This window comes from Comamonas sp. (assembly GCF_009360615.1).
Taxonomy (GTDB): Bacteria; Pseudomonadota; Gammaproteobacteria; order Burkholderiales; family Burkholderiaceae_C; genus Comamonas.
On sequence record NZ_SPEY01000113.1, the window covers coordinates 1 to 57,671 of the forward strand.

The 57,671-nt window shown below is 60.3% G+C and carries 51 protein-coding genes and 1 tRNA gene (1 of these 52 running past the window's edge); 26 read left to right on the forward strand and 26 right to left on the reverse strand.

Annotation, left to right across the window (positions count from 1 at the left end; translation table 11 throughout):
* Positions 1 to 316: 316 nt before the first annotated feature.
* From E2583_RS23315 to E2583_RS23325, 3 genes are all read right to left on the reverse strand, one after another.
* On the reverse strand, positions 317 to 649 hold the full coding sequence (locus E2583_RS23315) for a hypothetical protein (protein WP_291599234.1): 333 nt from the start codon (positions 647 to 649) through the stop codon (positions 317 to 319).
* Between the two features lie 143 nt (positions 650 to 792).
* Positions 793 to 1,134 (reverse strand): RNA-binding protein, encoded by a 342-nt coding sequence (locus E2583_RS23320; RefSeq protein WP_291599133.1) that lies wholly within the window; start codon positions 1,132 to 1,134, stop codon positions 793 to 795.
* A gap of 2,662 nt (positions 1,135 to 3,796) precedes the next feature.
* Positions 3,797 to 4,048, reverse strand: coding sequence for an RNA-binding protein (locus E2583_RS23325; RefSeq protein WP_291599135.1), 252 nt, complete (start codon positions 4,046 to 4,048; stop codon positions 3,797 to 3,799).
* Between the two features lie 719 nt (positions 4,049 to 4,767).
* Here E2583_RS23325 and E2583_RS23330 point away from each other — a divergent pair.
* Entirely contained in the window at positions 4,768 to 4,950 is a 183-nt protein-coding gene (locus E2583_RS23330) for a hypothetical protein (protein WP_291599137.1), read from the forward strand.
* A gap of 508 nt (positions 4,951 to 5,458) precedes the next feature.
* Here E2583_RS23330 and E2583_RS23335 read toward each other — a convergent pair.
* The 4 genes from E2583_RS23335 to E2583_RS23350 form a co-directional block, all read right to left on the reverse strand.
* Positions 5,459 to 6,067 (reverse strand): DUF4337 domain-containing protein, encoded by a 609-nt coding sequence (locus tag E2583_RS23335; protein WP_291599139.1) that lies wholly within the window; start codon positions 6,065 to 6,067, stop codon positions 5,459 to 5,461.
* Positions 6,068 to 6,922: 855 nt separating this feature from the next.
* Positions 6,923 to 7,483 carry a GNAT family N-acetyltransferase gene (locus E2583_RS23340; RefSeq protein ID WP_291599141.1) on the reverse strand — a complete coding sequence of 187 codons (561 nt, stop codon included), beginning with the start codon at positions 7,481 to 7,483 and terminating at the stop codon, positions 6,923 to 6,925.
* Between the two features lie 158 nt (positions 7,484 to 7,641).
* Positions 7,642 to 8,736, reverse strand: a complete 1,095-nt coding sequence (locus E2583_RS23345) for a porin (protein ID WP_291599143.1) — start codon at positions 8,734 to 8,736, stop codon at positions 7,642 to 7,644.
* A 1,014-nt stretch (positions 8,737 to 9,750) separates the two neighbouring features.
* Positions 9,751 to 10,140, reverse strand: a complete 390-nt coding sequence (locus tag E2583_RS23350; protein ID WP_291599145.1) for a MerR family transcriptional regulator — start codon at positions 10,138 to 10,140, stop codon at positions 9,751 to 9,753.
* Between the two features lie 73 nt (positions 10,141 to 10,213).
* Here E2583_RS23350 and E2583_RS23355 point away from each other — a divergent pair, with 73 nt between their 5' ends.
* A complete protein-coding gene (locus E2583_RS23355; protein WP_291599147.1) occupies positions 10,214 to 11,293 on the forward strand; it encodes an SDR family oxidoreductase in 1,080 nt (359 codons plus the stop codon).
* A 331-nt stretch (positions 11,294 to 11,624) separates the two neighbouring features.
* Positions 11,625 to 13,202 (forward strand): GGDEF domain-containing protein, encoded by a 1,578-nt coding sequence (locus tag E2583_RS23360; RefSeq protein ID WP_291599228.1) that lies wholly within the window; start codon positions 11,625 to 11,627, stop codon positions 13,200 to 13,202.
* Between the two features lie 291 nt (positions 13,203 to 13,493).
* On the opposite strand, the gene E2583_RS23365 is transcribed toward E2583_RS23360, so the two are convergent.
* Positions 13,494 to 14,393: a LysR family transcriptional regulator gene (locus tag E2583_RS23365; protein ID WP_291599230.1), complete on the reverse strand. Its 900-nt coding sequence runs from the start codon at positions 14,391 to 14,393 to the stop codon at positions 13,494 to 13,496.
* Between the two features lie 97 nt (positions 14,394 to 14,490).
* Here E2583_RS23365 and E2583_RS23370 point away from each other — a divergent pair, with 97 nt between their 5' ends.
* Complete coding sequence (locus E2583_RS23370; RefSeq protein WP_291599149.1) at positions 14,491 to 15,459, forward strand: tripartite tricarboxylate transporter substrate binding protein; 969 nt, start codon at positions 14,491 to 14,493, stop codon at positions 15,457 to 15,459.
* 856 nt (positions 15,460 to 16,315) lie between these two features.
* Here the strand turns inward: E2583_RS23370 and E2583_RS24695 are convergent.
* The 3 genes from E2583_RS24695 to E2583_RS23380 all read right to left on the reverse strand — a co-directional run bounded on the left by E2583_RS24695 (position 16,316) and on the right by E2583_RS23380 (position 17,299).
* A complete protein-coding gene (locus E2583_RS24695) occupies positions 16,316 to 16,708 on the reverse strand; it encodes a YXWGXW repeat-containing protein (protein ID WP_366007430.1) in 393 nt (130 codons plus the stop codon).
* Between the two features lie 150 nt (positions 16,709 to 16,858).
* Positions 16,859 to 16,935 (reverse strand) — tRNA-Met (locus tag E2583_RS23375).
* Positions 16,936 to 17,116: 181 nt separating this feature from the next.
* Positions 17,117 to 17,299 (reverse strand): CsbD family protein, encoded by a 183-nt coding sequence (locus E2583_RS23380; protein WP_291599151.1) that lies wholly within the window; start codon positions 17,297 to 17,299, stop codon positions 17,117 to 17,119.
* Positions 17,300 to 17,619: 320 nt separating this feature from the next.
* Between E2583_RS23380 and E2583_RS23385 the strand changes: the two genes are divergently transcribed.
* Positions 17,620 to 17,799 (forward strand): hypothetical protein, encoded by a 180-nt coding sequence (locus E2583_RS23385; RefSeq protein ID WP_291599153.1) that lies wholly within the window; start codon positions 17,620 to 17,622, stop codon positions 17,797 to 17,799.
* A gap of 1,369 nt (positions 17,800 to 19,168) precedes the next feature.
* Here E2583_RS23385 and E2583_RS23390 read toward each other — a convergent pair.
* A complete protein-coding gene (locus E2583_RS23390; protein ID WP_291599155.1) occupies positions 19,169 to 19,600 on the reverse strand; it encodes a hypothetical protein in 432 nt (143 codons plus the stop codon).
* 53 nt (positions 19,601 to 19,653) lie between these two features.
* Between E2583_RS23390 and E2583_RS23395 the strand changes: the two genes are divergently transcribed.
* Together E2583_RS23395 and E2583_RS23400 are read left to right on the forward strand one after the other, a co-directional pair.
* Complete coding sequence (locus E2583_RS23395; protein WP_291599157.1) at positions 19,654 to 19,902, forward strand: hypothetical protein; 249 nt, start codon at positions 19,654 to 19,656, stop codon at positions 19,900 to 19,902.
* Between the two features lie 673 nt (positions 19,903 to 20,575).
* Complete coding sequence (locus E2583_RS23400; RefSeq protein ID WP_291599159.1) at positions 20,576 to 20,827, forward strand: hypothetical protein; 252 nt, start codon at positions 20,576 to 20,578, stop codon at positions 20,825 to 20,827.
* Between the two features lie 838 nt (positions 20,828 to 21,665).
* On the opposite strand, the gene E2583_RS23405 is transcribed toward E2583_RS23400, so the two are convergent.
* A complete protein-coding gene (locus E2583_RS23405) occupies positions 21,666 to 23,585 on the reverse strand; it encodes a methyl-accepting chemotaxis protein (RefSeq protein ID WP_291599161.1) in 1,920 nt (639 codons plus the stop codon).
* Positions 23,586 to 23,788: 203 nt separating this feature from the next.
* Positions 23,789 to 24,334 carry a PaaI family thioesterase gene (locus E2583_RS23410; RefSeq protein ID WP_291599164.1) on the reverse strand — a complete coding sequence of 182 codons (546 nt, stop codon included), beginning with the start codon at positions 24,332 to 24,334 and terminating at the stop codon, positions 23,789 to 23,791.
* Positions 24,335 to 24,394: 60 nt separating this feature from the next.
* On the opposite strand from E2583_RS23410, the gene E2583_RS23415 reads away from it, so the two are divergent.
* The 13 genes from E2583_RS23415 to E2583_RS23475 all read left to right on the forward strand — a co-directional run bounded on the left by E2583_RS23415 (position 24,395) and on the right by E2583_RS23475 (position 37,471).
* Positions 24,395 to 24,856, forward strand: a complete 462-nt coding sequence (locus tag E2583_RS23415; protein ID WP_291599166.1) for a MarR family winged helix-turn-helix transcriptional regulator — start codon at positions 24,395 to 24,397, stop codon at positions 24,854 to 24,856.
* Positions 24,857 to 26,190: 1,334 nt separating this feature from the next.
* Positions 26,191 to 26,739 carry a lipocalin family protein gene (locus tag E2583_RS23420; RefSeq protein WP_291599168.1) on the forward strand — a complete coding sequence of 183 codons (549 nt, stop codon included), beginning with the start codon at positions 26,191 to 26,193 and terminating at the stop codon, positions 26,737 to 26,739.
* Between the two features lie 85 nt (positions 26,740 to 26,824).
* Complete coding sequence (locus E2583_RS23425) at positions 26,825 to 27,895, forward strand: NAD(P)-binding protein (RefSeq protein WP_291599170.1); 1,071 nt, start codon at positions 26,825 to 26,827, stop codon at positions 27,893 to 27,895.
* A gap of 18 nt (positions 27,896 to 27,913) precedes the next feature.
* Positions 27,914 to 28,075 (forward strand): DUF2256 domain-containing protein, encoded by a 162-nt coding sequence (locus E2583_RS23430; RefSeq protein ID WP_291599172.1) that lies wholly within the window; start codon positions 27,914 to 27,916, stop codon positions 28,073 to 28,075.
* The gene (locus tag E2583_RS23435) at positions 28,072 to 29,367 is read left to right on the forward strand and encodes a DASH family cryptochrome (RefSeq protein ID WP_291599174.1); all 1,296 of its coding nucleotides are present in this window, start codon (positions 28,072 to 28,074) and stop codon (positions 29,365 to 29,367) included. Before E2583_RS23430 ends, E2583_RS23435 begins: the two co-directional genes overlap by 4 nt.
* Complete coding sequence (locus E2583_RS23440) at positions 29,364 to 30,932, forward strand: cryptochrome/photolyase family protein (protein ID WP_291599176.1); 1,569 nt, start codon at positions 29,364 to 29,366, stop codon at positions 30,930 to 30,932. The genes E2583_RS23435 and E2583_RS23440 overlap by 4 nt, the downstream gene beginning before the upstream one ends.
* Before the next feature lie 26 nt (positions 30,933 to 30,958).
* The gene (locus tag E2583_RS23445) at positions 30,959 to 31,657 is read left to right on the forward strand and encodes an SDR family NAD(P)-dependent oxidoreductase (RefSeq protein ID WP_291599178.1); all 699 of its coding nucleotides are present in this window, start codon (positions 30,959 to 30,961) and stop codon (positions 31,655 to 31,657) included.
* A gap of 34 nt (positions 31,658 to 31,691) precedes the next feature.
* Positions 31,692 to 32,594 (forward strand): TIGR01777 family oxidoreductase, encoded by a 903-nt coding sequence (locus E2583_RS23450; protein ID WP_291599180.1) that lies wholly within the window; start codon positions 31,692 to 31,694, stop codon positions 32,592 to 32,594.
* Between the two features lie 764 nt (positions 32,595 to 33,358).
* A complete protein-coding gene (locus E2583_RS23455) occupies positions 33,359 to 34,594 on the forward strand; it encodes an MgtC/SapB family protein (protein WP_291599182.1) in 1,236 nt (411 codons plus the stop codon).
* A gap of 163 nt (positions 34,595 to 34,757) precedes the next feature.
* Positions 34,758 to 35,333, forward strand: a complete 576-nt coding sequence (locus tag E2583_RS23460) for a DUF3455 domain-containing protein (protein ID WP_291599184.1) — start codon at positions 34,758 to 34,760, stop codon at positions 35,331 to 35,333.
* Positions 35,334 to 35,399: 66 nt separating this feature from the next.
* Positions 35,400 to 35,978, forward strand: a complete 579-nt coding sequence (locus E2583_RS23465; protein ID WP_291599186.1) for a sigma-70 family RNA polymerase sigma factor — start codon at positions 35,400 to 35,402, stop codon at positions 35,976 to 35,978.
* Positions 35,975 to 36,703, forward strand: a complete 729-nt coding sequence (locus tag E2583_RS23470; RefSeq protein WP_291599188.1) for an anti-sigma factor — start codon at positions 35,975 to 35,977, stop codon at positions 36,701 to 36,703. Before E2583_RS23465 ends, E2583_RS23470 begins: the two co-directional genes overlap by 4 nt.
* A 204-nt stretch (positions 36,704 to 36,907) precedes the next feature.
* Positions 36,908 to 37,471: a fasciclin domain-containing protein gene (locus E2583_RS23475; RefSeq protein ID WP_291599191.1), complete on the forward strand. Its 564-nt coding sequence runs from the start codon at positions 36,908 to 36,910 to the stop codon at positions 37,469 to 37,471.
* A 317-nt stretch (positions 37,472 to 37,788) separates the two neighbouring features.
* On the opposite strand, the gene E2583_RS23480 is transcribed toward E2583_RS23475, so the two are convergent.
* Positions 37,789 to 38,028 (reverse strand): molybdopterin-dependent oxidoreductase, encoded by a 240-nt coding sequence (locus E2583_RS23480; RefSeq protein WP_291599193.1) that lies wholly within the window; start codon positions 38,026 to 38,028, stop codon positions 37,789 to 37,791.
* A 558-nt stretch (positions 38,029 to 38,586) separates the two neighbouring features.
* Here E2583_RS23480 and E2583_RS23485 point away from each other — a divergent pair.
* Entirely contained in the window at positions 38,587 to 38,814 is a 228-nt protein-coding gene (locus E2583_RS23485) for a hypothetical protein (protein ID WP_291599195.1), read from the forward strand.
* A 205-nt stretch (positions 38,815 to 39,019) separates the two neighbouring features.
* On the opposite strand, the gene E2583_RS23490 is transcribed toward E2583_RS23485, so the two are convergent.
* Positions 39,020 to 40,216: a ferric reductase-like transmembrane domain-containing protein gene (locus E2583_RS23490; RefSeq protein WP_291599197.1), complete on the reverse strand. Its 1,197-nt coding sequence runs from the start codon at positions 40,214 to 40,216 to the stop codon at positions 39,020 to 39,022.
* Positions 40,217 to 40,916: 700 nt separating this feature from the next.
* Here E2583_RS23490 and E2583_RS23495 point away from each other — a divergent pair.
* A complete protein-coding gene (locus tag E2583_RS23495; protein WP_291599199.1) occupies positions 40,917 to 42,071 on the forward strand; it encodes a GGDEF domain-containing protein in 1,155 nt (384 codons plus the stop codon).
* A 332-nt stretch (positions 42,072 to 42,403) separates the two neighbouring features.
* On the opposite strand, the gene E2583_RS23500 is transcribed toward E2583_RS23495, so the two are convergent.
* From E2583_RS23500 to E2583_RS23525, 6 genes are all read right to left on the reverse strand, one after another.
* Positions 42,404 to 42,655 (reverse strand): RNA-binding protein, encoded by a 252-nt coding sequence (locus E2583_RS23500; RefSeq protein WP_291599201.1) that lies wholly within the window; start codon positions 42,653 to 42,655, stop codon positions 42,404 to 42,406.
* A 60-nt stretch (positions 42,656 to 42,715) separates the two neighbouring features.
* The gene (gene infA, locus E2583_RS23505; protein ID WP_291599232.1) at positions 42,716 to 42,991 is read right to left on the reverse strand and encodes a translation initiation factor IF-1; all 276 of its coding nucleotides are present in this window, start codon (positions 42,989 to 42,991) and stop codon (positions 42,716 to 42,718) included.
* Between the two features lie 28 nt (positions 42,992 to 43,019).
* A complete protein-coding gene (locus E2583_RS23510; RefSeq protein ID WP_291599203.1) occupies positions 43,020 to 43,238 on the reverse strand; it encodes a hypothetical protein in 219 nt (72 codons plus the stop codon).
* Between the two features lie 561 nt (positions 43,239 to 43,799).
* Positions 43,800 to 44,057, reverse strand: coding sequence for a hypothetical protein (locus E2583_RS23515; protein ID WP_291599205.1), 258 nt, complete (start codon positions 44,055 to 44,057; stop codon positions 43,800 to 43,802).
* Positions 44,058 to 45,112: 1,055 nt separating this feature from the next.
* Positions 45,113 to 45,973, reverse strand: coding sequence for a DMT family transporter (locus tag E2583_RS23520; RefSeq protein WP_291599207.1), 861 nt, complete (start codon positions 45,971 to 45,973; stop codon positions 45,113 to 45,115).
* Positions 45,974 to 46,079: 106 nt separating this feature from the next.
* Positions 46,080 to 47,495: a PLP-dependent aminotransferase family protein gene (locus E2583_RS23525; RefSeq protein ID WP_291599209.1), complete on the reverse strand. Its 1,416-nt coding sequence runs from the start codon at positions 47,493 to 47,495 to the stop codon at positions 46,080 to 46,082.
* A 1,413-nt stretch (positions 47,496 to 48,908) separates the two neighbouring features.
* On the opposite strand from E2583_RS23525, the gene E2583_RS23530 reads away from it, so the two are divergent.
* The 3 genes from E2583_RS23530 (at position 48,909) to E2583_RS23540 (ending at position 50,543) form a co-directional block, all read left to right on the forward strand.
* Positions 48,909 to 49,085, forward strand: a complete 177-nt coding sequence (locus tag E2583_RS23530) for a hypothetical protein (RefSeq protein WP_291599211.1) — start codon at positions 48,909 to 48,911, stop codon at positions 49,083 to 49,085.
* Between the two features lie 22 nt (positions 49,086 to 49,107).
* Positions 49,108 to 49,368, forward strand: a complete 261-nt coding sequence (gene infA / locus E2583_RS23535) for a translation initiation factor IF-1 (protein ID WP_291599213.1) — start codon at positions 49,108 to 49,110, stop codon at positions 49,366 to 49,368.
* Between the two features lie 863 nt (positions 49,369 to 50,231).
* Positions 50,232 to 50,543 (forward strand): hypothetical protein, encoded by a 312-nt coding sequence (locus E2583_RS23540; RefSeq protein WP_291599215.1) that lies wholly within the window; start codon positions 50,232 to 50,234, stop codon positions 50,541 to 50,543.
* 4 nt (positions 50,544 to 50,547) lie between these two features.
* Here E2583_RS23540 and E2583_RS23545 read toward each other — a convergent pair whose 3' ends face one another.
* Positions 50,548 to 51,492 (reverse strand): LysR family transcriptional regulator, encoded by a 945-nt coding sequence (locus E2583_RS23545; protein WP_291599217.1) that lies wholly within the window; start codon positions 51,490 to 51,492, stop codon positions 50,548 to 50,550.
* Between the two features lie 119 nt (positions 51,493 to 51,611).
* On the opposite strand from E2583_RS23545, the gene E2583_RS23550 reads away from it, so the two are divergent.
* Positions 51,612 to 52,601 (forward strand): bile acid:sodium symporter family protein, encoded by a 990-nt coding sequence (locus tag E2583_RS23550; protein WP_291599219.1) that lies wholly within the window; start codon positions 51,612 to 51,614, stop codon positions 52,599 to 52,601.
* Between the two features lie 65 nt (positions 52,602 to 52,666).
* Here the strand turns inward: E2583_RS23550 and E2583_RS23555 are convergent, their stop codons facing one another.
* The 3 genes from E2583_RS23555 to E2583_RS23565 all read right to left on the reverse strand — a co-directional run.
* Positions 52,667 to 54,649 (reverse strand): LapD/MoxY N-terminal periplasmic domain-containing protein, encoded by a 1,983-nt coding sequence (locus E2583_RS23555; protein ID WP_291599221.1) that lies wholly within the window; start codon positions 54,647 to 54,649, stop codon positions 52,667 to 52,669.
* A gap of 65 nt (positions 54,650 to 54,714) precedes the next feature.
* On the reverse strand, positions 54,715 to 55,398 hold the full coding sequence (locus tag E2583_RS23560) for a transglutaminase-like cysteine peptidase (protein ID WP_291599223.1): 684 nt from the start codon (positions 55,396 to 55,398) through the stop codon (positions 54,715 to 54,717).
* Between the two features lie 273 nt (positions 55,399 to 55,671).
* On the reverse strand, positions 55,672 to 57,671 hold part of the coding region annotated (locus tag E2583_RS23565) for a VCBS domain-containing protein (RefSeq protein WP_291599226.1) (this coding region is incomplete at its 5' end). Its footprint extends 2,367 nt past the window's final position; 2,000 of 4,367 annotated nt are visible.

A 57,671-nucleotide genomic window follows, 5' to 3' on the forward strand; every position in this document is an offset into this window, starting at 1 on the left:
CTCACGCCCACAGCCTATGCCCAGAGGCTGATGCAAAAGCAGTTAAATTAACCTCGGACTCCAAAGCCTTGTGCTACTGAAAACGGGGGGACGTCGCCTCAAACAGCTCTCAGAAAAGCGGTCCTGAATAGAAACACAAAAAAGCCTGCAATTGCAGGCTTTTTTCTTGTGTATACCGACCGGGGCGACGCCGAATTTCGCTGTGGCCTCCCACATCAAGGAAACAGGGGACACTCGAAGTCCCCCTCTGCAAGGCATGTCACCGCGACTTTTTTGAAACTCTCAAAGGTCGCACCACACCAAGCCTTTCCCCTATCTACTTGTTTTCAACCAATGCCCCAGAGCTCAGGACTGGCGCAACGGTTTCGGACTCAGCCGCTTTGCGCTGAGCCTTCTCGGCCTTCTTTTTCTTTTTCTCTAGTTCCCGCTGCCTTTTTTCGAATTGGTAGTTGGGTTTCGGCATCAGGCGCTTCCTTAGTGGTTTAAGTGACCTACCATAACCGAAGAAACATCCTGTGAAGCCATAATTCGCCGGGAACTGCTTTTTTGTTTTTCTGTCCCTGCTCTGTTCGACAGCCGACATGCTGATGGCAAGGATGAGCGTCACAGGCACGGACATCGTGGACTTGTCGTCAGCCAGCGCAACCACAAGCCGGACTCGAAGGCTGCACTCCTCCATACGTGCACCTCATGAGAGGTGCGCCAGCAGCCTGCAGGCTCTAGCAGTCGCCTCACTCAAGGAATAAAAAAGCCCTCGAGCTGAGGGCTTTTTTCTGGGGATATCTGGCCAGATCAGTAGCCACCGCCGTATCCGTCGTTGCCATAGCCAACGTTGGGACGAGAGCTGGCGCGGAATTCGCGACTGCCCCCAAATCCACGACCTTCCTCACGGGGTTTCGCAAGATTGACAACGATCGAACGTCCATCAACGGACATGCCGTGCAAAGCAGCAATAGCTGCTTGACATTCGTCGGCAGACGTCATTTCTACAAATGCAAAACCTTTAGAACGGCCGCTCTCGCGATCCATCATGACTTTGGCAGAGGTAACGGTTCCGAACTCTGCAAAGTTGTTTCTCAGATTGGAATCGGTCACGGAGTAAGGCAGGTTGCCGACGTAAATTTTGGTGCTCATGGGAGCCTTTTCTAGTGATGACGTATCAAGGATTGATGCGTCGTTTGAATGTGGCAGTGGGAGCGGGAGTCCGCAGCAACCACTTGAAGTGGAGTGCTTGCTGGCAACTCAGCACATGGAGGGCTGCATGGCGGTATGCAACCAGCCTTGCGTGACAGCAAAGATCTTTGCTGCTTCAGTCGAGGCAAATGTCTTGTCAAAGCGAAAAACACGGCAGTAGCTGCTGTTTTGCCTGGTGCGCTGAAGTGCGAAGGAAGCTTGAAAGCGACCACAGTGGGTCTTGTGTGATGCGGGCGTAACAAAGTACTTGCCCATGGCGATAGGAGTCAGTGGAATCTAGTTCAATCAGAGCAGGCCGAGCGGCCCGCATGAGCTTTCGATAACTCGATTGGCTGCTGCTCTACAGCCAACGGTGCGAGATGTCTCGCGATAATTTCTTCGCTGGCGGACGTTAGTCCCTGGAAGACGCTGCAGAACAACGGGGCGAAGTCTGCAAACGAGGCCCATCATAATACTTTTCCATAAAAAAGACAAACCTTATTATTTCAAGTCTTATTCCGTGCGCGTCTGCAGGCTGCTGCACCGCGATTCGCTTGTCTGTCGTTGCGCAGCAGCAGACAGCCAGCAGGGAAGCTCATGCCAGGCTGGACCGAGCCAGTGTTCCGCCCCTGGAGATCGTCGTCGGCCCACCTGGGCCCTCCCCCTCGGCCTGGGCGTCCTGCGCTGGCGCCGCGGCGGGAGGTTCTGCGGCGGTCGAACTCCCACGCGAAGTCTGGCCCCGTCCGGGTTGAGGCGCAGACGCGCCAGGAAAGGCACCGCGCCCCCCGGCACAGGCCAGAGTGCCTTGCAACACGATTCTGCGGCTTGCATTCAAGATGGAAATGTGAACGCCTTGGCAGCAATTCGATGTGCATGCACTTTGCTCCGCCTGGCTCGGCGCCCCCCTGGGCAGCAGCAGTTGCAGTTTTGACATCACTACAGCCGTCTATTTTTCAAGGGCACCGTTTAAGGTCATTAAAAGGAGTACTGTCGGATCAGGCGCTCAATCTTGATCAGCCACCCCAGACCGGAGCTCTATTTGTCAGGTAACCCGATTCCTCTCTCTACACCATCTTTCTGGGACACCTTGAAGCTCATGTTTTTTATGACCGATGGGATACCGGCTCCAAAGCAGCAAGACATTCCCCTTGTCCCAAAGGGAAAGAACGAGGAGGAGCAGCCGTAACGCAGGCCATAGCAGCCGCAGGAGGGCTTTGTTCTGATTCACCGTCTCGCTGCATAGCCCGACAGCCTTGCGACAAGCATCAATGCCGCCCTAGGGCGGCTTTTTTCGTCTCGATAGTCGAGACAGGATCGATTTCCCGGCATGCGGCTGCGTTCAGGCGTCCTATAGGCTCTGGCGAGCCATCTGCCGTGACTGACGAGCAGGTACGTTAGTCAGGGAAAGGGGCCAGGGCTGTCATCGGTCAAGAGCACGGTGTGGCCTCCGTGCCTTGGCAAAGGATCACGGCAGATGGTGGGGCTTGGCTTTGTGCAGGCCCAATTCGTATTGATCGTCGAAAAAGCTTCGTGCAGAATCCGGAGCCATCTACCTGTTACGCCGGGCCTGGGACTTCCTCCTCCCTTCATTTCTGACCTTTCCCCAGGCAAGACACGACACGGTCACCGGCTCTTTCTTCAAGCCTGCAGCAACCGCTCGCGGGCTTTTTCTTTGCGGACATCGATTTCGGGCACTCGACTCTCAGGTACCGAAGCTGCTGCCGGCCGCCCAATGGCCCCTCATCATCTCTTCGGCCTCTTCTAACGGGTTGTCACGTCGCCAGGGATGGCGCTCACGCCCACGCCTGACCGATGCGATTGCATTCGACTCAGTGTCGATCGTCGCCCGTGTCCGCTGCATCGGTGCAGAGGAGCAAGCCATGACAAAGCCCCTGAATGCCTGATCGTGATCGTGAGCATCCGCATAGGGCTTGCAGGGTTGTCCAGTCCTTCTGTTCGAACGAGCCCTCTTAGCCCGTTGCATCGCAACCCGATGAGTTTGTGCGCCTGACCTGCGTGCGGGACTGGACGCGGGCACCGTGCAGGGCCCGAACGAACAGGCTGAGGTTGCCCGTGACATGAGCATTTTCAATGGCTGTCTCTCGTGCTATGCGATCAGAAGGATGAAGAAGTGCACAGAGAATTTCATTGCAAAGGCTGATCCACAGACTGCGTTCCTAGCCTTTTTCGAATTACGCTGCGCACACGCCCGTTCAAAGTCATCATCCTTCGGCCTATTCGCTCCAGCGGGCTGCGTGGCTGCTGCTGTAGCGCATCCATCCGCACCGACCCATATGGCAAGGCCACCGTTCCGGCTCAACGCCGCCCCACGAGGCGGAAAGGGAGCGGCCACACCCTGCCAATAACCGGTCTCATCTGATTACATCAGGGACAGACGGGACATGCTTCGTCGTAGGAGCCGGCAAATCCCGATCGGGAGCGAAATTTCACGATGCGGTTGCAGCACTCAAAATTTCAGCTCTTGACGCTTGACATTGCCCCCAAATGACAGCCATGGGGGTCCGCCAAAATAGTGAAACCGCTCAAAGAGGCGTATTGAGCTGGACTTGAAGAAAAAAAGCCCACATCTTTGCAGATGTGGGCTTTTGGCGCGAAGTAAAAATTACTTGCGAGCGTTGGCTAGCGATACAGAGATCACTCGGCCCCCCAATGACTGATCATTGAGGGCATCGATTGCCGCTTTGGCTTGGGCAGCCGTGCCCATCTCGACAAAGCCGAAGCCGCGCGATTGACCGGTATTGCGGTCTGTTATCACTTCGGAGGACAGGACATCTCCGCAGCTTGAAAAATGTGATTTCAGCAGTTCGCGGTCGATGCCATAGCCAAGATTCGAAACGTAGAGATTGCTTTGCATGGAGTACCTTCTAAGTGAATTTCGCCACGTATATTTCGGAGCGAAAGATGATTCCCAAGAGAACCACGAGATTGCTTTGGTGAAGATTAGTCAGTAGCCAAAGCTTCTACTGAGGGATAAAAAATGACACAGCTGAAGTCATCGAATGCCCCAGCACCATGCACGGATGTACCGCCAAAGCGCATTTAGAGGCCAGTGACTCATTCGAAAAATTCGGTCATGCGTTCCACGACGAATAGAGACAGCGGTAGTGAACCAGACACTTGGGTTCGCCAAGATGAGAGACGTGACCACATGGCTTCCAATCTGCTCAGGCATGATTTTTCGCGGCATGCAAACGAACCGCCGCTCACTCGACCGGGGAGGCTGTCGCAAGAGACTGAGAAGACCCTGGTGTGCAGGGGCAACGAAGATCCACAAGGTTCTTCAGGATCTGGAGAGTTCGCCGAGAGGGGTGTGACCACCGCGTACCTTCCTGGAAGAGCGGTTACCTGCGGCCAAGGGGCGGCATACGTGTCAGACAGGCGCTGCCGGGGCGAACGGCCGATGCAGCGAGTGAACCCAGTATAGGTGAGCCGAAAGACCCTTGGTTGGAAATTTTCCGGTTCTCGGGTTTGATACTGCCAACATCAAGACCCTCCAAAAATATATGGGTGGACCACTACGGATTAACCATGTACTGTGGGGCTGACGTCCGGATATTTACAGAGAGCCTCGCAATGATCAAAACGAAAAAATCAACCGTTCACCATGTCGTGGAGGCCAAGCGATGGGAGCTCAGCCGGAAAAAGGAGCGCATCACCTATCCCCCGGAATATACGGGCCCTGTTCAAATGAACTGGCGCAAACGAGAAAACTACTCCGCCACCGACCTTGACTACCGAGGCCGTAGCAAGATTTAGAGAGCCTTCGCCAAATTGCCATTGCCCGCCATCGTGCGGGCTTTTTTATGGAAGCCTTTACGGAAAGGCGTTGCGCAAACTGTGGCACTCCTGCTGCTGAAGACGTCAGAAGGATCAAGCCTCGACGTTCTCGACACCAGAGCCTGGCACTAAGCGGGCTTTTTCTATTTCTGGACCCCTGATGTTCAAGAGCATGGTCTTTGACTGCGTCCCCAAGCGCTTGCGAAGCGGGCTTGTGGCGCGAGTGAGGGCCAGTAACGCCTGGGATTGGTGCGAAGCCGCATGCAAGCTCGGTGAAGCAGCGCCCGCCCCCTTGCTGTTGCCTGTGCCTTGTCGACAGTAGCCAGCTGTGCTGAGAATGCGGCAATAAGTCACTGCGCCATGGACATCCGGGTATGCGCAGCTGGAGTGGACCAACGACTGGTGCAGAGGCTGCGGCGGCCGGTTCCAGCCGCGCTTCGTGGATATCCAAGTGCATCAGGTGAAGACGCAGCTTTCCATGATGCTCTTAGATCTGCAGCATCGCCAGCGCACCCACGCCAAGTCCTAGCAGTGCCACACCGAGCATGGCATATTCAAGCCACTTTTTCTTGGTCAGCAGTGCAATCGCTGCGAGCGCAATGGCGACTTGAAGCGCGGTCGTACCCTGAGCCCAGCGGTGGTGCAGATGCATCTGCATTTCAGACTGTTCGTCCCAGTGCCGGGCCTCGATTTCCAGGCGCTCAGCATCGCGCTTGATGTCATCCTTTTCCTTTTCGTAGCGTTCAACCTTGGCCTGGTAAGCAGCCCTTTTGTCCTCCGAAGTCGCCAGATCACGAGCAAACTCGGACAGCGATTGCTTGGTGCTCTTGGCCTGGTAGAAGGCCCACTGGTTGGCCGCTTCAGTCTTCTTGATGGCCGCGTCGTTTTTATACAGTCCGGCATTTGCCTGGGTCGCACCGCCCATATAGGAGAAGATGGCGCCCACCGTTGCAATGACAGCGGTGCACATGGCAATCTGGTTGGTCAGGCTGCCGCCGCCGATGCCGTGGTGGGCTGTTTGACCGTGCTCGCCCTCTGCGGCATGTTCGAGTTCGTGATCGTGCGGGCCATGGACGTGAAAGCCGTCAGATGACATATGTGCCAACTCCTTGATAACAATGGGTGGCGCATTATGGGGCCGGCCAGCCGGCAGATCCTGCCTTGAAGCAATCCGGGGGGGGCTGACGGGTACTACGTGGTCTCAGTTCATCAAGAGGTACCGGCATTTCATGAGCCGCCATAGGGTCTTGCGGGATCAACGAATGCCCCAGCAGACGCGTCATGCACACGCACAAAGGGCCGGCGCACACCGGACTGGAAATCACCCGGCCGAGCGTACAGCGCCTGCAGGGAAGGCGCCAAGGCCGAAGGCATATGTCTGCAGCAGCCCGTCGCCGTCGCCATCGCCATTGCAATCACCATGCGTTCCACTGTCAGTGCTCCCGTTACTCGGTCGGCTCATCACCGACCTTCCGACCACATGTCGAAACCATCGGTGGCAACCGGGATACAAGCCGTGCGTGTGGAGGATCGGCAGCAAGCCGTATCGACACACCGGAATGACCGGCGCCAACACCCCCGCCTGCATCGCCACCACGGCAACTGCCCCACCTTCTGCGCGGCAGGAGTGCACCGTGGCAAGAGATTTTCAGTGTTCAGCGCCAGCTGCTGCGTCAGGTCTTGCAGCTCGATCGGCATCACACCGAACCTTCCGCAGGTCTCCCGACTGTCTGGGATCCGGCGTCTGCGTTCGACTCGCCCCGGAGGGTGGGCCAGCTTTGATGATCGGTATGGTGCATCTCTTCACCAGCACTCCAGGCGCCAGATCCTCTGTGCGAATCCACTGTGCGGACAGCTGACGCACCCCATCACGCTTGCAGGTGACGGGCGCAGGAGCGCCCATGCCCTTGCGCTGACAGTCGCCGCCGCTGCGTTTGTCGCTTGTCCTTTGCTACAGAGGCGCAGAGATTCGTGCGTCTGGATGGGCCCGATACAGGACATGCTTGCGCAAAGAGTGCCCCGGGGGGAAAGAGGGATGCTCGAACATTTGAGCGTCTCGCCGCATACCGAGCCGTTGCATGACGCGCTCGGAAGGAGTGTTATCGGACGCCGCAAAGGCAACGATCTCGGGCACCGCCAGTTGTGCAAATGCAAAGGAAAGCGCCGCACTGGCCCCTTCTGTTGCAAAGCCTTTGCCCCAAGCCGCTCTCACAAGCCGCCACGCGACTTCGATGCATGGAGAAAAGGGAAGCTCATCGGTCGGTCTGTGCAAGCCGACGAAGCCAATGAATGCCGCTGTGGCCTTTTCCTCCAGGGCCCATACCCCCCAACCTTGCTGCTCGATGAGATCGCGACAGTAATTCGCCAAATCATTGCTTTGCTCCACCGAGAGAGTGGCGGGGAAAAAGCGCATGGTTTCTGCGTCCGCATTCATGCATGCGAAGACGGGATAGTCGGCATCTCGCCATTGCCGAAGCCGCAATCGATCGGTCTCTATTTCGTGAATCTTCATCACACTCGTTCGACGCACAGGATTCACCCGAGGGCCTACATCATCTGTCTCAGATGGTAGCGCATGTCGGAACGAGATGAGTCCGCTCAAAGCGCGCCCTCGCAAAGGGCGGGCGGGGCCACCAGGCAACCCTCACCCGCACCATTTGTGTGCCGATTTCAGAACGCGTGCCGCACGCCTGCGCCGAAGCCCGTCTGGTTGACACCAGGCATTGGCGTTCCTCCCGCCTGTGCTCCGCTCGCACCAAAGGCCGCATTGCCGCTGTTCTTCACATACCCCAGCGACGCATAGACCGCCGTGCGCTTGGACAGGTTGTAGGTCCCCCGCACCACCACCAGCTGCCCCTTGTCCGCATTGTCCTTGTACTTGAGCTGGTTGTACTGCGCATCGACCGTCCATGCTCCTGCAGGATAGGTCACACCGACAAACCACAGGTCGTTGCGTGGCGAGGCCACATATCCATCGTTCTTGCGACGCATGAAGCCTGCACCGATCTTGGCTCCGCCAAGCTTCACATAGCCATTGAGCATGGTGCGCTTGTCCGCCTTGTCGCTGCTGGTGAGCCCTGCAAACGCCCCCGGGCCGCCACGCAGCTCGTCATGCGCGAGCGCTGCTCCCCAGCCCGCCGTGTCGTACTTGAGCATGGCCGACCACTCGCGGCAGGTCTTGGAGTCGGTACTGCTCTCACCTGCGCAGTTGGTGCCGCCTGGGCTGGGTCCGGCATTGACGGCATCGCGGCCAAAACTATAGGTCGCGCCGACCGTCAGCCCCGAGAACGTGCCCTTGTAGGAGATCGCATTGTCCGCACGTGCATTCGGAAAGTAGTTGTCCAGGTTGCCCATGCTGTGCAGGCTCGGACCGATCACGTCTGCATCGAGCACGGACCAGAACAGCATGGTGTACTGGCGGCCCAGTCCCAGCGAGCCCCATGGACCGTTGAGGCTGACGAACGACTGGCGACCGAAGCCCCGTCCGCCCTGGTTCAGGGCTCCTGAATCGGGGGCAATCCCCATCTCCAGCGTGAAGGATGCACTCAGCCCCCCACCCAGATCCTCGCGTCCGCGAAAGCCCAGGCGCGAGGGAACGCTGCCCGAGAGATTGGGCATGCGCGTCAGGGTGGACCTGCTGGCCCCCACGTTGTTCATGGTCTCGACGGCCGTGTCCAGGATGCCGTAGATCTGCACCGATGACTGTGCATATGCAAACCCTCCCAGGCTCATCAACGCCATGGTGCTAGCTATTCTTTTAATCAACTTTGTCTCCCTTGTTTGAATCATTGAATGTCAAGAAGTCTCTGTGTCCTGAATGTGTTGAAGCCCTCCTCCTCTCAGTGGTTTGTGCATCGGATGCAGATGGGCCGCCGGGTACCGGCCATCCGTACGTGATCTGCCACTCTGCAGTCGAAATCCCGTTCTTGGGACCAGTCCGCTTGGTCTTCCTGATCCAGATATTTATTTAGATATTTTTCATAACCAATTGCCGATGCATTTTGTTTATTTTTTATAAGCAATTCAAGAAGGAAATCCGCAATTCGGGTCGGTGGTTTCCCTTGCGGTAAAACGCTAGTGAGATGACGAAACGAGGCTGTTGGCACCCGTTGCATGCGCCCTGCCGCCCTCCGATGATTTACCCTGCCTTCGGCGTTGCAGCGCCTTGAGCACCGCGCCTTTCCTGTGCCGGTGCGGCCATCCATGCGATCGGCATCAAGGTGTGGAAACAAGCCGGCTGCCTGCACCGTCAGGGAAGCTGCCTGGAATCAAAAGCAGCAGCGCAGGGTGCCTGATGCGACAAGACCGGTGTCATGACATTTGTGCCGTGCAGCCACCGAGCCCGAAATGTGCCAGTGCAGCTGGTCACTGTTGACGACGGAAGAAGGCCTAAGGACTGCAGGGCACGGCACCCGTCTCAAGAAGACCCATGGCGTTGTCCGGGGCTTGGAATACATGGCGGCGATGTCGCTACCGCGCCGCAAAGGACAAAATTGCAGAGGCAGTGCCGTCGCACCACCAGACCTGCCCACGCACCTGCGCTGCGTGGCTGTGCCATGACGGCTCTGTTGAGCTCGCGGCCGCCGGCCTCTGTCCCGCACAATGTGGTGGATCTCGCCATCAAGGCTCCTGAACAGGAGCGGCCAAGGCTCAGTACGCCATGGGACCGATGCACAAAAGCCGCTGTCTGTCGCGCATAGCCGCTATGAACCCCCGCAGGGCCACCGGGGGCTGAATCTGGAGGCTGGCTACCGCTTCCGTTTCACCACGGAGCACAGCTCAGGCAGCTGCACTGTTCAGCCGCTGAAGCTCGAGTTGCCTGGCCGCGCTGGCTTCAAGATTGGCTCGCTCTACATCCAGATATCGGTAAATACTCTTGAGGTCGGAAATTTTCTGCCTGATTTCCGACATCTTTTTTTCAATGATCTTGGCGCCTTCGGCGCAATCGATCGATCTGTTCCTCTGCGCATCCAGAATCTGGCCGATTTCCCCCAGCGAGAATCCCATGCTTTGGGCACGCTGGATAAAGTTCAGCTCCTGCAGCGTCTGCTCTGTGTAAACGCGATAGTTATTGCTTCGCCGCATCGGTGAGATCAACCCGATCTGCTCGTAGTAACGCAAGGTGTGACGGCTGGCGCCGCTGCGTGTCTCGAGCTCTCCGATTCTCATGAAAATTCCGCTTGACTATAGAGTTAGGTCAACACTCTACATTTGATTTTTCACCTTACCAAGGAGCAGGGAAATGAGTGCGGAGTGCTTTGTCACGGGAGGGACCGGCTTCATCGGTCAACATTTGCTGGCGCACCTGAGCACCAAAGGTCACACCGTCCGGGTGTTGATGCGCCACCCAGAGCGCATAGCGGCACTGCGGGAGCAGATCGACAGTTTGCGAGGGGTCGCGGGCCGCGTGTTCGCTGTCGAGGGCGATCTGGAAAAACACAATCTCGGCCTCTGTCTTGCGGATAGGGGCACGCTCAAGAATGCCAAAGCCGTGTTCCATCTGGGCGCCCACTTTGCCTGGGGGCTCTCGCCGGAACATGCTCGCGCGGTGAATGTGGAGGGAGCAAGACGCGTGGCGCTGCTGGCGGCTGAACAAAAAAGCCGGCTGGTGATGGTCGGCGGATATATGCTGAGGAATCATGAGCACCTGCAACGCATCGGCATTGAGACGCGCCAACCGGAACTGACTCAATGGCCGGCCGTGTACCGGCGCGTCGGCGCGTACGAGGCGAGCAAGCTGGAGGCGCACTTTGCAACCCTCGACGTCATGTCCACCCACGGCGGGCAGGTCACCATTGTTCATCCTGCGACGGTCTGCGGCCACAGCCGCACGGGGCATATCCTTGACGGCCAGCCACTGGTGGCCCTGATACGCAACCTGGCACAGGGAAAACTGACCGCAGTGCCCGGCAGCGCCAGGCATTGGTTGCCGCTGGTCACAGTGGATTACCTCATTGAACTGATGTCGGCCTGTGCCTTCGACCCCTCCATGGCAGGTCGGGAACTACTGGCGCTTGATGACCGCAGTCCCAATTTGCGGGACCTTCTGGCACAGGTGGGACAAGCCCTTGGATTCAGGTCGCCCAGGCATCACATTTCCCTGGGATTGCTCAGATTGCTGTTGCATATTCCACCCGTCGCACGGTTCCTGAATAGCAGCGCCGAAGCCTTGGACTTTATCCAAACCACCCGTTTCGATACCCTGGAAACAGAGCAATTCGCCGACAGACATGGAATTGCCAAGCCGGACATACGCCAGTCCCTGGAGCGCACCGCAATCTTCGTCAACACCCACTGCCTGGGCAAGGACAGGACTCGCTGAATTCCGCTTGGCGCTCACAAGCCATCCGGATCAACCGTCGCGAGGCGAAACGGCCATCCGGTGTCGCAGCCGGGTCCGAAAATGCCGTCAGGGCGCGTTTGCAGACTTCGAGTTTCCGAAACCGCCTCGTTTGCCAAGGCTCGCCCGGGTCCGGCACACACAGCTCTCAACCCAGACTCCGGAGCTGGGGTCATGCGCAGATGGCGAGTAGCCGACTTTAGGGAGTTAGAGGAAAATTCTTCTCGGCCTCCTCAAATACAGACCAGCAGGGGGGCCACAAGCGGCAACGCCAAAGTGCTGTTCACGACTGGTTGACGTTGAGGGAGTGGGCATGTCTTTTCGAAAAAGGCAGAACGAAGCCAGTTTGCAGGAAGATGAAATGCGGGATCGCGCTCCCAGGAAGCCAACCTTGAAGCGCGACGCTCAGCTCGCAGCCTGCCTGCTGCTGGTCGTTTTTGCCTCGGTTCTGGTCGCTACTGGCTGGGAGATCTGGTCGGCACGCCAGCGCACCCTGTCAGAGATCGACACGCACAACCGCAATCTGGCGCAGACATTGAGCACTTATGCAGAGGGCGTGCTTACCCAGAGCTCCATGCTTCTGCTCGGCATGGCCGAGCGGCTTGAGGAAGAGGGAGTCACGCCAGCCCTTTTGCAGCGCATGCAAAAACTGGGCAGCCGTCAGGAGCAATTGCTGAACCAGCTCGACGAGCTTCGCGTGGTCGATGCAGATGGGCGGTGGCTGATGTCCACCAAGGGCGCATTTCCTGCAGGATCCAGCAGTGCCGATCGCAGCTTCTTCCAACTCCACCGCGACAGTCCGTCGCACGACATTTCCATTGGTCCTCCGATTCGCAGCCGCTCGACGGGAGAATGGGTGTTGACTGTCAGCCGACGTTTCGAGAACAAGCAAGGGCAGTTTGGCGGCGTTATCGTTGTGGCCCTGGGCATCAAGAACTTTCTGGGATTGTTCGGCGAGATTGATATTGGCAAGCAAGGCGTCATCTCCGTGACCACGGCAAACGGGCAGTTGCTGGTGCGATATCCTTTCAGCGAAAAAAACCTGGGCCAGGATTTTTCGCGTTCGCCAAATTTTCTGCGGTATTTCTCGGGCCTGAAGTCTGGCACCGCCTCTTTCCGTTCAGGAATCGATGGCACGGAAAGGCTTTATGCGTTCAGGAGCAATGATCGTTACCCCATCTTCACCACTGTAGCCCAGGGCAAACACGAGGCATTGGGTACATGGCGTCGCCAGGCGCTGCTGACCGCAGGTGTGGTGCTCAGCTTGCTGGCCGCGATCGCCGTGATCGGCTGGAGATTGATCCAGACCATCCAGCTCCGCGTGCAAGCTGAAGCCTCCCTGATGGCTGCACGCGAGAGGCTGCTGGAGGTCAATCGGCAGCTCGGAGAACTCGCCGCGCTGGACTCGCTGACCGGGCTGGCGAACCGTCGGCACTTTGACGAGACGCTGGAGCGAGAAGCAAGACGCGCCGCGCGGGAAGGCACACCACTGTCGCTTCTGCTCCTGGATCTGGACCACTTCAAGGGGTTCAACGACAACTATGGACATGTCGCAGGCGACGAGTGTCTGAAACAGGTTTCCCGGGAGCTGAAACGCATCACCAAGCGACCTGGAGATCTGGCCGCGCGCTACGGAGGGGAAGAAATGGGCATCATCTTGCCGAATACCTCTCTGGCAGGAGCCATGCACGTGGCTGAGCAGCTGCTGCAACGAATCCAGGACCTGGGCATTGACCATCAGGCCAGTCCCTTCGGCTGTGTCACGGGCAGCGTCGGAGTGGCCAGCCTTCATGGCACGCAAGGGCTGCAAAAGCCACTGGAGTTGATCGAGGCTGCGGACCAGGCCTTGTACCGGGCGAAGGCTGCAGGGCGCAATTGCGCCCAGTGCTAAACCAGAGAGCGAAGACGGTTTACAGGAGCACCTGGCGACTGCATCCTTGATGATGGGCCGTTTCGCAGCTGGCCTGGATACCGACGGCCAGCGTCAGGCGCAGACCTGCGAACACGCAGAAGCCGCCTCTGGCCAGAAGGTCGGCGTCGTCACCCGAGGGAACGGGAGCGCGATGGGCGGTAATGGGGTCAGCCCGACCAGCATTCGCATGGGAGCGTTTCCTGCGTGCTGCACCTCAGCTCATTTCGATGCAGCAGTTCTGTTCGGGTGGAAATCCGCAGCAGCAGGGGGTCAAAGAGTCCCACGGGCAGCGAGCAAGCAGCTCTTCAGAGATTCAGCGGCCGGACTGAGCACGCGACCACGCTTCTTGATCAGGCCCAAGGTACGCCACAACGGAGGCTCGTTCAGAGGCACGCCACAGACTGTCGGATGGCTCTGCGGCAGCGCAAGCTGCGGGATGGCAGCCACTCCCAAACCGGCCTCCACGAGAGCGAGTGCTCCGGTGACGTGGTTGCATTCATACCAAGCCATGGGCTGATCAGGCAAGCCTGCCATGACCTGGTCCAGAAGCAGGCGATTGCTGCTCTGGTGCGATACCGAGACAAGGCGTTCGCCTGCGAGCTCCGCCCAGACAATCTCGGCACGACATGCCCATGCGTGACTTCGCAGCATCGCCAGCACGTAGCGCTCGCGAGTCCAGGTCTCGAACTGGATGCCGGGCTCCTGGCTTCCAGTAAAGCTCATGCCGAAATCGGCCCTCCCCCCGACCACCGCCTCCAGGACATGGCTTGCATTCTCATCGATCACATGGACTTGGACATCCGGGTACTCGGCAGCAAAGGCACGCAAAGCACTGGGCAGCAGATGGTTCGCCACTGACGGGATGCATGCCACTGTCACCGATCCCCGGCGATGCTGTGACTGATCGCTGACGCGCTGCACAGCTGTCTCGAGCCCTTCTAATGCAGCACGCGCCTCGGTAAGAAACTCTTGACCCATTGCGGTCAGCTGCACGTGCCTGGTTGTGCGCTCCAGCAACTTGGCTCCCAGCGCTTCCTCGAGACGCTCAACTCTTCGGCTCAACGCCGGCGCGGACAGGCAAAGCTGCTGCGCAGCGATGCGAAAGCTTGAATTTTCCGCAGTGGCCACAAAAGCCTGCAACTCGGCCAGATCGAATTTGATGCGTCTCATGCAATAGTGTACCCATATATTGCAATTCACAGAATAGTTGCCGGAATTTACGATCATCGCTTGCACAGAGTCGATCACGACTCGACCAGGAGACAATATGCAAAGACGCCCTCTCGTCCTGGCGGCCGCTTTGGCCGCCTGCCTGCCGCTTGCCACAGCACACGCCCAAGAATTCCCCCCCAAAAGACCCGTCACCATGGTGGTGGGTTTTGCCGCCGGGGGTTCTGCGGACATTGCGGCACGCATCATTGCCAAGAAACTCGGCGAAAACATTGGCCAAAGCGTGGTCGTGGATAACAAACCTGGTGCAGGCGGCAACCTCGCACATGCCCAGGTTGCCCATGGCCCCACCGATGGATCCGTCTTGCTGTTCGGCTCAATCGGTCCGTTGAGCATCTCCCCTCACTTCATGAAAGTGAGCTACGACCCGCTCAAGGATCTGGCGCCCATCTCCATGGGCGTCACCTTTCCGAATGTCCTTGTGGTTCCTGCCAGCAAGGGCATCAAAACCTTGGGAGAGTTTGTTGCCGCAGCCAGGCGCGAACCGGGCAAGCTGGACTTTGCCTCCACGGGACCGGGGTCCGCTGCTCACCTGGCAGGTGAATTGCTGAACGACATTGCCAAGATCGATACGGTTCACATTCCCTACAAAGGCGGAGCACCGGCCTTGCAGGACGTGCTGGGCGGACGCGTCACTTCCTTCTATGCAGCGCCGCCTACAGCTTTGCCGCATATCGAGTCAGGCAAGCTCATTCCGCTGGCCACCACCGGCTTGACACGTCCAGCCTACCTGCCAAATGTACCTACCGTGGCAGAGACCTATCCGGGCTTCAACGCCACCAATTGGTATGCATTCGTCGCGCCAGGAAAAACGCCCAAGCCGTTGCTGGACAGGTGGAATGCCGAACTGGTCAAAGTGTTGAACGCGCCGGATGTCCGGGCGAATCTGCTGAAGCACGGCCAGACTGCAGCCCCGACTTCTCGCGAGGAACTCGCCAGATTCATTGCGACAGAAAACGAAAAATGGAGTCGCATCATCCGTGAGCGAAAAATCACGGCTGATTGACCGGGCCGTGCATGGGCACGGAACACCTGAGCCCCTGTAATGCAAGGGCCGTGCCCCGCCCTGTCCTGGAAAACAGAAGCGCTCATCTTCCCCGGAGGCCGATCCGTGGGGCCAGATGGCTGAATCGGGCAGCCATCGCGTGCTGGCGTTCGCAAAGGTTTGTATCCTGCAGTCTGATGAAGTCCGGCCGGTCTGAAGCAGTCACGGTTGCTGACTGCTTTTTGCCGGATGCCGTTGACCGCCAATCGCAAATGCTTGCCCCCGCCCCCAGGCCGGCACAAGGCAGGCCGACACTCCAGACATCCGGCGCGGAATTGGCGAGAAGACCCAGCGCAGGGCACATGCCATCACACTGGCTTCACGGCCGGGCGGCATGTCGTGCGCATCGCTTACTGAACGGTAGGCCTGTGCAAATCATCGCCTTCACAGTTGCTGGCCACCGGTCGGTTGCCGCGTGCGTGCGGGCTTCCCTTCTCCAGCCGGAGGCTGCTCAGGCATGCGACCGGATGTCGCCGAGTTGCGGGCAGAGCAACCGCAAGCCGGGTTCCCGCACTGTGCGTCCAGGACGGACACCACCTCACACCCGTGTCCGCAGGATGGCCGTGATTCCGCCGGGAAGTCATGAAACGACTCTTGCATCGATCTTATCGATCGCGGACATGCGGGTGCTTCAACGGGGTGCGGCCGCCGGTCGATCCGACCCGGAGGCAACGCACATAACCGTCGGAGCAGGCTGCGAACGGTGCGTCACAAACCGCCGAGACGGTCCCGGGGCCTCAGCCAGCGGCTTTCGACCGCAGGACAAGCATGAAAAAAACCGCCCGAAGGCGGTTTGCGCGACTCGATGTGTCTGTCGTTAATGCCACTGTCCTCTGATCCAGAACCAGTTGCCCATGTCACCCCTCCAGACCCAATGGCCTGGAACCCAGTAATGCGTCGGGCTGGGTGCCGGCGGCCTGCCTTCGACGATGATCTGCGGCATGGGAGGCGCTGCAGTCGCCACCCAGTGGCCTTTATGCCAAACCCACTGGTCCCGATCCCAGCGCCAGTACCCGTTTACCCAATGCCACCCTGGTGACGGAGGTGCTCCCCGCTCTTCAACAATGACTTCAGGCAGCACGCGCTCTTGGGTATGGACAACGACTGGCCTCGGGTGTCGCTCCGGAGCCACGACACAGCCCGTCATACCGAGCACAGACAGCAATCCCAAAGAGACCCATCCGGCCGAAGAGACCCATTTGAACTTCATTTGCCAACCTCACTTGCTGTTCAACAGTGACGCCCATTCTGCACGCTGTCTGACGTGTCCGCGGAGGCTGGCGCTCGCAATTGCCGGCTGCCCTCCCGAAGTCACGGTGCACACGAAAAAGCCCCGACCGTTTCCGATCAGGGCTTTTAATGGTTGCGAGGGCCGGATTTGAACCAACGACCTTCGGGTTATGAGCCCGACGAGCTACCAGACTGCTCCACCTCGCGATATTCCGCGTCGGGGGCCGACCACCATTCCTAGCCGCCAGCTTCTTTCCCCGACCTGTGTACTATAACACAGATGTATAAATTCACAGCATGATTAAATATTCAGTCAACCTGCCATGGGGGCAAAAACAAAAGCCCGCAGGCGAACCAGGCGGGCTGTGTGCATTGCAAGGCTCGCGGCTTACTTCCGGGCCGCGTCTTGAATCGCTTCTTTCAGGTCGCCAGCCTTTTTCTGAGCGGTACCTTCGACCTGTTTTGCAATCCCCTTGGCTTCCTGCTCGGGGCTGTCAATGAGTTCACCGAACTTCTTCTGCACCTTGCCTGCGGCGTCCTTCAGCGTGCCCTTGACTTGATCGGTATTCATGATGTCCTCCTTATGAACAAAGCCGCGAAATGCGGCCTGGGTTCAACGGTAAACGCTCCGACCATGGACTGCCGTGGGACGGGCTTGGCCCTCCATGTGGTGCAAACCCTTACACGTTATCAATTGCTTACCATGCCAACCTGGCAGAGGCTCCAGCAGGTCAGGCTTGGGGCAACGGTCGCTCCCCAGGCTACCAGGGAACACCGCACCCGATGTAGCGGCCATGGGTCGCGATGGCGCCGAGCCGTCGTCGATGGCACGATGTCAGAAGCTGGGCCAGAGCCTTGCCTGCAGGCGCGTGGTTTGGATAAAGTGACCTCATGACTCGCATCAACACCACCGAAATCTGGGAACGGCACGGCTACAGGGTCGAACGCATGGAGCAAGACATAGGTGCCCCCCGGCGCAATATCTATGCGCCTGACGGCACGCTGCTGATCGAAAACGCCGAGTACACCCAGGAAACAGAAGCACTGCGAGAGCTCGGCTTCATCGAATAGGCCATGCCTGCACCAAGCAGCCTCTCTGGGTACGGAATGCGGGAAGACCGGGCATCTTGTAGCTTCAGCGAGGCCTCCACCATGTCCTCGGAGCCTCAACGCCATTGCAGGGGACACACGATGGCGGCGTCCAGTTTTCAAGGGCACTGTCGAATTGCCATGGATAATGAGTTGACGAGGGCTGGGCCGTCAATCTTGACCCGCCCCCAGGGGGAGAGGTCTGTTTGTCAGGTAACTGCATCCCGTCCTTCCGGGACACCTCGATGTTGATGATCAACATTACCGATGAGCTCCGAACGCCACAGCAACCAGGCCACCCTCACGCTGCCAGGGAACAGAACCAGAAAGAACAGCCGTGGAAAAGCGAGCCGCAGCAATAGCGGACGTTGAGTGCTGCAACAAGATTGTCCCTGACACTTTGAGCAACCAGACTGGCATGAGCAGAAAGCCACTTCGAGGTGAGCTTCTGAGGGATGGAACCGCTCCAGATGGCAGGTCTGCGTCGCCATTCCTGTCGCGCGCCGGAATGCCGGCAATGACGGTCCTTCAACGGAGTGCCGCAGTCTCGGGCGATCTTCGCTGGTTCGCCAGCATCACCATCGACCGCAAAAGCATATGCTCTCGCGGCTTGGCGACAGACAACAGACCGAATTCTGGTGCGGCACGGGGATGGTTTTTATTGAGTCCGCCTCAAGGATTCAGCCCATCCCTACTGGGACCCATACAGTGCCCGCGCCCAACCCGGAAGTCCTCGAACCCCGTCCCGAGGTGCCTGCGCAGACGCACGGAGCGTCGTCAATCATGAGGGCTGCGCGGGCTGCATGTCGCGGTGACACGGGTCACACACGATGACGCAGAGCCATCTCCGGGAGTCCACGGGCATATTGATTCCGCCAACCTCTTTGGGCAAAATTTCCGCCACGAACCTGTTTTGCCGGGCCCGGGATCACAGACTCCTTTCACTTCCTCAACTTGCCCGGGCATGACCAAATAGGTCACCGGCTTTTTTATCGGCGCCCGCAGCAACTGCTTGCGGGCTTTTTCTTTGAACGACCTCGTTGCAATGCAAGGGCACGACGCTCATCGAGCCGATCAGCGTCCGGGACGCCGTCCCCTCTCACAAGCTCTTTGGCAAACCTGAAGCGACTCCGTTTGGAGTAAGCCAAATTCGTATGGATGACCCGTAACGCATCATGCAGAATTTCACGCCATCGACCTGTCACGCCGGGCCCGGGAATCTCCTCTTCACTCCCTCATTGACCATTTCCCTGGCAGGACCCGAAAGGGTCACCGGCTCCAAGCCCGCAAAGCGCTCGCGGACTCTTCTTGCGTCATCGCCACGGCAACGGGATGCACGCCCGAAGGACAGTCAGAGCACACCCCACAAATCAATGATGCCCACCAGGTGCACCAACCCCATCACCAGACACACTGCAGATGACACCAGCCAGAATGCCTGCGTGTTGGCGGGGAACAAGGTTTTGAGAAACGGGAATGCAACCGCCCTCAGGAGATAAATGGCACTGATGACCATGAGCGCACTCTTGGTCAGCGGCAAAGGTGCAATGACACCGGCGCCCGCCAATGCGTAGCCGGACCAGAGAAACAACATCATTGCGATGAAAAGCGTTATCAGCGCTGGGCGAGCGCTCCCCTCCTCGGCCGCACGGACCATCCTGTCACTCGCCCCCATCACTCGGTATGCGGGAGCGCCTAGGGCGATGCACGCCAAGTGTGCCACTGCGGCAAACGCGCTCAGCGCGCCGCCCACCGCCAGCGCGATCGTTCCTACACTCGACATAGCTCTCCCGTCCATTCTGATGAATCGCCAGCATATCAAACCGATATCGCCCATTGACCGCACCGTACCGGGGGGGCAATGAAACGCTGCATCGTGAAATCATGGCGGATATTCTTGAAAGCCTGCCCCTGATCGCTGCGAGGCGCCTGATGCCGGCCCAGGTGATGAGTCACGCCCAGGCGGAGCAATCTATATTCCCTGAAGTCGCCATCGCGATGAATCTGTCTTCCCGTGCGCGCATGCTGATTGGACAGATGAGCAACGGTGCGATGCTGAAGAGAAAGAATCTGAAGCGTGAATGAAGCCAATCAAAATCATCCACTGCGACTCACAGATCTGCGGCCAGGAATCTCAATGTCTCTGCCACTTTGGCAAACACATTCCCAATGCTTTCAGTCGCGGTCAACGTCTGTATTTTGAGAATTCAAATCGCGACGTCTCAGACGCCGAGAACATCCAGGTGGCTATTCCCGAGGCATGCAACATGCCTCAGACAGATCTGGCTGATTGTCCACCAGTCGGGTTGCGCATGCTGGAATCTTGAAGACACTGAAGCGCCATTGTGAACGGCACCCATCTGTTTGATGACCTGGTTCTATCTGGGCGGGTGCCCACTACAGATGTCAGCGCATCACCCAATTCGGCATGCATGGTTGAAGCATCGAAAGCAGCAGGCCGGCATTCACTCTTGCCTATCAAAAACCGATATCGCTCAACCCACCATCGAGCACCGCAAGCCGTACATCCTTCAGTAAGCTCCTAGGCAATGCAGTGGTTTGGCCATCAAGGCCGGCCGGAGGTTCAGATGCAGGGCGTCAGAAAATGAGGGCGATGAACCATCGCGCAAACTAGCAAATTTTGCACACTTGCATGCAGTTTTTGCGACATCCAAACGTGACCGGCGTCAATTCCACGAAAGATGTGCTCACCATAATTCCCGGGGCTCAATGCAAATCACGGAATAGAAAGAGCTGAATGGATTTCCTAGGCAATCAAAGTGCCCAGTTGAGAGCGATGAAAGGGCAAATTTTGGCGCAAGAGGCACTACTCGTTGCGCTGATCGAATCGCTGGATGACAAGCAATTACGCACTTTGCAGGCCAGCTACCATCGACGCGCCGAGGCCATTAAAGCAGATGTATTGAACTCCATGGCAACCGATGCGCTCTATGAACGCTTGCTAGAACAGCTTGAGAAGTACTCAAAAATAGTCAGAGACACTCCTTGATCTTTTGCACTACCGATACCGGACTGCCACCGGGCGGGCATTTTCTTTGTGCAGTGCGAGCCTGGATACTCAAAGTCGCTACGGATGTCCACGAGGTCGCAATCGCATCAAAGAGCAATTGCGACCACTGGCGAAAAGCAAATCCCGGCGATCTTTTTTTCCGGCTGGAAGATGACTGGCTCATAAAAAATGGGGCACTTGCAACACCGAGGCCGCTGCCGCCCCGGGCGAGAACACCGGCTGTACCTTCAACGGACAACTCACCGCCGGTGCCCGGAGCGGGCAACCAGACAAGCTGCGTCATGACCGTCGACGCGACCGCCAGCCCTCATGAATCCGGCGCTCCCGACGACCCCATCGGCGAGCACGCCGCAAAGTCGAGGACTGACACTGCCGATGCATGATGCGTCCCCATTCCGCCGCACGGTACGGACCGGGTCGCTGTGAGTACCGCCCCCTGGTCTCCCATGTGGGGAACCGGCAGCAACCCGGAGGAGGCAATGTGATGCTTCTCGGCCGGCCTTCTGACAGGACATGCATCTCCCCTGGGCAAGGTCTGCCGACCAGGCGTCACGTACCGCCCGGCATGCAAGACCGTCGAAGATGTCTCACCCTGACCATTCGGGCGCGCAAAAGGCCAAAGGACAGTAGGAGTTAGCACAGCAGGACGCTATGGCGCGAATCAGAGCCAGTGCGCGAGAGACGTGTCGAAAAGCTCACGCCAGCCACGACACTGGCGGTGCCTGCAGCACAGGCCAGAGATCGATCGGCGCATCCCCGCATGCGCGAATGATCTGTGTCGGCGCGATTTGATACGAACAACCCTGCGTCTCAATCGTTAAAAAGTTTCCCACTCATCCTCGTGGGTCACTGCGACTGCATGTGCGGCTTTTGCAACGGGTACCGCAGGGGCAGTCGCTGGAGCCTTTTTCGTCAACGCAGCGGTTTTTTCACCGATGCTTGGTGCCCGGCGTGCTTTCGTCGCAAGGGCTTGGCTTTTTAACGGCGTGACACCGGCTCCGAGTGCAGGGCGTTGATCGACGGAGCTTCCCCCATCGCGCAGCTTGAAGACGGCGACCACCTGCACCAGGTCCTGGGACTGTGATTTGAGGCTGCTGGCTGCAGCGGCCATCTGCTCCACCAGCGCCGCATTCTGCTGAGTGACCTGGTCCATCTGAATGACAGCTTCCCCTACCTGAGAGACACCGGCGCTCTGCTCACTGCTGGCAGCGCTGATTTCGCGCATGATGTCGGTGACGCGGCCGATGGAGTTCACCACCTCGGTCATCGTCGCTCCGGCCTTGTCGACAAGGGCAGTCCCTTGATCCACCCATTGCATGCTGGCGCCGATCAGCGCCTTGATCTCCTTGGCTGCTTCGGCCGACCGCCCAGCCAGGGACCGCACCTCGCTGGCCACCACCGCAAAACCGCGCCCTTGCTCGCCAGCCCGCGCGGCTTCCACCGCAGCGTTGAGGGCCAGGATATTGGTCTGGAATGCGATGCTGTCGATGATGCTGATGATGTCACCGATCTTGCGGCTGGATTCGTCGATCCCCTTCATGGTGTCCACCACCTGCCCAACCACCTCGCCAGCCTGAACCGCAACCTGGCTGGCGTTCACGGACAACTGATTGGCCTGGCGGGCGGAGTCGGCATTTTGCTTGACTGTGGAGTCAAGCTCTTCCATGGACGCCGCTGTTTCCTCCAGCGCACTGGCCTGGCTTTCGGTGCGAGCCGAGAGATCCTGGTTCCCCTGGGCAATCTCTGAACTCGCCGTGGCAACACCTTCCGCTCCCTGGCGCACGCTCGACACCACCTTGATCAGGCTGTCACGCATGGCCACCAGCCTGTGCAGCAGGCCCGCCACCTCATCCCTGCCAGTGATCGAGACCTCCGCGCTGAGGTCTCCAGCCTCAATGGCACGTGAGAGGTCCTCGGCCTGCTTCAGAGAACGCGCAATCCCGGTGATGAGGAAGTATCCGACGCTGACGGCAAACAGCAGACCGAGCACGATCGACGCACTGGAATACATGCGCACCGAGCCGTAATGCTCCACCGCAACCTCGTATTCCGACTTGGCCACATCGAGTTGCAACTGGATCAATGCATCGATCTGGTCCTTGGCGGGAGCGTATAGGGCCGGCAGAACCTTGTTGGACATGCGCTGGCTTTCCTGCATATTGCCTGTGCGCAGCGCCGCTACTGTGGGCTTCAGTCCATCAGTGACATACCTGCCGCGGGCCTCCGCGAATTTCTTGGCAATTACGGCCTCCTCCTGCGTGAGGTAGGTGGCCATGTACTCATCCCAGACCTTGGTGATGATGCCAATATTGGCCTCGACCGATGCGGTGAGCTGATCCACCACCTCTGGACTCGCATCCAGCGTGGCAGCGCTGACCAGATAGGCATTGGTCATCATCAGATTCTGGATCTGCCCCAGCTTCCCCAGAGCCACCGTGCGGTCTTCGTACACCGTTTTCAGCCCATCGTTGCTTCCTCCCATGCCGCGCAGGCCTAGCAGGCCGACGCCCAGAAGCAGCATGGACATGACGCCCACCAACAAGATCAATCGCGTTGAAATTTTCATTCTCGAGCCCATCGCACAGAAAGACATATTTTCCAGCTGCCAGACAAGGCAATGCCCCGGCATATGTCGTTTTGCGAACTTTATTTGCAACTCGGACGGGCGGGCAGGAAGGGGTGGCACGCAATGGTCTGGACGGTCTGCGTGACAGCCGACGAGCGGTTCACGGGACAAATGCTTGCACTGTCCTTGGATCGACCTTGCGCACTTCATGCAGGCCCTGGCAAGCCGGATGCGCTCCGCAACCCCTTGCACAGCCCTGACTGGACAGCTATCGCCGCCCGCAGCCCCGTTGCGGCCTTCCCGACGGAGCCGTCGATGGCCGCACTGCGGGGTTGGTGGTCCGTCGCTCCGGATGCCGGAAATACCGGCATCTCTCATGACGGTTTCGCGCCAATGGGTTGATCGAAGATCAAGCAGGTTGTGGTCGCGTGGGCATACAGCTTCCCATCGGGGCCAACGATGCGCCCCTCGGCTGTGGCGACCTGTCGGCCAGCGTGGATCACCTTGCCCTGCGCACGCACCAACGGCACCGCGTCGGTCAGCGCACGCACCATGTTCACTTTCAGCTCCAGGGTGGTATACGCTTTACCCGCCGGCAAGGTCGTGTGAATGGCGCAACCCACTGCAGAGTCGAGCAAGGTGGCAAACCAGCCTCCATGCACTGTGCCCAGCGGGTTGTAGTGACGACGCTTTGGGCTCCCCTGAAAAACGGCCTCCCCTGGGGCCATCCGTATGGGAACAAAGTCGAGCGTTTCTCCAATGGGAGCCGGGGACAGATCCCCCGCGAAGATGGCTTCGAACAATTCCATGCCGGAACGAGCAGCGACACTCGCGTGCGGCCCGGTGTCCACGGCTCTTAGCTGAGCACGCACCGCCACTTCCTCCGCTCGCCATCTCTCGATCACCTGATCCGCAGTCATTTCAGCCTCCGTCATCGTTGAAAACTTGTAATTGCAATAGTTGCAATTACAATATATCAGATGAAAAACAGCATCCAGCCCCAGGGTTGCACCAATCTGAAGTTGCGTCAGCTCGGTCGTATCGTGACGCGGCACTATGACCACTTCTTTTCGGAGGTGGGCCTGAAGATCACGCAATACTCCCTGCTCTCCCATGTGGTCAAACTGGGGCCGATTCGGCCGGTGGATCTGGCAAAGCGCATGCAGATGGACGCCTCAACGTTGACGCGCAATCTCCAGCCGCTGGCGGCGACGGGCTTGCTGACGATTGGCGCTGGAGCCGACGCACGCAGTCGCTTGGTCGCCGCAACTGACGCCGGTGTATCCAAACAGGCACAAGCGCAGCAGGCCTGGAAGACCGCACAGCTGGCTTTGAACGCGCGGCTGGGGACGGAACGTGTGGCAGCGCTGCATGACCTGCTCGATTCCTGCATTGACTGCCTGGACGGAGACGAGGAAGACCATGAAGCGACAGCCGGCTGAGTCCCCGACATCCGGGTGCGGCCAATCGCTGCCGATGCCCGTCGGACGGGCGACGTAGCGACCGTCGGCCACCAAGATCCTTCGGCCGACCTTGATCCATCGGTTCCATGCCTGGAACATCCTACAAAGGTCTCGGTACCACGTTTCTGGGTTTTGCCGGGGCCGTTCGCTGGTCGAGCCTCAGTCGGACCGATTTGGTTGCAGAGCCTGAATGGCGTGCGGCCTGCTGGTACCTGTCGTCGACTGCGCGACGTGAGCCTTTGCCAAACCCCTGCCCAAACCGGGTTCAATCTTCCTGTGCTTTGGAAGATCAGAATACTGACACCTGCATCGTGAACGGCGCACAGAATGCGTCCCGGCAAGCGAACGTTTCGGCGTGAGGCGACATCCCAAGAATGGGCCGGAGCAGTTGTCCGGGCAACGGCTGATCCAGAACATGCGGTTGCGGAGCAGCGTTCAGCTACCCGCCACCCGGTCTATCTCCAACATCCCGACCGGATTGACACAGCGCCGCTGAAGACTTCAGGCAAGACCCCTGAAGCCGACATGTGCATCCACCTCAAGCGGCCCGGGTGCCTGAAAACGTGCGGTCCGCGTCGAGGCAGCGATGCCGGCCTGCCGCTCAAGAATGAATGGTGATGGTCACGGCAGCATCGCAGGATGCCCGCACAGAGCCTGCCGAGCAATCTGCTGCAGGCGAACGACTTTTGCAACCCGCCGGGACACCTCCTTTCCCGATGCGCGAAAGCGGCATGGCTGGATGCCCGGTATTTCTTCACACGGACGCGCATCCTGCCCGAGTGCGCCTCGGTCACTCTTACAGTTTGTTCGAGATACACAAGATCATTTTCAATACCTGATAGTTCAAAGTTTTCACTTTCGGTTTATATTTTGAACTGACAAGTTCATACTTTGATCCAAACGGTTTTTAATGCCTGTCAATCCACTCCATCCAGGGATGCCTCCATGCCTCGATCAGCTTTAGTGGGCACGTGCCTTTACTTCCAGAAGCACACTGAACCGGCCAGGCACCTCCGAGCGCCAACGGGCAGTCGACTGCGCACCAGGAGCGCTGCGCAGACCCTTGGTTGCGAGGCCTTTCCTGCCTGTCACCCGTGCCGATCAGTGTCATGCGCTGCCAAGCCGACAGCGCCCCGACGGGCCCAGCGCCGCCCTATCCAATCACGATGGCCTTGAGGCTTGACTGGTGCAGACCCGTTCGACAGCGAATTGATGCAGCTCGGCCCGAATCCCGCACGGCGAAACATGCCGGCCCATGCCCAAACCCCGGGTCGGAGACTCCCCCTGAATGACGCACCAGCAAGAGGAACCACATGCATATCTCAAGAAGCTCTTTCATTCGCGCGGCAGCGCTTGCGGCGGCCCTGGCGGGAGCCCAGGCGCTTCTATCGGGTTGCGCTGTTCATGTCCCCCACGGGGTCAAGCCGGTCACTGGCTTCGATGCCAAGCGCTACATGGGCACGTGGTACGAGTTGGCACGCATCGATCACAGCTTTGAAAAAGACCTGACCCAGGTCTCGGCTCGCTACAGCCTCAACGAAGACGGAAGCGTTTCGGTGCTGAACCGCGGATTTGACTCCGTCAGGAAGGAATGGCGCGAAGCGGAAGGCAAGGCACGATTCCTGGGGCCGACAGATGTGGCGGCTCTGAAGGTATCTTTCTTCGGCCCGTTCTATGGGGGCTACAACGTGGTGAGCCTGGATGAGGACTATCAAACCTCTTTGGTGATTGGCGGCAGCATGGATTACTTCTGGATTCTTTCACGCCACAAGTCCATGCCCGAGCAACAGCTCGACCTGCTGCTCCAGAAAGCCCGAAGCTTCGGTGTCGACCTGGAGCGTGTCACGAAAGTCGCGCAGTAGAACCCGCCTTCGAATCCCGAACAATCATTTCCACGCGACTCTGATTTCGCAAGCAGAGATCTCGCGCCAAAGACCTTTCATCGCCATGATCACCCCCGACCCAACCGCGAACCGCAGAACAGACCCCATCGCAATCGTTGGCGCAGGCTTGTCCGGACTGGCCTGCGCCCAGACCTTGGCCGAGGCGGGCCACTGCGTCCACGTATTCGATAAGAGCCGAGGACCTTCAGGCCGCATGAGCACGCGCCGCAGCAGCGACGGCGACATGGAGTGGCAGTGCGACCACGGAGCCCAGTACTTCATGGCACACGATGCCGAGTTCCGCAGGGCGGTCTGGGACTGGCAACAGGCCGGCGCGGCCCAGGTATGGCAGGGTCGTATCGGGATGCACGACGGCCGGGACTTTGCCGCGCAAGACTGTCTTTTTGATCGCTTTGTCGGCCTCCCACGCATGACCTCACCGGCCGCGTACATGGTGCGAAGCATGCAAATGCGTCCACAGCCTGTGCGTTTCCAATGGCAAACCACGATCCAGCCACTGACGTCAGCGGACGCTGGACCGGACGGTTGGCTGCTGCACAGCCCAGAGCATGGCACCGAGCCATGCCGCTATCAGAGCGTTCTTGTGGCCGTCCCCGCTCCACAGGCGGCCCCGCTGGTGGCGGCAGTCGCCCCGGAAGCAGCGCTCCTGTCGCGCAGCGCCCGCATGCAGCCCTGCTGGTCGGTCATGGTGCGATGCCCTCGGCCGGTGCCGTTGCCGGTGGACGGCTGCATCATCGAGCACGGCCCTTTGCGCTGGATCGCGCGCGACAGCAGCAAGCCTGGGCGCAGCGGCCCGGAAACCTGGCTGCTGCACGCAGGACACCACTGGAGTGAAGCCCACCTGGAAGACGATGCGGCATCCGTCGCGGCCACGCTGCTTGAGGCATTTGCACAACTGGGAGGTCCTGATCCCGCCAGTGTTCAGGCCACAGCCCATCGCTGGCGCTATGCCGACACTGCCACCCCATTGAACATGGGCGCCTGGTGGGATGCCGCCACGGGTTTGGGAATGTGCGGAGACTGGATGCACAGCGGCAGCGTGGAAGGTGCCTGGCTGAGCGGACGTACCCTGGCCCGGCATGTCCACACCGCGCTGCACACCCACGCGGACTGAGACCGAAGGAGGCATGACGTGCACCGCAAATCCCAGCTGCCTGAAAAATCCTGCCTTTGCTGCGGGCGCCCATTTGCCTGGCGTAAAAAGTGGGCCCTGGTGTGGAACGATGTCAAATACTGCTCCGAACGCTGCCGTCGGCAGCGCAAGCCGTCACCTCCGCCTGGGGAACAGACATGAGCACAGTGCTGCTCTGGCTGCGCAATGACCTGCGTCTACACGACCAACCCGTGCTGCATGCTGCGTGCAGGATGGGGGCGCAGCACCTGCTGCCGGTGCTGTGCCTGCCCGACATTCAGGTCAGGACCCGGTGGGGCTTTGCCCGCTTCGGACCGCACCGCCGCACCTGGCTCGCCAATACGATACGGAATCTGGCCCAGGGTTTTCATGAACTGCGCTCTCAGCTATTGATTTTGAATGCGCCAGCCCCCGTGGTCCTGCCTTCGCTGGCACATGCCGTGGGAGCCAGCACCCTTGTCTGCGAAGACATCGCAGCGCCCGAGGAACAGGCCGAGGTCGACGCCCTGCGAGCCGCAGGCCTGACGGTGCACACCGTGTGGCAAAGCAGCCTGCTTCGCCCTGACCGGTTGCCCTGGCCTGTGCAGCAGCTGCCCGCAGTGTTCACCCCGTTTCGCGAGGCTGTGGAGCGCGCCGGGCTGCAACCGGATGCGCCGCTGCCAGTGCCTGACGCCCTGCCCAAAGTTCCACCGCATATACCCCGCTACTACCTTCAAGAGCAGGTGCCGGCTCTGGACGCATTGGCCGGTCCCTCTCCTTCGCCCGATGCCCGAAGCGCCGTCTCCGGCCTGCAAGGCGGCGAGTCGGCAGCCCTGGCCCACCTGCGTCGGTACCTTGCACGCGGCCTTCCCCACCGCTACCTGCGCACGCGCAACGGGCTGATGGGGCTGGACTATTCGAGCAAATGGTCGCCCTGGCTGTCCACGGGGGCGCTCTCGCCACGGCAAGCCAACGCGGAACTTCGACAGTTTGAAGCCACGCATGGTGCCACCCAGAGCAGCTACTGGCTTTGGTTTGAACTGCTGTGGCGTGACTATTTTCGTTTCCTGCACCTGCGGCACGGACCTCACCTCTTCCGAGCACGAGGTCTGGGCCCGGTGCGTGCCACGCCGCACGATGACCAGCGTTTCGCCGCCTGGTGCGCCGGACAGACCGGTCAGCCGCTGGTGGATGCCGCCATGCGCGAGCTGGCCACGACGGGCTACCTCAGCAACCGGTTGCGTCAGGTGACAGCCAGTTTCCTGGTACATGACCTGGACTGCGACTGGCGCGCCGGTGCTGCCTGGTTCGAAGCGCAACTGCTGGATTACGACGTCTACAGCAACCAGGGCAACTGGCTGTATATCGCGGGCCGTGGCTGCGACCCGCGCGGAGGTCGCCGCTTTGACCCTGCCAAGCAGGCCGCGACCTACGACGCTGACGGTGCTTACCGACGCCTTTGGGGAACACAATGAGTCGCAGCGCACGAACGTTCACGGCCACCCACCGCGCACGGACTCTGCGCCTGCTCCTGGGAGATCAGCTCAATCCGCAGCACAGCTGGTTCCGGCAGCAGGATGCGCAGGTGGTCTATGTGCTGATGGAAGTCCGCCAGGAAACCGACTATGTATTGCACCATGCGCAAAAGATTCTCGCCATTTTTGCCGCCATGCGTGACTTTGCGCGCCAGTTGCGCGCCGACGGACACCGCGTTCGTTATGTATCGATCGACGATGTCAGCAACCGCCAGTCCATCCCTGAGAACCTCGCGGCACTGGCTGCGCACTACGGTGCCAGCACGGTGCAATGGCAGCAGCCTGACGAATGGCGGCTGGATGCCCTGTTGCAGGCCTGGAGCACCACCCAGCCACTGACATGCACGGTGGTGGACAGCGAACACTTTCTGACGGCACGCGATGATCTCGCGATCCAGATGCACGGACGCCGCCAGTGGTTGATGGAGCATTTCTACCGCCGCATGCGCCGCCGATACCGGCTGCTTCTGGACGAGCACGGCCAGCCCTGCGGGGGTCAATGGAACTATGACCAGGACAATCGCAAGCCCTGGCCGGGCACTCCGCCCGAGCCCTCGGACTGGCGTCCAAACCACGACCACGGCGCGCTATGGGCCCTCGTGCGGCGCAGCGGTGTTCAAAGCTTCGGAGACCCGCAGGCCGAAGCCCTGCGCTGGCCGCTGAACCGGCACGAGGCGCTGCGCTGTCTGGAGGCCTTCGTCACCCATGCGCTGCCACACTTTGGCGACTATGAAGACGCCATGTCCAGCCAGGCGCCGCGCTTGTTCCACTCCCTGCTGTCCTTCGCCTTGAATGTGAAGATGCTGCACCCCCTGGAGGTGCTGCAGTGCGCCGAAGCCGCATGGCGTTCGGGCCGGGCACCACTGGCTGCCGTGGAAGGTTTTGTCCGCCAGATCCTGGGCTGGCGCGAATACGTACGGGGCATCTACTGGGCCCAGATGCCGGGCTATGACAGCCGCAACGCGCTGGGCCACCATCTGCCGCTTCCGCACTGGTTCTGGACGGGAGACACGCGCATGCATTGCCTGCAGCAAGTCATCCGCCAGTCGCTGCAGACGGCCCATGCCCACCATATCCAGCGGCTGATGGTGATCGGCAACTTCGCCCTCATGGCGGGGCTGGATCCCGCGGCGCTGCACCGCTGGTACCTGGGCATCTACATCGACGCTTTTGAATGGGTGGAGCTGCCCAACACCCTGGGCATGAGCCAGCACGCCGATGGCGGCCTGATTGCCACCAAGCCCTATGTGAGCAGTGCCGCCTACCTGCAGCGCATGGGTGATTATTGCCACAGCTGCGCCTACCACCCCAAGCACAAGACCGGACCGAGCGCCTGCCCCTTCAACGCGCTGTACTGGGACTTTTTTGCGCGCCATGCCGAGACGCTGGGCAGCAACCACCGTCTGGCACTGGTGTACCGCCAGTGGCAAAGAATGCCGCCGGAACAGCAAACCGCATTGCGCAGCCACGCACTGCACCTGCGTCAGAACCTGGACAGTCTGTAACCACACACCGATTCCCGAGGTCTGCCATGCAATCCCTGCCCACTGGTTATCGCGCCCTCGTTCTGGGAGCCTCCGGCGCCATCGGCGCAGCCGTTGCCGCACAACTGGCGCTCGATCCTCGCTGCGCAGAGGTGTGCCCCCTGAGCCGCCACGGCGCTCCCGCCCTCGACTTCGATGCGCCCGACACCATCGCCGCTGCCGCCCGAACGTTACGCGAGAAAGACTGCTGGCACCTGATCGTGGTGGCCACCGGAATGCTCAGCGGGCCCACCGGCAGGCCCGAGAAGCGACTGGCCGACCTGAACGCCGTGCATATGGCGGCCAGCTTTGCCACCAATACCATCGGCCCGGCCCTGGTCCTGGCACATTTCGCGCCGCTGCTGACCAAGCAGGAGCGCGGCCTGGTGGCGGTTCTGTCGGCCAAGGTGGGCAGCATCGGCGACAACCGCCTAGGGGGCTGGTATAGCTACCGCGCCTCGAAGGCAGCACTGAACATGGTGATCAAAACCGCATCTGTTGAAATGGCTCGCACCCATCCCAACGCGGTTCTGGCAGCCCTGCACCCCGGCACAGTTGACTCGGCTCTGTCGGCGCCGTTTCGCGGCGCCCAGATAGGCCGCCGTGCCAGCGATGCCGCGCGGGATCTGCTGGCGGTGCTGGACAGCCTGCAGCCACAGGACAGCGGAGGCTTCTGGGCATACGATGGGCAACGCCTTCCCTGGTAAGTCTGTTGATCAATTTCCCCACAAGGAGAACCCCATGCGCATCCTGTTGACCGGAGGCACCGGACTCATCGGACAGGCCCTCTGCCAGCACTGGGCACGCCAAGGTCATGACCTCTGGGTGTGGAGCCGAACGCCTCGACAAGTCACCGAGTGGTGTCCAAGCGCCCACGGAATAGCGCAGCTTGATGCATTGACCGACAATGCCCCCTTGGATGCTGTCGTCAACCTGGCAGGAGCCCCCATCGCGAGTCACCGCTGGACAGCTGCGCGCTGCGAGCTTTTGTGGCGCAGCCGTGTGGACCTCACGCGGACACTGGTCGAATGGATGGGAAGGCGAGCGTCGAGGCCGCCTGTGTTGATCTCGGGTTCTGCGGCAGGCTGGTACGGCGACGGCGCAGAGCAGTGGCTGTCCGAAGACAGTACACCGGGCAACATCGACTTCGGAAGCCGCCTCTGCGTGGCCTGGGAGCAGGAGGCTGCACGCGCGCGCCAGCTGGGAGTGCGCGTTGTATTGCTGCGCACGGCCCCCGTTTTGACGCCTTCCGGCGGAATGCTGGCACGACTGCTGCCCTCATTCAAACGAGGGCTTGGTGGCAGGCTGGGCAGCGGCCGGCAGTGGATGCCATGGATCCACATCGAGGACCAAGTCGCCCTCATCGACCACCTGCTGGACAACGAGAGCTGCAGCGGGCCGTACAACGCCTGCGCACCCGGGGTAGTTCGCAACGCTGACTTCACGCAGATACTCGCACGCGAGCTGGGCAAACCGGCCCTGCTGCACCTGCCGGCGTGGGCGTTGCGCCTCGCACTGGGGGAAATGTCCGTTCTGTTGCTGGGAAGTCAACGCCTGGTTCCGCAGCGCGCACAGGATGCCGGTTTTTCCTGGCGTTACCCTGAACTGCCCGCAGCGTTCAAACACCTGCTTCGCGAGCCTTGATCCAGCGTGCCCCATGGGCAGGGATGCAGGTGGTTCCCGTGTGCCAGTCATCCGCTTGCTCACTGTTGGATGGGCTCTGGTCCTGGGCGTCATGGCCCGTTCCACCGAAGCAGGCTGCCTCGGGTGGCCATTTTCCGAGCGTTGAGGGGTCTGGCCTTGTTGTCCGCACGGCGGTGGCTGTTCAGGGATAGCTTGGTGAGGGACGTCCCGGGCGGCTCCCGCATCCCCAACCAACGGCCATGCCGGCAAGAATTCCGCACCGGCCGACAGATCGCCGGTCCGTGACGTTCAGAGTCCGGCTTGACGAACCTCCAGGGACCACCGCAGCCGCGACCCAGGCATCGTCGAACTGGCGCTTCGCACGCGAGCATTCGCCCGACATCGTCCGACGCATGCAAATCCCGATGCGTGCCACCTCTTCCATCGAGGTCGCATGCAAGACGAGGAGAAAAAGTTCGCCATCGGTGGCAAAGAGAGGTGCCCGGCTGGACGCCACCGGCGCAGTGACAGGCCACCGCAGCGCCTCTGCTTTCCCGCTTCTCGAAGGAGGGCTGCGGCACAAAAAGCCTTTGCTACCTCAGCGACTGGCCTCCCCCCACGGGCTCTGCAGCCGGCTGCGCCACGGCATCCGGGGATACGGGCTGTCTTCGCTTCGGTGCCTCGTCTTGCACCGTCGTCACCTGCTCGACTATGCTGCGCATGGGTAGCGATGGCGCCAGCCAATCGACTTCAGGAGCCCTACCAGGAGCAAGAAATTGGGACTTATGCCGCTGAGCTGGGCCGGAATCGATCATTGGGTCGTCTCGCTGGGCTGTGGTCTGCTCATTGGTCTCGTCGCCGAACGTCGCGGACACGCGCCGGAGAGCATCGCAGGAACTCGTACCCATGCCATCGCGGCATTGCTCGGTTGTGCGGCTTGGGCGCTCGGTGTGCAGCCCTTCACGGTGGCGCTGCTGCTGGTCGGGGCACTGGCCGTTGCAGCCTACTGGCGGTCAGCCTCCGACGACCCAGGGCTGACAAGCGAGGTGACCCTGCTTTTCTCGGTCGCACTGGGCGGACTGTCGCACCAGAGCACCACTCTGACCGCAGCGCTGGGCATCCTTTGTGCTCTGCTGGTTCACGCCAAGGCTCCCATTCAGCACTGGAGTCGCGAATTGCTCAAAGAGACAGAGTTGAAGGATGGCCTGCTGCTAGGCGCCGCAGCGCTGATTGTGATGCCACTGCTGCCGCAAACCCCTGTCGATCCATGGGGTGTGCTGAACCTGGCGGCGGTTTGGAGAGTGGTTGTGCTGTTCATGGCGGTCGGTATGCTGGGCCGCATACTTACGCGCGTTCTCGGTCCACGCTGGGGGCTTCCGGTGACCGGATTCTTTTCTGGATTCGTGTCATCCACTGCAGCAATCGCCAGCCTTGGCAACCTGGCCAAGTCCGACGAACATCAGCAAGCGCAAGCTTTTGGCTGTGCCATGCTCGCTCAGTTGGCCTCGCTGTGCCTGTTCATCGTCATCCTCTCGGCCACATCCCTCGATCTGATGCGGTCCATGGCAGCGCCCCTCCTCGTGGCGGCGATCTGCCTTGTGCTGGCGGCCGGCACAGGATTGCTCAAGGAACGAAACACGTCTGCGCAGACCGAATTCGAAACTGGACAGGTGTTCAAGCTCACCAGTGCACTGGTGATAGCAGGCACTATCGCACTGATGCTGGTCCTGGGTGCCTGGCTCCAGAACGTCTTTGGCAGCACTGGCGTGCTGGTCGCTGCGGCCATTGCAGCTTTGGCCGAACTGCATGCGGCGGCGGCCAGTCTGGGGCAACTTTTTGCATCGGGTAGCTTGCCATTGAACACCGCTCGATGGGGCGTGATTGTCATACTTGCCTCCAGCGCCCTTGCCAAATCCGTATTGGCGTTCGCGATTGGCGGAACAATGTATGGGGCCAGGATCAGCCTGGGACTTGCCTCGATGGTCACAGGGGCAAGCCTGTCGCTCTTGTGGCAAGCCTAGAGCAGGCCGCTCATCAGAAGTGAAGGCAGGGAGGTCGAGGCGCCTGCAAAAAAATTTCGCCAGGGATGCATCCAAAGGCCGGTCTCGTGGGTAGTACCCGCAGCACCACAGGAAATGTGCTGCTTCAGTGAATCCTTCCAACCGATCCAACGGGAGAACCTCAATGTCGACCACTCGCTTCGCACACCGCCTCACCGCCTTTGCTGCCCTCGCCTCCACAGCGGCCCTGCTCGCTGCCTGCGGCTCGATGCAGCCCCCGGCCAGCACCTTCTCACAGGCTGCGCTGCCAGGGCCCATTCAGGTTCCAGCGGGTCACAAGGTCGCCTGGGAAACGGTAGGCAGTGGCGACATCACCTACGAATGCCGGGACAAGGCCAACGCACCCGGTCAGACCGAATGGGTTTTTGTCGGCCCTGACGCCGTGTTGAAAGATCGCTCCGGCAAGACGGTGGGCCGCTACTACGGCCCCCCGGCAACCTGGGAAGCGAACGACGGCTCCAAGCTCACCGCCACGCAGCTCGCAGTCGCGCCATCGGGGGCCGGCAACCTGCCCTACCAACTGGTGAAGGCCAATCCCGCCATGGGTGCCGGCGCACTGACAGACGTCAGCTATATCCAGCGAGTAGCCCTCCAAGGCGGTGTGGCACCGTCAGACAAGCCTTGCACGACCGCCACCAAGGGTCAGAAAACCATGGTCAAGTACCAGGCCGACTACATCTTCTGGAAACCCACGATGTAAGGTTTTGCAACGGCATGACTAGAATGGCCGGAGGATATCTCTCTATTCCCCTCCTGCCCTCTATTTGTGCCGCCTGCTGCTTCCTTCCAAGACGATGCCTTCGATCACAACGCTGCGCTGCAGGCCTGTGCGCGGGGTGATCGCGACGCCCTGCGCAGCATCTATGCTCGCGAAGCACGCTACCTGCTGGGTGTTGCTCTCAGAATAGTTCGTGACCGCGCTACTGCAGAAGATGTGCTGCACGACGCTTTTGTCTCCATCTGGGAGCGCGCAGCAAGTTTCGACGCCAGCCGCGGCGCAGGCCGTGGCTGGGTCTACAGCATAGTCCGACATGCGGCTCTGAATCGCGTACGCGATGGCGCGCGCGAGACGGTGCTTGACGAACCGGCTACGGCACACCGGGATGCACAGGCAGCTTTTGCGGCCTGGCAGGAAAGCGGCGATGCGCTGGAGCGGCAGGCATTGCTTGGTCGCCTCGGGCATTGTCTTGACGGCCTGGAACCTGCACGCCGAGCGTGCCTGTTGCATGCCTATGTGGACGGTTGCAGCCACAGCGAGATTGCCCAGCGGGTGCAAGCGCCCCTCGGCACGGTCAAGGCCTGGATTCAGCGCGGACTGCGCGCACTGCGGGAATGCATGCAATGAGCGGCGAAACCCAACCACCACAACCTTCAGACGACCTGGATGCACAGGCCGGTGAATATGTCTTGGGCACACTCGGCATGGTCCAGCGTCGCGCCATTGAGGCACGCCTGCCTTTCGAGCCCGCCCTGCGTGCCGCCGTGGATGAATGGGAGCAGCGCCTCTTGCCTCTGACCTCGCTTGCCGAGCCCGTCGATCCGGCTGCCAGTCTCTGGCAGCGTATTGCCGCAACCATTGCCCCGGCGAGACTTCCCCGAGCGGCACCGGCCCAGAAACGCTGGTGGCGATGGGACAGTCTCGCGCTATGGCGCGGCCTGACGGGAACGGGTTTTGCCACGGCTGCAGTGCTGGCGGCAATCCTCACCGCGCGCGAAGCCTCGCCTCCTGCTTCGCCACGCTACTTTGTGGTACTCGCAGCACCTCAGAGCCAGTCGCCTGGCTGGCTGGTGCAGGCCCAGGCGGAGGGGAGACTGAGGCTGGTGCCGCTCGGTACCGACAACGTTCCTGCAGAGAAATCCCTGCAGTTCTGGACCAAGGCTGACGGGTGGAGCGCTCCGGTATCGCTGGGTCTGGTAAAGCCAGGCGAGGCCATCGAGGTACCAGTGGACAAGCTCCCGCCCCTGCAAGCCAACCAGCTGTTCGAGCTGACCCTGGAGCCTTACGGAGGCTCCCCCATTGGACGCCCCACCGGGCCCATCCAGTTTATCGGTCGAGCCGTCCAGATCTAGGTCTGCTGCCACGACCGGCTCGGGCGCGCAGTACCTGGCAGGTTCGAAGACGGGTATCGCCGCCAGTGACGATCGGCTCACGCCCCTGTGCAAACAACTCATCACCCCTCGAAAGCAAATAGAAAAATTCAATGAATCCAGACAGACCGTGGCCGCGTATTCCTTTCAGCCGGCATTTTTCGGCTTGTACCTCAAGGAGCGTCCATGTTCTCGATTCAATCTGCACGTAAGTTGGCCTCGCTCAGCCTGGCTATCTCGATGTCTGCCGCATCCGTCGCGGCAATGGCCGAGGTGATGGTGGGCGGAGCCCCCATGCTGCCTACCAAGGACATCATCGACAACGCAGTCAACTCCAAGGATCACACCACCCTGGTCGCAGCAGTCAAAGCGGCGGGCCTCGTAGACACCCTCAAAGGCCCCGGCCCCTTCACCGTCTTTGCGCCCACCAATGCCGCTTTCGATGCGCTGCCCGCCGGCACCGTCGATACGCTGCTCAAGCCCGAGAACAAAGAGACACTGACAACCATCCTCACCTACCACGTCGTTCCGGGTAAGTGGGATGCTGCGGCCCTCGGCAAGAGGATCAAGGACGGCAAGGGCAAGGCCATGATCAAGACCGTCAGTGGCGGCACTCTGACGGCCAAGTCCAGTGGCAAGAAAATCATGCTGACGGATGAAAAAGGTGGCACGGCCACGGTGACCATACCCAACGTATACCAATCCAACGGGGTGATTCACGTGATCGACAAAGTACTGCTTCCCAAATAAGGGCAGGCTTCTGCAGGGGCACCGTCTCTGCCCCGGGCTGCGGGTCTGAGCGGCCCCAACGCAGATTCAGGACCAGCAGAGACCGGATTGCCTGCTCCGCCGCACACGCCCGAAGGACGTGGGATCGAGCAGGCAATCAAAGAGTCCTGATTGAGACGAGGCTTCGCGCCATTCTGACGGAGGCATTTCAGCCCGACGATCCTGGCGCTGCGACACCGTCGAAGCATGCACGGCCGCAAGTCGCGCCCTTGCCCATTTCCCTGTCCATGCCCACGGCGCCACTGTGCCCGGACGCCTTTGCCGTCACGGGGGCTGCATCAGCCGCCGCCGAACCAGTTGCAGCCCTGGTCTTCCCGGCAGCCTTGGTTGAAGCTATTGCTCTCGAAGATGGCCTTGATGTGCTTCGGATTCTTGCAACCAAGCTGGGTGGGCGTGCACCGCGTCGAGGGATAGCCGTACCCGGGCGGCAGAGGTTGCCCATCCCGGTCGAGCGCCAGCACCGTCCGAGGATGCTGCGCCGTCGTCTTGTCGATGCCGGTGGCGTAGCCTTCGAGCATCCCAAGCCCATGGAGCGGGCACCGAGGCCTGCACCGACGGCACGTCAACAATCACCAAAGCGTGCGCCACTCCATTTGCCGGTGGCACTCCGGCCTTCCGCACCGCTGTGGCGTGCAACCTGCGTGTACTGCGGCAATGCACGCAACTCCTGAAGCGTCCAGGCCGCATGAGGAGCAGCGAGTGCGCAACCAGCACGACCATGAGAAGGTGAGCGGCAATGAAGCCGGCGATGGCTGCCATGCCGCAGACATGGATACGCCTTGCCATCCAAAGCTCGGAGAGCAGCGGGAACCGCACCGACTCCCAGATCACGAGACGGCGGAGCACCGGCAACACCAGGTCCACAACGGCAATGAGCGAGGCTGCACGCTGCTGCGGGTTGCAATGCCCCGGGTCCGCATCACCCCGCGATATGCCGACGGGAAAGGCAAAGTCATAAACAGGTGAGGCGCTATCGGTTCGCCAACCGCTCATCGCCGTGGCCAGCACAGCTGCCGCATTCAGCCGGTGGCTGCAAAGAGACACTGCGTTTCGTCGGTAGTTGGGTGAAGAACCGCATGACTGCATGGCTCTGCCCTCCGGGTTTCGAAATCCTCACCGAACATTCAATGGTTCGTGATATCTCGGCAGCAAAGGTTGAGGATCTGATGCGCCCCATTTTCCAGTTCGGCGTTCGGCGGTTGCTTTCCATTGCGCTCACCCAGCAAGAACTGCTGGGCATCGGCAGCGCGCGCCACTTTGGCCAGAGGACGCTCTGCATCGGTCGACAGGGACGGCTTGGCTGATTCCGAGCGTTGTGCGCTGCAGTGCGAAGAAGGCCCGAAGGGGATGGCCATGGACCCGGGGCGATGGGGCCGTGGCGACGTAATGAGCATCGCATCGACCGGCTGCTGCGGGGCGATGGCGACAATCGCCGTTCGACCTGGGCCAGCCTCCGGCGGTCTCAACGAATCATTGCAGGGTGACGGCGCTGCCGGAGAAGGAACGACATCAACGAAATTCGAAGTGCTCCCTGTGCAACTGCCAGGACGCCGATGGCAACGTTTGCTTGAGGGCTTGCTCCAATTGCCGGCCCATGGTCGCAGGACCGCAGAACCAGACCTGCAGCGGTTTGTCGGCTTGATAACGCTGAAGCACCTCTTTGGGCGACCAACGACGTCCGTCGGCAAAGATGTCCAGATGCACATCGGGATGGAGCGCCACAGCGTCCTTCAGGGCTTGGGCAAGAGGATCGAGTGCATGCTGGCAGGCGTATTGCAGACAGGCCTGGGGCGCATGGCCGTCGTCGTGAAGCTGGCCCAGCCAGGAGAGAAAAGGGGTCGCGCCGACACCGGCACCCACCCAGACGTGCACGGCACCGTCGTCGTGATCGGGAGGCACGAAGCGACCATAAGGCCCATCCAGCTCCACAACGGTGCCGGGATGCATGCGTTCAGGCAGGCCCCGAGTCCAATCGCCCAACTGCTTGATGTGAAAGCGCACGAGGTGATTTTGCTGGTCCGCGTCCGACAGCGTGAACGGATGAGCCTCTAGCTCCCCCGCCAGACGCAAAAAGGCGAATTGCCCCGCGGCATGACCCGGCCAGGAATCCTCCATGCGACATTGCACTTCCAGCACATCGCCGAGTTGCGTGCACGATAGCACGGTGCCCGTGTGAGGATAGCGCGGGCGCAGGTCTCGCACCAGTTGGATCACTGCAGCCACGATGCCGAGAATCATCGTCAACGCCAGCAGCCAGCCCCCCACGCCTCCCCAGTAGCCAGGAGGAGTCAGCACAATGCCATGGAACACCAGCGACAGGTAGGCCAGGGGCATGAATCGATGCAGCCAATACCAGCGTTTGTAGGGAACTGCGCGACGCGCAAGCGTAATGACCAGCATCAGGATCAGCGCATAGAAGGTCCACTCGCCCAATGTCTTGGCATAAGGCTTGAGGATGCCGACCCACTCGGGTGCCGCGACTTTGGCCAGTCTGCCTGCGCTGCCGATGACCGTCGTGATCAGCGACTTGGACTGCTTGGCCACCCAATGGGCCAGGCTCAGTCCAATGGCAATGATGCCCAGCCATTTGTGCAACCGATAGGCCTTGTCCATGCCACCCAATGGCGACTCCACCCAGCGGGGGCGCAAGGACAAAACCATGATGGCCGTCATGGCCCCCAACGCCAAAATACCGGTGAGCAGCATGCCTTCCTGCCGCATCACCCACAGCAGGTCACCTGGCGGTGACGGTGACAGCCACAAAGCCTCCACTGCCCAGATCACAAAGAAAGAAGCAAGGACAAGAAGAATGGAACGGCGCAAGACAGCACTCCCGTTAAATCAGTGACCGGTGGAACCAGGCGTCGGAACAGGTATAGGGACGACACGGGATTGGACGCCGCACACGGCACAGTGCTTTCGAGTCTGTCGGTGACATGTTCAGATCAATGCCAATGTGCCAGACCTTGGAGGCTTGTCTTTGCTGCACCACATCACCTGACGCCACCACCGACTGCCTGCAGAGGCGAGGTCCGCCCGGCCCAGTGTACCGATGTCGCATGAAAGGCAACTTTGACGGACGTCACTTGGCAATCATTCTGACATCCATGCGACTCGTGATGAGTGCTGTGAAATTCGAAGAGGCATTCAGTGCTGAAAACCGGGCAGACACTTTTTGGGGCGATGACGCAGCGTTGTGGAACATCGATGCAACAAACTTCTCTTCGCGGGTTTGTCCTGTCCCCGTAGACACCCTGCATTCGTTCCCTCCCACTTCCCGGACCTGGCCGCACATGCACTGGAGCCACATCGGAGGCATTTCCCTCCATTGGCCAATGCGCCAATTCAGGCACACTGTTATTTGTAACAATAAGTCGCCTGGTACCTTTGCGACCTACAGACTCCAATGGCTTATTCAACCGACAAATCACGCGCCCCGCCTTTGTGGGGACCCAGGCCGTCCTCGTCACTGGCCGATGAAGCCCGGCATTTAGAACGCTGGCGCAAACGCACATGGCAGCTGCACGCTTCAGTGCTCATAAGCCATCTATATGCCTTCACGCTGTTTCTCGGCCACTGCTGGGCCGGCTATGTACCGCTGCATCCGGTGCTGATGTACGGGCTCTGGATCAGCGCAGGGATGGCGTTCATCACCTGGGCCTACGCCAGTGGATGGAGCCAGACTCAAAGCGACCCGGGCTTGTTCTTCTGGCACCAGTTGATCGCGGTGACGGGGGTGTTGGCCTTGCTCGTAGCGGCGCCCAAAGTCGCCTTTCAGGCGCTGGTCATGCTCCTGGTATTCAGCACCGACGGCTTTCTCGCTCCCCGCCGTACCAGTTTCTGGATGACCTGGAGTTGTGCGCTTGTCGCCATTGCGTTGGCTGTTTACAGCGTAGGGCCGCAGATGCAGATGACCACCGACACATTGATCGGACAGTTCCTGGTCGTGGGCGTGATGCTCGGAGCGGTCATCCGTTGCAGTGTCCTGGTCACGTACTTTCGCAGCATGCAGTACCGACTCAGCGCAAGCAATGAAAAACTGGCGGTCGCGCTCAAGCACATTGAAACCTTGGCACGTAACGATGACTTGACCGGACTGTCCAACCGCCGTGGAGTCATGGAACGACTGCAGCAGTGCATTCATGCGGCTCAACGCCGGGATGCCCCTTTTTGTATCGCGTTGCTAGACATAGACTTCTTCAAACAGGTCAACGACCGCCTTGGTCATGACATCGGAGATCAAGTGCTGAGAGCCTTTGGAGACGTGCTGACTTCACAGACCCGCATCACTGACTGCGCAGGCCGCTACGGGGGCGAGGAGTTTCTTCTGGTGCTGTGCGATACACAACTGCACCAGGCGGAAGTACTGCTGGAGAGAATCCGGGCATGCGCAGAATCGTACCCCTGGTCGCAGTTGGTCAATCAGGAGCTGAGCGTGACATGCACGCTGGGCGCAACCCAGTACCAAAAGAGGGAAACTGCGGAAGCGCTCATCTCCCGCGCGGATAGGGCCATGTATCAAGGCAAGGCTCTAGGCCGCAACCGCCTGGTTCTCGCCTAGTACTTGCCCTTGCCGGGCTACTCTGTGCATTCTTGCCACCGTCGGATTTTTGCACATCATGGTCCGAGACTTCTCCTTCCGGGATCGTGAATCGGCCGGATCTCTCGACACAGCTGCCAAGCTCAGGCAATGACGGCTCTCGAACTCTGAGCGATTCAGGCGGTCCATCAATACATGCTGCCGATGAGCGTGAACATCGCGATGACGCCAGAGATTGCGCTGTGGGCTTCAGGCCTTGTCGCATGCGCGCTTGATGAGCGGCCATCGGAAGGGCATGCACCAAAAAGCTCACGCTTTTGGCGTGAGCCCCGCTTGTTGCAGGTCGAAGAAGATTATTTGCGTGGACGGGCCAGAGCCACCCCCAGCGCGCGACCGCCCAGGGGCTGATCGTTCAGCATCTGGATGGCATTCTGGGCTTGCTCCTGGGAGCCCATTTCAACAAAGCCGAAGCCGCGCGAGCGACCGGTCTCCCGGTCCGAGATGACGTCCGCAGAGATGACTTCACCGCAGGCGCTGAAATGGGCGCGCAAGGCATCGCCGTCGATGGAATAACCGAGATTGGTAACGTAGAGATTGGATTGCATCGTGTTCTTTCAAAGAGTGCCCATGCATTTCGGCGGTGAGCGACTTGGAGGTTGGGTGGGTTAACGGCGGCGCTTGAAGGCAGGAGTGCCCCCTGGGGCGGCACCAGCGCGTGGAGCAAGGTGGCGAAAGGTCACTCGTCCTTTGTTCAGGTCGTAGGGCGACATCTCGATGGTCACTTTGTCGCCCGCCAGCACGCGGATGCGGTGCTTTCGCATCTTTCCGCCGCTGTATGCGATGAGCTGGTGACCGTTTTCCAGAGTCACGCGAAAACGTGCGTCTGGCAGCACTTCGTCAACGCGACCCGACATCTCGATGAGTTCTTCTTTAGCCAAAATGTCTCCTGTGAGAAAAAAATTCAGCCGCTCAGTTCAGCCTTTGGCTCAGAACCATGTTCCGTCCTTCGGTCAGGGCGTAGCTTGAGGCGAGCGACTCGTCGGAAAACTGCGGGACAAAGCGAATGACGCGGTCATAAGTGCCGCGGCGAATGGAAACGGCAGCCAGGAATTTGCCGCTGGTGCTCGGCTGTGTCAGAGGGGTGACCACGTAGCGGCCAATCTGCTCTGTAATGTTCTTGTGCAGCATGTAACGGACGGTCACACGCACGAATGCGCAGACCATCAAATGAGAAAGGGAAGGCCCTCTCAGGATGCAGAGGGGCATCGCAGATCCATAAGGATGTTCAGGATCTGGGGGAGTTCGCCTGGAGGGGAGTGACCACCGCGTGCTCAGCGAGAAGAGCGGCTACCTGCGGCCAAGGGGCGGCATTGGTGTCAGACAGGCGCTGCTGGGGCGAACGGCCTTGACAGCGGATGAGTCCAGTATAGGTGAAGTGAAAGACCTTTGGTTTACAACATCCGGGTCAGCAGCCGGGACCGGGCATGAGCCAGACCCACGCCCTGCTCTGTCGAACACGAAATCGATGGAACGGTGCGCTGCAAACTTCTGCCGCAGGGCAACCGTTCGGAAATTCACAGAGCCACCGGCCCATGAGCAAAACCCGGCAGTCCACGACATCGTGGAAGCCCGGCAACGAGCCGCCTCGGGGGAAAGAATGCGCCCCCCACCCCGCCGACCATGCGGAGCCCGTCCCGACGGGCGGGCGCAAGCGCGAGAACGACTCCGCCGGAGCGTGGGCTTCTTTCTTCAAAGTCCGAGATATTTCTCATAGATGAGCGGACTGGGCACACCCGCTACGGAGACGAAAGTGATGGCGTGTACGAACAGCACTGCCGCAGCTTGCGCGGTTTGCAAGGAGGCAAAAACAGCACAGTGATCACTCTGAATCGCTTTGCTGCGCCCCTGCCTTGCATATCCTGAGGCCAGACAATGCACCTGTCGGCCCCTCGCCCAGCTGATGGCTTCGGCCGATATCTGAAAACCATCCACTTCACGATTTTCCATTGGCTTGCCCCAGACACCTGCGACGCGCTCGAGGCAGAACACCCGATTCTCGGGAGTCACCGCACGCAAATTTCACCACCACGCCGCAGCCTACCGCTGCGCGCCTTCCTCCTGCAGGGAGCCAACGCCAAACAGACAGAAGATCGCTGCAGCGAGCGACCCGGCTGACGCCTGAAAGGCCCCCCTCAAAGCCTCCTGCGGCCACGGATATGCCCTCGCGCTGCCTGCAGAAGCGCATTTCCATCATGCTGTCAGGATCGCTCCTGTCACGACCATAGCCACAACTGCGACAGCCCCTGAGCACGGAAGCCACGATGCACGCCCGATCACAGGCCGCAAGTTCTCCATGCCGTTTGCGCACGGCACGACGACGAAGAGCACTCAGGCTTACGGCGACACGCCGGGCAGCCCGGCCGTGAGACATGTCGACGGAGGACAGAGGACACGGCCGATGGGCTCGGGGCCTGAGACCGGCTCACGATGAGGCGCCTGAGCCCGATCACCCGCTCCAGGACGACGACGGACAGCGAGCAGCCGTTGGGCCATGCCGTTCGCAGCCGCGTGCCGTGGTGTCACGGAACTTGAATCCCTCCCACCCTGCCTGGGTCCGCAGGCGCCTACGCATTGCGCCGAGGACAACGGTCTCGATGCCGAGCACCAGTACGCCGCGAAACCCACGCACCATCCCGGTACTGGTGCTTGCAAAATGGCTCCCTGCAATCGGGCAGCGCTGGCCGGTCTTCGTGCGACCCGCTTGCAATATGCACAATGGATCCGGCACCCCATCCCATTCCCAACAGCGCTCAGGCTGGCGCGCTGCCCCCGTTTGCTGCGCAGCGATACCGCGTATCCCGGAGTGCTCGTGCGGCTGCACCCGGTTGTGATGCCGCAATGGCGGCGGCGCCGGATCAACCCGCCACGGCCAATGAGGAGGCATGAATCAACGACGGTTTTGCGGTACTCAAATCGCGGCAGAACTCATATCGCCCCTGGGCATGGCTTCGGTCTGCTCACGCACTTGCCAGCTGTGGAGTGCCGTGGCTGCGGCATGCCCGTCAGGCATATTTTTTGGCACCGGACACACAAACCACTGCAAGCGAAGTCACCACAAGCATCGACCCGTTCACGGACTCGTTCAGGAGAAGGGCTGCAAGGCCCAGGCCCATGAACGGCTGAAGCAATTGCAGCTGACCCACTGCCGCTATGCCCCCCTGAGCCAGGCCTCGGTACCAGAACACAAAACCGATCAGCTGACTGAAGAGTGCCAGATAGGCAAAGCTGAGCCATGCATGCAGGCCGACATTCGCCAACGTCTGCGGAGTCGTCAACAGCGCAAGAGGCAGCATCACCGGCAACGACAGGATGAGCGCCCAGCTGATGACCTGCCAGCCCCCGAGCTTGCGCGACAGGCGTGCGCCCTCTGCATAGCCCATCCCGCATGCGACGACGGCGGCCAGCATCAGCAAATCACCCGTGAGGGATGCCTGCCCATCTCCCATTGCCGCATAGCCTGCAACCACCGAAGCCCCCACCGCCGAGAAGACCCAAAACAACGGCCGAGGACGCTCTCCGCCACGGATCACCGCAAAGGCTGCGGTGCACAGCGGCAGCAATCCGACGAACACGATGCAGTGCGCTGAAGTCACATGCTGCAGCGCCAGGGCCGTCAGCAACGGGAATCCGGCGACAACGCCTGCCGCCGTGATGGCCAGTGACGGCAGATCTGCCAAAGCGGGCCGCTGCTCGCGCTGACCAAGCAAGAAGGCCCATCCCACGAACGCCGCAACTGCAGCACGCGCACATGTCAGAAACGTGGGATTCAAATCAGCGACGGCTACGCGAGTGGCAGGCAACGACCCCGCAAAGATGGCGACGCCAATCAAGCCGTTGACCCATCCCCCCATACTTCTTTTCATTCAAGGCTCCTTGATACAGCCTTGAGTACATCATGATGACTGCTGGAGACCTAGACACAGCACAGTACAGATTAAAGAAACTGTCATCTAGAAAAACCAGTAAAGATTACGAGCCGCCGTGCCCGACCGGGACTGAAGCCGATCGATGCAATGCTCGGGAGAGGACCGTGAAAATGCGCTCGTCTGCGCACTGTGCGACGTTGAAACGCAGAAAACTGCCTGAGGACTGGGACAGGCTGAAGGAATTGCCAGGCGCGAGCACCACGCCCTCGTCGAGACAGGCGCGCGCAAGAAGGGCGGCATCGACCCCCTCCGGCAGCCTGCACCAAAGAAACATGCCGGCCTGCGGCATCAACGCGGGCCTGATCCCCATTCCTTGCAGACGGCAGGCGACCTTTTCCATCTGCACCGACAGCCGCTGGCGCACTGTTTCCATGTGCTTTCTGTAGCCGCCATCCGTCAGCGTCTTCAGGATCAGGTCCTCCGCCAGACGTCCTCCACCAAATGTCGTGGCGATTTTGAGGTCGACCAGCGCATCAATCCAGTCGGGGCGAGCAGCCAGGAATCCGCAACGCACGGACGCCGATACCGTCTTTGAAAGGCTGCCGATGTGGATGACGCGTGCAAGTCCGTCCAGCGCAGCCAGTCTGGGCGCATGGGTACTCTCGAAATCCGCAAAAATGTCGTCCTCCACGATCACCAGCTCAGAGCGGTCGACGAGCTTGAGGAGTCTGTGGGCGACCTGCGGGGAAAGCGTGGCTCCCGTCGGGTTGTGAATGCCCGAATTGGTGATGTAGAGCCTCGGTGAATGCGCTTGAAGTGCCTTTTCGAACAACTGCAGATCCGGCCCCTGGGCCGTGTAGGGCACGCCGATCGCCCGGACCTGATGCGCTTTGAGCAAAGCATGGAAATTGAAATAGCACGGGTCATCGACCAGAACGCTGTCCCCGGGCTTCAGCAGAAATCGAAATATCAAGTCTATGGCCTGCGTTCCTGATTCCGTGAGCACCAGTTGATCGGGTGATGCATCGATCCTCAGGGAAGCCATGCGCCTGACAAGAAACTGGCGCAGGGCCGGGTTCCCGAGTGGTGTCGAATACTCGGTCAGCTCAGACAAAGGGCCTCGCGCCTGTGACCGCAGCGCCCGCCTCAGTCCATCCTCGAACATCCAGGTCGTTGGCAGCCAGCCACAACCGGGCCGCAGCGATGCCGGATCGCTCTCCAGAGACTGACGCGACACCCACAGCGGGTCTACGGCACGGTCAAGCCTCGGGCCCAGCTTCATCAAGGCAAGCGGTGCCACCGGCCCGCTGACATAGAAACCGGCACCCGGGCGCGATACGACCAGGCCTTCTGCAGCCAGTCGCTCGTATGCTTGCACCACGGTGGAAACCGACATTTTCAACCGTCGGGCCTGCTGCCGGATGGAGGGTAGCCGCGTTCCCGGCAGGAGGCTTCGGGAGGCGATGCCTGCCCGAATGAGCGACATGACCTGAAGGATGAGAGTACCGCTGCGCGCCATTCGAATGTCCACTGTATTGGCAAGAACTCCATGACGGTATGGAGTCATTGTGATGGATTGTGCCCCATGGACTCCCAGTGCCAAAGAGCCTCCAGGCTCGGGCAGGCATCGCGCACCCGCTTCGCCTACAGCAGCGCTGCGGCCAGCAGAAACGGATTCAAGTCGCCCGGCGGCGGCGGGTCTTCCCCCGCCATTTGCCGCTCCCGTGCGTTCCTGCAGTCGAAAAGAGCAGGCTTGGTCCGATGGGGGGGTCTTCAGACCTGAATGAACGGACCGTGGGGAGTGCCACAGCGATTCGCCGGGCCTGCGATCTCGATCCTGCACGGGCAGATCCGGTCTGCGGCAGCTCGAAGGAATCGACGCAGCACATCCTCTGCCGGAGTGATCGCCCGGCACGCGGTTGTCGACACAGCGGACACCTGGGGCAGGTCCTGCGTCACCATGGTGAAGCGCCATCTGCCCTGAGATCCAAAGAGAAAACCCCGGCACGGAGGCCGGGGCTTGGAATTGGCGCCAGGGGTCAAGCCATCTTTCAGTGCTACAACCAGAACCCAGCGCTCTGCATCTTGCCTTTGGAATATGACAGGCAGATGGCAAGCGTTGCAACCCGCCGTCCGTGCTTGGAAAAAGCGGCCCTTCAATGCTTTCCCACCGGCCTGACGCAGGCCGTGCAGCCTGCTGTCGCGTGCCGCACCTCGCTGGATGGCCTTCGTCCTCCGACCCCGGTGTACATGGCAGGATCCGTGCCCGCCGCCTGCCCGCGCGATAACCTTCAATGATCGAGGTGAATTTGCGAATGAGTCTCGTTTGCATTCATAATGCAGACATGGTGCAGCGAATCGCTGTACCGCCTCTTCATCGTGGGGCGCTGACAGGCAGGGGCTTGCAGCGTTTTAGCTAGCCAGCGGCCCTTTCCTATTAGCCAAGCCTTTTTTCCACGATCGCGCCTCCCCTCCAGCAGGAGGAACTCACCCGGCCTGCAATCCTTGCATGAATGCCGTCCGCCTGAATGCCAGGAGCTTTTATCTGTCTGGCCTCGCGCAGTGCAGCGCCCAGGCGATGTGGCGACTGCGCTGCTGGTACATGCCCAACACCATGCCTGACAGCGCAGCGATTCATTCCGATTTGCACATAAAGAAGCAATGCTTTATAATATTGCGATTGCTGCACGGCACTTGCCCCGTGCAGCATCATTCAGGCAGATCTCACGTTGCCCACGCTTGGCTCCATACCGCCAAAGCATCCCTGGCAAGAAGCACGAGCCACCCGCATGCGGCTGGCTTGTTTGATCCCGACCCCTCAGGGTCGGATTCCTTCATTTTTCATTGGTCGGCATGCCCTGCCCGGGTTGGTGCCGCCCGTTGACTCGATATGCACACAGAACAAATCACAGAGCGTGTCGGCAACTACATTGTGACTGCCCTCACCCAAATGACTCACTCCGGCAAGGTGGCCGCAGCGGTTTCCATCCGACGCGGAACCTATGACCGGATCTTCCGATTTATCCGCCAGTTCGACACCCAGGATATGGCCAGCAAATATGCCCTCGCCGAGGGGCGCAGCATGGTGCTGGACAACCAGTTGAACTGACCTTTTGTTGAAAGGAAATGTTTTGGCCAAAGAAGAATTGATTGAAATGCAAGGCAGAGTGGACGAGGTTTTGCCGGACGCCCGTTTTCGTGTAACGCTGGACAACGGCCACCAGCTGATTGCCTACTCCGGCGGCAAAATGCGCAAGCACCGCATTCGCGTGCTGGCAGGCGACAAGGTGACGCTGGAAATGTCTCCCTACGATCTGAACAAGGGTCGCCTGACCTTCCGTCATATCGAACGCTCCAACAACAGCTCCGCACCTCAGCAGCGCCGCCACTGAAGCCCGTGACCTGCGCTGGTGGACATCGCGCCAGCAGCCTCAGCACGAGCTAGGCGCAGGGCCGCACAGGCGTCCCTGAAGGTGGCCGGCCTGCGCAGAGGTGCGTGCAGGCAGGCTGCTGCGGAACAATGCCCTCGCATCCCGGGACAGTCTCACCGAATGTAGGGGCCCGACGCCTTTCGGTACCGCGTCAACTCCCGGCCGGCAAGCGGCCTTGGGCAACCCGCTTCTGCATGCGGGAGCACTCCTCACCCATACTCTCTTGCCCCCTTCTGTGCTGCTGCGCGTGGCAGCTGTCGTCCTTCTGCCAGCGCCGCTTTGCCTGCGCGCCTTTGCAGCACCCAGGGCCGTTCAGATGCAAGACACCGATGCAGTCCCCTGCGCCTGCCGACGCAGCCTGTGGCGGCTGCAGGCCGACCTGAAAAGCGTGCAAGGGGCCACTGCATGAACCATCTGCGGATGGCCGAGGTGGACGGCACCGCACATCGTCGCCCGCGCAACCCTTTCAGGCTCTGCCTGGCTGGTAGGCCGTCACCGGAAACCGCCCTCGACGGCGCAGACTGCCGGCAGAGCCTGCGGATTCCCTGTCAAGACAGTGGACGGCAGAACGCTATCAACTAAATAGCATTCCCCATAATTGCTTGCTTGGATATAAATATGAAGTAGACCGAAATGTATGCACTTCAATGGCAAGACGCTCTCTTTATGAGAATGAAAAGGCAGAGCGAAGGCCTGCGCCCCCCAGCCATTGCAGAAATCGCGCTCATGAATTGATACAGTCTCTTCAACACATTGCGCTTATGCTCTCAGCGTTTTGAACATCGATGCGGCCATGGCACAGGCCTTGGACTGCCCCACCCGGAATGAAGAAAATCCTTGCTCTTGTTTCCATCTGCCTTCCCGTAGCGCTGACTGCCATGCCGCTGACCAGTCTGGCACATGACCGCCACCACCATCACAAGCGTGAGCACAAAGAAGAGTACTGGGATGGCCAATGCAAGGTGGAGCGCAAGTGGAAGAGCAATGGCGAGTACAAGGAAAAGCGCAAGTGCAGGAACCGGCCTGAGACATACCTTGCGCCGCAGCCCATGTACATGGCACCGCCCCAGCCCGTCTATGTCGCCCCCTCACCGCAAGGGCTGGTGATCGATTCGCGCATCGTGCTCAGGCCCTGAGCCCCTATTCGTCCAGCAGGCTGACGGCCTCTGCCGCGATCAGATCCCAGACCAGATGCGCGACGGGAGATAACTCCCGCTGCTGACGCTTGACCAGCATGATGCTTCGCTGCACTCGGGGCACCAGAGGACGGCTGACCAGGACCGCTGCGTCAGCCGCTGCTGCGCCCGCAGCTGCAGGGGCTGCCCGCGCAGCCCAGGCCGAAGGAATGGCCAGACGCGGCACCACGCTCAAACCCAGACCTTGCTGCACCATGCTGTAGATGGTGGTCGTATGCCCGACCTCCTGCACCACCGATGCAGACGCGCCGTGGGACTGCAAGGCGGCATCGATCAGGCGACGACTACCCGATGCATGGTCCAGCAGTACCAGGGATTCGCCTGCCAGTTGTGCCCAGTGCACCTCTTTCTTGCGCGCAAGACCATGCGAGGAAAGACAGACCAGACAAAATGGCTCGGCCAGAATGGTCTGTGCATGCAGATCCTGTTTCTCGGACGGGTCGATCACCACGCCGAAATCCACCTCGCCGCTGCGCACACTCAGCAGCACATCGCTTTGAATGCGATCAAGCAACTGGATATTCACGCCCGGCGACTGCTGCCTGCCACGCGCAATGCATTGCGGCATCAGATGGGCCGAAAGCGTGGGACTGCTGGCCACCTTGACCCGGCCCTTGCGCTGTGTCGCCAAGCCCTGGACCTCCAGCAGACAGGCGTCCAGTTCCTCGAGCACGCGCGAGAGATTGCCCAGCAGCAGACGCCCCGCTTCGGTCAACTCCACTTCGCGCGTGGTGCGATGCAGCAGCAGCAAACCCATGGCTTGCTCCAGATCCGTCACATTGCGGCTCACCGCAGGCTGGGTCAACGCCAAGGCATCGGCGGCGCGGCTGAAACTGCTGCTTTGGGCCACTGCCACGAAGGCACGCAGTTGACGCAGGCTGATATTCATATAGAAAAATTATAGGTCTATCGAATAAATCCATTTCTCTTTTAAATGGATTGCGTGTCCAATACGCAGCCATCGCGCACCGACCCGGTGCCTTGCATGGATGGCTTCCGCTCAAGAATATGTCTCGCCCCCGCTTTGTTCCCGATAACTTCACGCTGGCCCTGATTGCCACCGTCGTCCTCGCCAGCTTCCTGCCTGCATCAGGCCAGGCGGCTGAATATGTGGAATTCGCCACCACCGGCATCGTAAGCCTGCTGTTCTTTCTGCACGGCGCCAAACTCTCGCGCCAGGCCATCCTGGCAGGTATAGGTCACTGGCGCCTGCATATCTGGATCTTCATCGCCACCTTTGTGCTGTTCCCTGTTCTGGGGCTGGTACTGCGTCCGGTGCTTTCGCCCCTGGTGACCACCGAGATGTATGTCGGCGTGCTGTTTCTCTGCACCCTGCCGGCCACCGTGCAATCGGCGATCGCTTTTACCTCCATGGCGCGAGGCAATGTGCCTGCTGCCGTGTGCAGCGCATCGGCCTCCACCTTGCTGGGCATTCTGGTCACACCGATTCTGGTGAGTCTGATCCTGCACATGAATGCAGAAGGCGGTGATGCATTGCATGCGATTGGCAAGATTGCCATGACGCTGCTGCTGCCCTTTGTCATAGGGCATCTGATGCGCCCCTTGATTGGCGGTGTCCTGCAGCGTCGCGCCGCCATCATCAAGCTGGTGGACCAGGGCTCTATATTGTTTGTGGTCTACGCCGCCTTCAGCGCCGCAGTCATCAGCGGTCTGTGGAAGCAGACGCCGATTCCCTCGCTGCTGGGCTTGATCGTGCTGTGCTGCCTTCTGCTGGCCGCCGTGCTCTTCGTCACCACCTGGGGCGCACGCCGCCTGGGCTTCAGCAAGGAGGACGAGATCACGCTGGTCTTCTGCGGCTCCAAGAAAAGCATGGTCAGCGGCATCCCCATGGCCAATGTGCTCTTTCCGGCTGCCTCCGTCGGCGCGATCGTGCTGCCGCTGATGCTGTTCCACCAGATCCAGCTCATGGTCTGTGCAGTGCTGGCGCAGCGCTATGCGAGGCGCGTGCAGATTGCCGACCAGCGCACGTCAGAATAAGACCGGTCGACCCGTAGAAAGGGGCGCCTTGAGCGCCCCTTTTCTGTTTTTGAAGATCTTCCGCTTCAGGCTGCCAGCGTCAGCGCATTGTGTTTGTGAAGCAGCTTCGAGGTTTCTGCGTTGACGGAATCGTTCACCATCACCTGAATCCCCAGCCCGGTTGCCGTCTCCACGATGGCCTGCAGCAAATGCAAGGCACCGGGACTGTGAGCGGCCTGCTCCGAGAATTCGCTGCCCAGCTTCACATAGCGCAGCGGCAAGGTGTGGAGCTTGGTCAGCCCCGTGGGCTGCTGATCCAGACGGCGCAGGCCCACGCCGACACCGGCCAGTGCCATGACACGGCAGAATTCAGCCACCTCTTCCGGATAGGCCGTCAGTCCATGCGCATCCAGCTCCAGACAGAGCAGGGACAGGCAATGCGCCCACTTCGGCGTGCTCAGCTCTTCGCGCAGCCGCCCCAGGAAGTCGGGCTGGGCCAGCGAGGGCAAGGAGATTCGAACGACCAGCTCGCACTCGTTCTGATGAAGCCATGCCACCCCGAGGGCGACCGCTCGCAAATCGAACTCGGCCGACAGGCCCAGGCGCACGGCGACCGGCAGGAACAGCGATCCCATCAGGGTCTCGCCGGAAGCGGTGCGCAGCGAGAGCGACGCTTCGCCACGCTCCTGCATCCCGTTGCGGCCCTTGAGTTGCAGGAGCTGAACGGACAGGGACAGCGCGTCTTCCGCCTCCAGGGCCGCAATCAGCATCTGACGCCACAAGGTTTCACCGGCCAGATCCGAGACCACTTCGTCATCCCCGTAAGCCACATATTCCACCTCGGCCTGGCCCGAACTCTCGGCCCGCATCAGACCGTAGTCCAGCCGTGCAAGCACACCGGTCACCGAGCTAGATGCGGAGTAATCGGTCAAGGCAAAGCTCCATCGGCACCACTGACCACTGCTCAGGGTCACCCGCATGGACAGCAGCACCTGCCGGATCTGCTGCACCAGCGACATGGCCTGAGGCCCGGCCATGGCCGGCATCAGAACCACAAAGTCCGAGCCATTGAGGCGGGCCAGTTGAGCCTTGCAGTCGGCATGGCTCCTGAGCACCTGATTCACCTGCTCTCCCATTGCCGCCAGCCAGGCATCGGCGCTGGCTCGGGACATCTGTGCATTCAGGGCCAGCAGATCGCGCTGGCGAAACAGCATCACATGACCATGCGCGGCCAGACCATCGGCCCCACTGAGCGCACGACGCAGCTCATTGACGAAATACTTGCGATTGGGCAGCTGGGTGACCGGATCGCGATTGACCTCGAGTTCCAGCGACTCGATGCGCGCCATTTGCTCCAGCGCCGTGGCCTGCACCCGCTCACGGGTGTCCGCAATGGCACTGAGCACCGGCACCAGCTCGGCAACCACGGCCCTGGCGGGCGGCACCACTGCCGCAGTGCCGGACTGGCTGCCGATCGCCTGTACCTGGGCCGAGATTTCCTGTTGCAAGACCTTGCGGAACCACCTGAACAGCAGCACCACAAAGACAGCCCACGCCAGCCCGGCCAACACGACCACCCCCGCCAGACGAACGCTGCTGCTCCACAGCGCCTGGCTGGCATAGCTGTGGTCCACGACCAGCGTCAGCTGACCGACCTGCTTCCAGCCATCGCTGATCACACGCTCGGCCTTGGGCGAGCGCAGCGGCAGCATCTCGACAAACCACTGGGGTGCTGCTGCACCGTGCCTGGACCTGACAACAGAGCCATCGCTCGCGCTGCGATCACGCCGGCGCTCGAACAAGGTCTCACCCTGGGGTGAGGCCAGGCGAATCAGCTTGAACTGCCCGCCGTCGAACAAGGCCATCATCAGCAGCTCCTGCGTGACGGGGTCCTGATTGGCCGGCTGCGACAGTGACAAGGCCAGTGACGACGCGGCATTCTCGCTCTCGGACTGCAACTGTCCTTCCAGATACTCGCGAGCAGCACCAATGCTGAATGCCAGGGTGCCGATCAGGATAGCCACAATGGCCACCGTCACGCTGATCAAAAGCTGTTTCAACAACGACATTTTGCTGCCTTATCTGTGTCGGCCGTTCAATAGGGCTTCGCTACCTGCACCAGGGAAGATGACCTTCATGGCAAAAAACCCTCCTGCTTCATGCGCGCCAGCAAATCCCGCCAGCGCGTTATTCGATCCACCGAGGTGGTCTGTGCACCCGCGACATACACTCCCTGGGCATTGAAGCTGAACACGGGAGTCAAATCCCTGCGCTGGCTGGCCGGCATGATGTTGTCCAGCAGACTGTCCAGCACCAGCGGCTCGGCCGCAGGCGTCTCGTAATAGCCCAGCACCATATGCGCAATGCTCTGCGTGCTGCCCACGCCGCCCAGGCGCGCCCGCACATAGATCAGTCGCAGTTTCTCGACCGCCACTCCCAGGCGCAACAGCGAGAAATACTTCCCGATCACATAGTCCTCGCAGTCTCCTGCCCCCTTGCCCAGCGTCTCCAGCGGCGTAGCCCAATAGTCCGGCTGGGACCAGAGCATGCTGTCCTCCGATTGCAGCACGGCGCGATTCCAGAAGGTATTGACGGCAGACAACTGCTGCTGCAAGGGCCGGTCTTTCTGAGCCTGCAGCATGGCCAGCCACTGATTCAGCCTCTGGACGCCTGCGCCGCCATAACGGGCCTGCATGCTGCTTTGCAGCCGCTCCGCGTCGAAATCCAGCGCAGCGGCGTCAAACCCGCGCTGCAGCGCCCAGCTACCGACAAGCGCCGAGCCATAAAAAAGCATGCGCCGGCGCGACAGGCGCTGCATTTTTTCCACGGAATGTGGAAACAGTAGGCTGGGCGAAGTGCTCAATCGAGTGCCGGGAAGAGCAAGCATCAAGACAAGATTTTCTTGAATGCCTGTAGATATTGTGATGGCCGCTATGGATCCTGATGGCTCTATCCGAACACAGCCAGGATCCGATGCCCACAAATGTAACCAATCATGCAAGCTCTGGAAACGACCTGACGATCGCGCCCGGCAAAGCGGCAGCAGACTTGATGACTCAAGACGGTTGCCGCCCTCGCCGGAGCCCTTCTATCAGGTGTGGTCGATCTTGAGCTTGCCCTGGTCAATCAGCTGCTTGATCAGCGCATTCTGGTCATGGCTCGAGCCCACCAGATCCACACCCTCGACCAAAATCTTCTGGTTGAAGCCATTGCCATTCGCATCGAGTGCGCCGGCCGTCGAGACCTTGATCACGGTATCGATGGTCTTGCCATCGGCTTCGGTGCGGGTCTCAAGGTGCAGGAACTTGCTCAGATCATTCGAGGCCTCTTCCCCTTGCAGCAGATCGGCCAGATCGAGCGCATCGTTACCCGAGGCACCGAAGTTCTTCACCACATCGGTGACCGGACGCGACACCGTGCCCGCATCGCCCTGATGCCAGATGAACAGGTCGTCTTCGGCCGTGCCCAGCAGCGAGTCGCCGGACGAGGTGCTGAGCACTTCATGGCTGCCGGTATCGGTAGCCATGCGGGAAGCCGCCAGCGTCGTGGCGCCCGGTCCGGTCGCGTCGATGCTGATGTCCAGGCTTGCCGTATCGGTATCGCCATCGGCCTGCGTCAGCTTGTAGTCGAAATGTTCGACCTTGCCTGCTCCGGCTGCGCTCGCGGTCGGGGTGTAGGTGTAGGAGCCGTCGGCCTTGATCAGCAGCGTGCCGTAGCTGCCGGTGATTGTCGTACCGCCCGATGCCGCGTTGACCCAGCTCGAACCGTTGAACACCGACAGCGTCGATGTCTCGCCCAGCGTGCCCAGCGTATCGTTGGCTGTGAGCGATCCGGTGACGGCCGTGCTGGTCCAGACAATGGTGTCCGGGTTGGGAACGTTGGCCGTGAAGTCATCGAACGTCACCGTGGCATCCGTGGTGTTGCTGTTTCCCTCATGCACGGTCAAGAGAATGCGATAGGTCGCGTCCGCTTCAAGTGCTGTCGTGGTGTAGGTGCCCGTTCCGGTAATGACGCCGGAGTTGGCTTGCCCGGGAACCGCAGACCAGGTTACCCCGCCATCGGTGCTCTTGTAGAGCGTCCAGTTCACAAAATCATTGGGGTTGCTCGCATTGCTGAAGCCTGTCACCTTGAACTGCAGCGTGGTCCCCGCCACGGTCGAGGTGTAGGTCGGCGTGACCAGTTGCGCATCGCCCGAGCTCGAGCCGTTGTTATCCCTGAGCACCAGCGCACTGTTGCTGACAGCTGCATCCAGCGTCGAGCCGACGAGTGACGTCGACAGCCACTTGCCCTGATCGGAGCTAAGCACGCTGTTGCTCGTCAGGTTCTCTGTGTTCTTGTCCACCGTCGTCGTACCGTTCACGAACTTCCAGGCATTGCTGTCGTTGTTATTGAACGTCGCCAGCGTCGTCGTCGACGGCGCAGTCGCCACGCTCTTCGATGTCAACGTTGCGCTGTTGGTATCGTCGACTGCGTCCGGCTTGCTGGTGAAGCTCGCGCTGCCGTCCGCCGTGCTGCTGCCGTCGGAAGCTACTGCAACGACCTTGATCTCGCTGACTTGCACGTTCTCAGGGACGGTCATATTCAGACCGGTGATGGTGACAGCCTTGGTAATGGGATCAATGCTCACCGAGTAACTGCCGTTGCTGACCAATGGCAAGGACCAGTGAGTCGCATCTATCTGGGTTCCAGCCGACAGCGTGACGCCCTTTGGCACTTCCACAGTCACCTTCGTGATCGTCTCGGAATAGTCCATATCCTGAGGAGTAGCCGTGATCGTGACCGGATATGTCGTTGCCGTCGTGTAGGTCACCTTGTTGATCAGATAGTCGTCATCCACACGCGGTGCGTCAAAGACGATCTGGCTGATCGTGTTTCCTGCGGGCACGCTCAGCTTGAACTGCGTGTCCACCTTGTCGGTGCCGCCCTTGACGAATCCATACAGACCGCTGACCGTATTGACAGAGCCGTCTGCGTTGTATCCCAGTACAACGGGCTTTTTCGCCTCGTCAAACATTTGATAACGCGCCCACTCTCCCGAAGCCAGCCAAGCAAACTGCACCGTGATTGCCGTCACCGGTATATTGAATTGAA

What these genes read in the sequence shown, in the direction of transcription:
- E2583_RS23475 (WP_291599191.1), top strand. Translation starts at nt 36,908, where the DNA reads ATGTTCTCGATTCAATCTGCACGTAAGTTGGCCTCGCTCAGCCTGGCT.
- E2583_RS23560 (WP_291599223.1), bottom strand. Translation starts at nt 55,398, where the DNA reads ATGCAGCGCCTGTCGCGCCGGCGCATGCTTTTTTATGGCTCGGCGCTT.
- E2583_RS23350 (WP_291599145.1), bottom strand. Translation starts at nt 10,140, where the DNA reads ATGAGAATCGGAGAGCTCGAGACACGCAGCGGCGCCAGCCGTCACACC.
- E2583_RS23390 (WP_291599155.1), bottom strand. Translation starts at nt 19,600, where the DNA reads ATGTCGAGTGTAGGAACGATCGCGCTGGCGGTGGGCGGCGCGCTGAGC.
- E2583_RS23480 (WP_291599193.1), bottom strand. Translation starts at nt 38,028, where the DNA reads ATGCTCGAAGGCTACGCCACCGGCATCGACAAGACGACGGCGCAGCAT.
- E2583_RS23460 (WP_291599184.1), top strand. Translation starts at nt 34,758, where the DNA reads ATGTCGACCACTCGCTTCGCACACCGCCTCACCGCCTTTGCTGCCCTC.
- E2583_RS23520 (WP_291599207.1), bottom strand. Translation starts at nt 45,973, where the DNA reads ATGAAAAGAAGTATGGGGGGATGGGTCAACGGCTTGATTGGCGTCGCC.
- E2583_RS23320 (WP_291599133.1), bottom strand. Translation starts at nt 1,134, where the DNA reads ATGAGCACCAAAATTTACGTCGGCAACCTGCCTTACTCCGTGACCGAT.
- E2583_RS23470 (WP_291599188.1), top strand. Translation starts at nt 35,975, where the DNA reads ATGAGCGGCGAAACCCAACCACCACAACCTTCAGACGACCTGGATGCA.
- E2583_RS23500 (WP_291599201.1), bottom strand. Translation starts at nt 42,655, where the DNA reads ATGCAATCCAATCTCTACGTTACCAATCTCGGTTATTCCATCGACGGC.
- E2583_RS23525 (WP_291599209.1), bottom strand. Translation starts at nt 47,495, where the DNA reads ATGGCGCGCAGCGGTACTCTCATCCTTCAGGTCATGTCGCTCATTCGG.
- E2583_RS23450 (WP_291599180.1), top strand. Translation starts at nt 31,692, where the DNA reads ATGCGCATCCTGTTGACCGGAGGCACCGGACTCATCGGACAGGCCCTC.
- E2583_RS23440 (WP_291599176.1), top strand. Translation starts at nt 29,364, where the DNA reads ATGAGTCGCAGCGCACGAACGTTCACGGCCACCCACCGCGCACGGACT.
- E2583_RS23410 (WP_291599164.1), bottom strand. Translation starts at nt 24,334, where the DNA reads ATGACTGCGGATCAGGTGATCGAGAGATGGCGAGCGGAGGAAGTGGCG.
- E2583_RS23515 (WP_291599205.1), bottom strand. Translation starts at nt 44,057, where the DNA reads ATGGAAAATCGTGAAGTGGATGGTTTTCAGATATCGGCCGAAGCCATC.
- E2583_RS23385 (WP_291599153.1), top strand. Translation starts at nt 17,620, where the DNA reads ATGACTCGCATCAACACCACCGAAATCTGGGAACGGCACGGCTACAGG.
- E2583_RS23455 (WP_291599182.1), top strand. Translation starts at nt 33,359, where the DNA reads ATGCCGCTGAGCTGGGCCGGAATCGATCATTGGGTCGTCTCGCTGGGC.
- E2583_RS23370 (WP_291599149.1), top strand. Translation starts at nt 14,491, where the DNA reads ATGCAAAGACGCCCTCTCGTCCTGGCGGCCGCTTTGGCCGCCTGCCTG.
- E2583_RS23510 (WP_291599203.1), bottom strand. Translation starts at nt 43,238, where the DNA reads ATGCTGCACAAGAACATTACAGAGCAGATTGGCCGCTACGTGGTCACC.
- E2583_RS23360 (WP_291599228.1), top strand. Translation starts at nt 11,625, where the DNA reads ATGTCTTTTCGAAAAAGGCAGAACGAAGCCAGTTTGCAGGAAGATGAA.
- E2583_RS23400 (WP_291599159.1), top strand. Translation starts at nt 20,576, where the DNA reads ATGGATTTCCTAGGCAATCAAAGTGCCCAGTTGAGAGCGATGAAAGGG.
- E2583_RS23330 (WP_291599137.1), top strand. Translation starts at nt 4,768, where the DNA reads ATGATCAAAACGAAAAAATCAACCGTTCACCATGTCGTGGAGGCCAAG.
- E2583_RS23355 (WP_291599147.1), top strand. Translation starts at nt 10,214, where the DNA reads ATGAGTGCGGAGTGCTTTGTCACGGGAGGGACCGGCTTCATCGGTCAA.
- E2583_RS23490 (WP_291599197.1), bottom strand. Translation starts at nt 40,216, where the DNA reads ATGCTGCTCACCGGTATTTTGGCGTTGGGGGCCATGACGGCCATCATG.
- E2583_RS23495 (WP_291599199.1), top strand. Translation starts at nt 40,917, where the DNA reads ATGGCTTATTCAACCGACAAATCACGCGCCCCGCCTTTGTGGGGACCC.
- E2583_RS24695 (WP_366007430.1), bottom strand. Translation starts at nt 16,708, where the DNA reads ATGAAGTTCAAATGGGTCTCTTCGGCCGGATGGGTCTCTTTGGGATTG.
- E2583_RS23550 (WP_291599219.1), top strand. Translation starts at nt 51,612, where the DNA reads ATGTCTCGCCCCCGCTTTGTTCCCGATAACTTCACGCTGGCCCTGATT.
- E2583_RS23445 (WP_291599178.1), top strand. Translation starts at nt 30,959, where the DNA reads ATGCAATCCCTGCCCACTGGTTATCGCGCCCTCGTTCTGGGAGCCTCC.
- E2583_RS23380 (WP_291599151.1), bottom strand. Translation starts at nt 17,299, where the DNA reads ATGAATACCGATCAAGTCAAGGGCACGCTGAAGGACGCCGCAGGCAAG.
- E2583_RS23415 (WP_291599166.1), top strand. Translation starts at nt 24,395, where the DNA reads ATGAAAAACAGCATCCAGCCCCAGGGTTGCACCAATCTGAAGTTGCGT.
- E2583_RS23485 (WP_291599195.1), top strand. Translation starts at nt 38,587, where the DNA reads ATGACTGCATGGCTCTGCCCTCCGGGTTTCGAAATCCTCACCGAACAT.
- E2583_RS23435 (WP_291599174.1), top strand. Translation starts at nt 28,072, where the DNA reads ATGAGCACAGTGCTGCTCTGGCTGCGCAATGACCTGCGTCTACACGAC.
- E2583_RS23545 (WP_291599217.1), bottom strand. Translation starts at nt 51,492, where the DNA reads ATGAATATCAGCCTGCGTCAACTGCGTGCCTTCGTGGCAGTGGCCCAA.
- E2583_RS23555 (WP_291599221.1), bottom strand. Translation starts at nt 54,649, where the DNA reads ATGTCGTTGTTGAAACAGCTTTTGATCAGCGTGACGGTGGCCATTGTG.
- E2583_RS23325 (WP_291599135.1), bottom strand. Translation starts at nt 4,048, where the DNA reads ATGCAAAGCAATCTCTACGTTTCGAATCTTGGCTATGGCATCGACCGC.
- E2583_RS23340 (WP_291599141.1), bottom strand. Translation starts at nt 7,483, where the DNA reads ATGAAGATTCACGAAATAGAGACCGATCGATTGCGGCTTCGGCAATGG.
- E2583_RS23365 (WP_291599230.1), bottom strand. Translation starts at nt 14,393, where the DNA reads ATGAGACGCATCAAATTCGATCTGGCCGAGTTGCAGGCTTTTGTGGCC.
- E2583_RS23425 (WP_291599170.1), top strand. Translation starts at nt 26,825, where the DNA reads ATGATCACCCCCGACCCAACCGCGAACCGCAGAACAGACCCCATCGCA.
- E2583_RS23540 (WP_291599215.1), top strand. Translation starts at nt 50,232, where the DNA reads ATGAAGAAAATCCTTGCTCTTGTTTCCATCTGCCTTCCCGTAGCGCTG.
- E2583_RS23335 (WP_291599139.1), bottom strand. Translation starts at nt 6,067, where the DNA reads ATGTCATCTGACGGCTTTCACGTCCATGGCCCGCACGATCACGAACTC.
- E2583_RS23420 (WP_291599168.1), top strand. Translation starts at nt 26,191, where the DNA reads ATGCATATCTCAAGAAGCTCTTTCATTCGCGCGGCAGCGCTTGCGGCG.